Origin of the sequence: Bacillus sp. FSL R5-0593 (assembly GCF_038603755.1) — a bacterium.
GTDB lineage: Bacteria > Bacillota > Bacilli > Bacillales > Bacillaceae > Bacillus > Bacillus velezensis.
This window is the reverse complement of record NZ_CP152011.1, coordinates 4037328-4094998: the sequence shown is the minus strand read 5'-3', so window position 1 is coordinate 4094998 and position 57671 is coordinate 4037328. Positions and strand designations below refer to the sequence as shown.

The 57671-nt window shown below is 44.7% G+C and carries 54 protein-coding genes, 1 pseudogene and 1 riboswitch (2 of these 56 cut by a window edge); of the genes and pseudogenes, 42 read left to right on the top strand and 13 right to left on the bottom strand.

Features of this window, described 5'->3' with window-relative positions:
• The 8 genes from NYE36_RS20380 to NYE36_RS20345 form a co-directional block, all read left to right on the top strand.
• Positions 1-705, top strand: the 3' portion of a protein-coding gene (locus tag NYE36_RS20380; RefSeq protein WP_007614967.1) for a S1C family serine protease. 492 nt of this gene lie to the left of the window's left edge; only the last 705 of its 1197 coding nucleotides appear in the window; the start codon falls outside the window, past its left edge; the stop codon is at positions 703-705.
• A 508-nt stretch (positions 706-1213) separates the two neighbouring features.
• The gene (locus NYE36_RS20375; RefSeq protein ID WP_025285567.1) at positions 1214-1423 is read left to right on the top strand and encodes a winged helix-turn-helix domain-containing protein; all 210 of its coding nucleotides are present in this window, start codon (positions 1214-1216) and stop codon (positions 1421-1423) included.
• Complete coding sequence (locus tag NYE36_RS20370; protein WP_265450996.1) at positions 1420-2838, top strand: HAMP domain-containing sensor histidine kinase; 1419 nt, start codon at positions 1420-1422, stop codon at positions 2836-2838. The genes NYE36_RS20375 and NYE36_RS20370 overlap by 4 nt, the downstream gene beginning before the upstream one ends.
• A gap of 231 nt (positions 2839-3069) precedes the next feature.
• Complete coding sequence (locus NYE36_RS20365) at positions 3070-4077, top strand: ThiF family adenylyltransferase (RefSeq protein WP_032868115.1); 1008 nt, start codon at positions 3070-3072, stop codon at positions 4075-4077.
• A complete protein-coding gene (locus NYE36_RS20360; protein ID WP_265450995.1) occupies positions 4074-5396 on the top strand; it encodes an ABC transporter substrate-binding protein in 1323 nt (440 codons plus the stop codon). Before NYE36_RS20365 ends, NYE36_RS20360 begins: the two co-directional genes overlap by 4 nt.
• An 18-nt stretch (positions 5397-5414) precedes the next feature.
• Positions 5415-6605 (top strand): MFS transporter, encoded by a 1191-nt coding sequence (locus NYE36_RS20355; RefSeq protein ID WP_012118887.1) that lies wholly within the window; start codon positions 5415-5417, stop codon positions 6603-6605.
• Between the two features lie 27 nt (positions 6606-6632).
• Positions 6633-8258, top strand: a complete 1626-nt coding sequence (gene abc-f / locus NYE36_RS20350; RefSeq protein ID WP_265450994.1) for an ABC-F type ribosomal protection protein — start codon at positions 6633-6635, stop codon at positions 8256-8258.
• 13 nt (positions 8259-8271) lie between these two features.
• Positions 8272-8991: a cupin-like domain-containing protein gene (locus tag NYE36_RS20345; protein WP_094032953.1), complete on the top strand. Its 720-nt coding sequence runs from the start codon at positions 8272-8274 to the stop codon at positions 8989-8991.
• A 41-nt stretch (positions 8992-9032) separates the two neighbouring features.
• On the opposite strand, the gene NYE36_RS20340 is transcribed toward NYE36_RS20345, so the two are convergent.
• A complete protein-coding gene (locus tag NYE36_RS20340; protein ID WP_094032970.1) occupies positions 9033-10418 on the bottom strand; it encodes a sigma-54-dependent Fis family transcriptional regulator in 1386 nt (461 codons plus the stop codon).
• A 204-nt stretch (positions 10419-10622) separates the two neighbouring features.
• Between NYE36_RS20340 and NYE36_RS20335 the strand changes: the two genes are divergently transcribed.
• The 8 genes from NYE36_RS20335 to NYE36_RS20300 all read left to right on the top strand — a co-directional run bounded on the left by NYE36_RS20335 (position 10623) and on the right by NYE36_RS20300 (position 17450).
• Complete coding sequence (locus NYE36_RS20335; RefSeq protein ID WP_015240946.1) at positions 10623-10910, top strand: autorepressor SdpR family transcription factor; 288 nt, start codon at positions 10623-10625, stop codon at positions 10908-10910.
• Positions 10907-11542 carry an SdpI family protein gene (locus NYE36_RS20330; protein ID WP_199022270.1) on the top strand — a complete coding sequence of 212 codons (636 nt, stop codon included), beginning with the start codon at positions 10907-10909 and terminating at the stop codon, positions 11540-11542. Before NYE36_RS20335 ends, NYE36_RS20330 begins: the two co-directional genes overlap by 4 nt.
• 229 nt (positions 11543-11771) lie before the next feature.
• The gene (locus NYE36_RS20325; RefSeq protein WP_025650081.1) at positions 11772-12977 is read left to right on the top strand and encodes an ornithine--oxo-acid transaminase; all 1206 of its coding nucleotides are present in this window, start codon (positions 11772-11774) and stop codon (positions 12975-12977) included.
• Between the two features lie 223 nt (positions 12978-13200).
• Positions 13201-14601 carry an amino acid permease gene (locus NYE36_RS20320; protein ID WP_015418603.1) on the top strand — a complete coding sequence of 467 codons (1401 nt, stop codon included), beginning with the start codon at positions 13201-13203 and terminating at the stop codon, positions 14599-14601.
• A 73-nt stretch (positions 14602-14674) separates the two neighbouring features.
• Positions 14675-15565, top strand: coding sequence for an arginase (gene rocF, locus NYE36_RS20315; protein WP_007407883.1), 891 nt, complete (start codon positions 14675-14677; stop codon positions 15563-15565).
• Between the two features lie 130 nt (positions 15566-15695).
• Complete coding sequence (locus tag NYE36_RS20310; protein ID WP_053573862.1) at positions 15696-16811, top strand: aspartate phosphatase; 1116 nt, start codon at positions 15696-15698, stop codon at positions 16809-16811.
• Positions 16798-16932: a hypothetical protein gene (locus tag NYE36_RS20305; protein WP_007407881.1), complete on the top strand. Its 135-nt coding sequence runs from the start codon at positions 16798-16800 to the stop codon at positions 16930-16932. Before NYE36_RS20310 ends, NYE36_RS20305 begins: the two co-directional genes overlap by 14 nt.
• A gap of 47 nt (positions 16933-16979) precedes the next feature.
• Positions 16980-17450: a GNAT family N-acetyltransferase gene (locus tag NYE36_RS20300; protein ID WP_094032951.1), complete on the top strand. Its 471-nt coding sequence runs from the start codon at positions 16980-16982 to the stop codon at positions 17448-17450.
• 32 nt (positions 17451-17482) lie between these two features.
• On the opposite strand, the gene NYE36_RS20295 is transcribed toward NYE36_RS20300, so the two are convergent.
• Complete coding sequence (locus NYE36_RS20295) at positions 17483-18463, bottom strand: aldo/keto reductase (RefSeq protein WP_069007584.1); 981 nt, start codon at positions 18461-18463, stop codon at positions 17483-17485.
• Positions 18464-18645: 182 nt separating this feature from the next.
• On the opposite strand from NYE36_RS20295, the gene NYE36_RS20290 reads away from it, so the two are divergent.
• From NYE36_RS20290 to rlmH, 6 genes are all read left to right on the top strand, one after another.
• Complete coding sequence (locus tag NYE36_RS20290) at positions 18646-19395, top strand: YiiX/YebB-like N1pC/P60 family cysteine hydrolase (protein WP_015418599.1); 750 nt, start codon at positions 18646-18648, stop codon at positions 19393-19395.
• 10 nt (positions 19396-19405) lie between these two features.
• Positions 19406-20569, top strand: a complete 1164-nt coding sequence (locus NYE36_RS20285) for a hypothetical protein (RefSeq protein ID WP_094032950.1) — start codon at positions 19406-19408, stop codon at positions 20567-20569.
• A gap of 127 nt (positions 20570-20696) precedes the next feature.
• Complete coding sequence (locus tag NYE36_RS20280; protein ID WP_039063862.1) at positions 20697-21392, top strand: hypothetical protein; 696 nt, start codon at positions 20697-20699, stop codon at positions 21390-21392.
• Positions 21393-21679: 287 nt separating this feature from the next.
• On the top strand, positions 21680-21850 hold the full coding sequence (locus NYE36_RS20275; protein WP_165458403.1) for a hypothetical protein: 171 nt from the start codon (positions 21680-21682) through the stop codon (positions 21848-21850).
• Positions 21851-22003: 153 nt separating this feature from the next.
• Positions 22004-22174 carry a CxxH/CxxC protein gene (locus NYE36_RS20270; protein WP_004393147.1) on the top strand — a complete coding sequence of 57 codons (171 nt, stop codon included), beginning with the start codon at positions 22004-22006 and terminating at the stop codon, positions 22172-22174.
• A gap of 80 nt (positions 22175-22254) precedes the next feature.
• Positions 22255-22734 (top strand): 23S rRNA (pseudouridine(1915)-N(3))-methyltransferase RlmH, encoded by a 480-nt coding sequence (gene rlmH, locus NYE36_RS20265; protein WP_053573868.1) that lies wholly within the window; start codon positions 22255-22257, stop codon positions 22732-22734.
• Between the two features lie 140 nt (positions 22735-22874).
• Here the strand turns inward: rlmH and NYE36_RS20260 are convergent, their stop codons facing one another.
• Complete coding sequence (locus NYE36_RS20260) at positions 22875-23696, bottom strand: hypothetical protein (protein ID WP_053573869.1); 822 nt, start codon at positions 23694-23696, stop codon at positions 22875-22877.
• 899 nt (positions 23697-24595) lie between these two features.
• Between NYE36_RS20260 and NYE36_RS20255 the strand changes: the two genes are divergently transcribed.
• Positions 24596-25450: a hypothetical protein gene (locus NYE36_RS20255; RefSeq protein WP_207719753.1), complete on the top strand. Its 855-nt coding sequence runs from the start codon at positions 24596-24598 to the stop codon at positions 25448-25450.
• A gap of 770 nt (positions 25451-26220) precedes the next feature.
• Here NYE36_RS20255 and NYE36_RS20250 read toward each other — a convergent pair.
• A pseudogene (locus NYE36_RS20250) lies at positions 26221-26510 on the bottom strand (fructose-bisphosphatase class III); the annotation flags it as partial.
• Between the two features lie 147 nt (positions 26511-26657).
• Between NYE36_RS20250 and NYE36_RS20245 the strand changes: the two are divergent.
• From NYE36_RS20245 to NYE36_RS20220, 6 genes are all read left to right on the top strand, one after another.
• A complete protein-coding gene (locus tag NYE36_RS20245) occupies positions 26658-27674 on the top strand; it encodes an FUSC family protein (RefSeq protein WP_265450993.1) in 1017 nt (338 codons plus the stop codon).
• A 69-nt stretch (positions 27675-27743) separates the two neighbouring features.
• Positions 27744-28760: an XdhC/CoxI family protein gene (locus NYE36_RS20240; protein WP_199022266.1), complete on the top strand. Its 1017-nt coding sequence runs from the start codon at positions 27744-27746 to the stop codon at positions 28758-28760.
• On the top strand, positions 28757-29377 hold the full coding sequence (locus tag NYE36_RS20235; protein WP_265450992.1) for an NTP transferase domain-containing protein: 621 nt from the start codon (positions 28757-28759) through the stop codon (positions 29375-29377). Before NYE36_RS20240 ends, NYE36_RS20235 begins: the two co-directional genes overlap by 4 nt.
• A 5-nt stretch (positions 29378-29382) precedes the next feature.
• Complete coding sequence (locus NYE36_RS20230; RefSeq protein ID WP_265450991.1) at positions 29383-31713, top strand: xanthine dehydrogenase family protein molybdopterin-binding subunit; 2331 nt, start codon at positions 29383-29385, stop codon at positions 31711-31713.
• A complete protein-coding gene (locus NYE36_RS20225; protein WP_039253227.1) occupies positions 31700-32542 on the top strand; it encodes an FAD binding domain-containing protein in 843 nt (280 codons plus the stop codon). Before NYE36_RS20230 ends, NYE36_RS20225 begins: the two co-directional genes overlap by 14 nt.
• The gene (locus tag NYE36_RS20220) at positions 32535-32993 is read left to right on the top strand and encodes a (2Fe-2S)-binding protein (RefSeq protein WP_015418586.1); all 459 of its coding nucleotides are present in this window, start codon (positions 32535-32537) and stop codon (positions 32991-32993) included. Before NYE36_RS20225 ends, NYE36_RS20220 begins: the two co-directional genes overlap by 8 nt.
• Positions 32994-33032: 39 nt before the next feature.
• Here the strand turns inward: NYE36_RS20220 and fbp are convergent, their stop codons facing one another.
• Positions 33033-34958 (bottom strand): fructose-1,6-bisphosphatase, encoded by a 1926-nt coding sequence (gene fbp, locus NYE36_RS20215; RefSeq protein WP_014419314.1) that lies wholly within the window; start codon positions 34956-34958, stop codon positions 33033-33035.
• Between the two features lie 299 nt (positions 34959-35257).
• Positions 35258-35338, top strand: a riboswitch (glycine riboswitch).
• 145 nt (positions 35339-35483) lie between these two features.
• On the opposite strand from fbp, the gene NYE36_RS20210 reads away from it, so the two are divergent.
• Both NYE36_RS20210 and NYE36_RS20205 read left to right on the top strand, forming a co-directional pair.
• Positions 35484-36830, top strand: a complete 1347-nt coding sequence (locus NYE36_RS20210; protein ID WP_007614904.1) for an amino acid permease — start codon at positions 35484-35486, stop codon at positions 36828-36830.
• Between the two features lie 139 nt (positions 36831-36969).
• A complete protein-coding gene (locus tag NYE36_RS20205) occupies positions 36970-38202 on the top strand; it encodes a Fic family protein (RefSeq protein ID WP_327997420.1) in 1233 nt (410 codons plus the stop codon).
• A 44-nt stretch (positions 38203-38246) separates the two neighbouring features.
• On the opposite strand, the gene ahpF is transcribed toward NYE36_RS20205, so the two are convergent.
• The gene (ahpF, locus tag NYE36_RS20200) at positions 38247-39776 is read right to left on the bottom strand and encodes an alkyl hydroperoxide reductase subunit F (RefSeq protein ID WP_007614902.1); all 1530 of its coding nucleotides are present in this window, start codon (positions 39774-39776) and stop codon (positions 38247-38249) included.
• A 13-nt stretch (positions 39777-39789) separates the two neighbouring features.
• Complete coding sequence (gene ahpC, locus NYE36_RS20195; RefSeq protein WP_004393188.1) at positions 39790-40353, bottom strand: alkyl hydroperoxide reductase subunit C; 564 nt, start codon at positions 40351-40353, stop codon at positions 39790-39792.
• 574 nt (positions 40354-40927) lie between these two features.
• On the opposite strand from ahpC, the gene NYE36_RS20190 reads away from it, so the two are divergent.
• The 3 genes from NYE36_RS20190 (at position 40928) to NYE36_RS20180 (ending at position 43600) form a co-directional block, all read left to right on the top strand.
• The gene (locus NYE36_RS20190; RefSeq protein WP_265450988.1) at positions 40928-41839 is read left to right on the top strand and encodes a restriction endonuclease; all 912 of its coding nucleotides are present in this window, start codon (positions 40928-40930) and stop codon (positions 41837-41839) included.
• 148 nt (positions 41840-41987) lie between these two features.
• Positions 41988-42878, top strand: a complete 891-nt coding sequence (locus NYE36_RS20185; RefSeq protein ID WP_265450987.1) for a M48 family metalloprotease — start codon at positions 41988-41990, stop codon at positions 42876-42878.
• 35 nt (positions 42879-42913) lie between these two features.
• Positions 42914-43600, top strand: a complete 687-nt coding sequence (locus NYE36_RS20180; RefSeq protein WP_265450986.1) for a VOC family protein — start codon at positions 42914-42916, stop codon at positions 43598-43600.
• Between the two features lie 36 nt (positions 43601-43636).
• Here the strand turns inward: NYE36_RS20180 and NYE36_RS20175 are convergent, their stop codons facing one another.
• From NYE36_RS20175 to NYE36_RS20165, 3 genes are all read right to left on the bottom strand, one after another.
• Complete coding sequence (locus NYE36_RS20175; RefSeq protein WP_014419310.1) at positions 43637-44092, bottom strand: RDD family protein; 456 nt, start codon at positions 44090-44092, stop codon at positions 43637-43639.
• A gap of 69 nt (positions 44093-44161) precedes the next feature.
• Positions 44162-45328, bottom strand: coding sequence for an MFS transporter (locus tag NYE36_RS20170; protein ID WP_094032937.1), 1167 nt, complete (start codon positions 45326-45328; stop codon positions 44162-44164).
• 77 nt (positions 45329-45405) lie between these two features.
• Positions 45406-45717: a helix-turn-helix transcriptional regulator gene (locus NYE36_RS20165; protein WP_015240918.1), complete on the bottom strand. Its 312-nt coding sequence runs from the start codon at positions 45715-45717 to the stop codon at positions 45406-45408.
• Between the two features lie 142 nt (positions 45718-45859).
• Here NYE36_RS20165 and NYE36_RS20160 point away from each other — a divergent pair, with 142 nt between their 5' ends.
• Positions 45860-46279: a DUF5391 family protein gene (locus NYE36_RS20160; protein ID WP_015240917.1), complete on the top strand. Its 420-nt coding sequence runs from the start codon at positions 45860-45862 to the stop codon at positions 46277-46279.
• Between the two features lie 130 nt (positions 46280-46409).
• A complete protein-coding gene (locus NYE36_RS20155; protein ID WP_094032969.1) occupies positions 46410-47630 on the top strand; it encodes a PQQ-binding-like beta-propeller repeat protein in 1221 nt (406 codons plus the stop codon).
• A 37-nt stretch (positions 47631-47667) separates the two neighbouring features.
• Here NYE36_RS20155 and NYE36_RS20150 read toward each other — a convergent pair whose 3' ends face one another.
• Complete coding sequence (locus NYE36_RS20150; RefSeq protein ID WP_007407852.1) at positions 47668-49005, bottom strand: aldehyde dehydrogenase family protein; 1338 nt, start codon at positions 49003-49005, stop codon at positions 47668-47670.
• Positions 49006-49146: 141 nt separating this feature from the next.
• Between NYE36_RS20150 and NYE36_RS20145 the strand changes: the two genes are divergently transcribed.
• The 4 genes from NYE36_RS20145 (at position 49147) to NYE36_RS20130 (ending at position 53449) form a co-directional block, all read left to right on the top strand.
• Positions 49147-50304 carry a TetR/AcrR family transcriptional regulator gene (locus NYE36_RS20145; RefSeq protein WP_038460482.1) on the top strand — a complete coding sequence of 386 codons (1158 nt, stop codon included), beginning with the start codon at positions 49147-49149 and terminating at the stop codon, positions 50302-50304.
• A gap of 244 nt (positions 50305-50548) precedes the next feature.
• A complete protein-coding gene (locus tag NYE36_RS20140) occupies positions 50549-51598 on the top strand; it encodes a fatty acid desaturase (protein ID WP_012118854.1) in 1050 nt (349 codons plus the stop codon).
• Between the two features lie 118 nt (positions 51599-51716).
• Positions 51717-52853 (top strand): sensor histidine kinase, encoded by a 1137-nt coding sequence (locus NYE36_RS20135; RefSeq protein ID WP_158185969.1) that lies wholly within the window; start codon positions 51717-51719, stop codon positions 52851-52853.
• Positions 52850-53449, top strand: a complete 600-nt coding sequence (locus NYE36_RS20130; protein WP_007407848.1) for a response regulator transcription factor — start codon at positions 52850-52852, stop codon at positions 53447-53449. Before NYE36_RS20135 ends, NYE36_RS20130 begins: the two co-directional genes overlap by 4 nt.
• 57 nt (positions 53450-53506) lie before the next feature.
• On the opposite strand, the gene NYE36_RS20125 is transcribed toward NYE36_RS20130, so the two are convergent.
• The gene (locus NYE36_RS20125; protein ID WP_007407847.1) at positions 53507-54328 is read right to left on the bottom strand and encodes an SDR family oxidoreductase; all 822 of its coding nucleotides are present in this window, start codon (positions 54326-54328) and stop codon (positions 53507-53509) included.
• Positions 54329-54455: 127 nt separating this feature from the next.
• Between NYE36_RS20125 and NYE36_RS20120 the strand changes: the two genes are divergently transcribed.
• Together NYE36_RS20120 and htpG are read left to right on the top strand one after the other, a co-directional pair.
• Positions 54456-54704, top strand: coding sequence for a hypothetical protein (locus tag NYE36_RS20120; RefSeq protein WP_007614882.1), 249 nt, complete (start codon positions 54456-54458; stop codon positions 54702-54704).
• A 171-nt stretch (positions 54705-54875) separates the two neighbouring features.
• Positions 54876-56756 carry a molecular chaperone HtpG gene (htpG, locus tag NYE36_RS20115; protein WP_007407845.1) on the top strand — a complete coding sequence of 627 codons (1881 nt, stop codon included), beginning with the start codon at positions 54876-54878 and terminating at the stop codon, positions 56754-56756.
• Positions 56757-56798: 42 nt separating this feature from the next.
• Here the strand turns inward: htpG and NYE36_RS20110 are convergent, their stop codons facing one another.
• On the bottom strand, positions 56799-57671 hold the 3' portion of the coding sequence (locus tag NYE36_RS20110) for a sugar porter family MFS transporter (RefSeq protein WP_265450985.1). Its footprint extends 516 nt past the window's final position; only the last 873 of its 1389 coding nucleotides appear in the window; the start codon falls outside the window, past its right edge; its stop codon occupies positions 56799-56801.

Sequence of the window (57671 nt, the reverse complement as noted above, 5' to 3'; positions counted from 1 at the left end):
TCTGATAAAATCAAATCGGCCGCCCAGTTTGGCAATTCTGATCAGGTCAAAGTCGGAGAACCGGTCATTGCGATCGGAAATCCGCTCGGGCTTGAATTTGCGGGATCAGTGACACAGGGGATCATTTCAGGCACGGAAAGGGCGGTGCCCGTTGACTCAAACGGCGACGGACAGCCGGATTGGAATGCGGAAGTGCTGCAGACCGATGCCGCGATTAACCCCGGCAACAGCGGCGGCGCTTTGATGGATATATCGGGCAAGGTGGTCGGCATCAACTCAATGAAGATCGCTGAATCCGCCGTTGAAGGCATCGGCCTGTCCATCCCGTCAAAGCTTGTCATTCCCGTTATTCAGGATTTAGAAAAATACGGAGAAGTCAGACGGCCTTTCCTCGGTATTGAGATGAAATCCTTAACGGATATTGCGAGCTACCATTGGAGCCAGACGCTGAAACTTCCGAAAGGCGTTAAAACCGGGGCGGTCATTATGGGTGTCGACGCGTTTTCACCGGCCGGAAAAGCGGGTTTGAAAAAGCTCGACGTGATTACCGGGTTCGACGGACATAAGGTCAATGACGTTGTTGATCTCCGTGAGCGCCTGTATCGCAAAAAGATCGGCGACCGTGTGAACATCACGTTCTACCGTTCGGGAAAGAAAAAAACAGCGGAAGTCAAACTGACAGAAGCGGATCGATTACAGAAATAAAAAACAGCCCGGACATCCGGGCTGTTTTTTATTGATTTATTTGTTAATATTATACTATTATGAAAACGGGAGGTGAAACACATGAAAACGGCTGATATGATCATCGTATTGAATGAAATTGAAGGTGAATGTGAAGGAAGAATTATTTTAGAATGCAGAATTTAAGAACATGAAACATGTCATATTAAACGTCCTTTTTCAGGGCGCTTTTTTTATGCCTTTTTTCAGAAGCCATAAAAAAGAACTGAACGCGGGTCACAACACGTTCAGTTAAAAATGGGTATATGTAGAAAAAGACAGACCTGAACTTAGAACTTTGTGATTGAAACAGGCTGCTGCTGCTGAATTGAAGCGTAGATAATGATTTTTATTTGCAGATGGCTCCGTTTTCACCGTTTCCTTTCACCAATTCAGCTTAGATTCCGTTTTGTTTCAGATAAAAGCGAATAATAGAAGGGGAAGCGAAAAAAATAAACACAGGCTGATACATCTAAGGAGAGACTGCATCATGGAAAAGTTGAAAGGCATCAAGCTGAGTGCAGACGGCGAGTCTGCACTCATTGATTCTTTAACGATGGGGCTTCATTACGGAACGGTCCTCGGGGAAGACAATATCGTCGAGGTGTACATCCGTTCTTTGCGCGAAAAGCTGAAGGATAAAGAACACAAGGTGATTCGCACGGTTCGGGGCGCCGGGTACAGGGTGGATCTGGCATGAAACGGCTGTACAGAACCCTGCGGTTCCAGCTCCTGTTCAGGTCACTGGCGATTTTGGCCTTGCTGTTATGTTTCATCGGCGGCACTCAGTACATGTTTATGACACGGACGATGTATGAGAATCAGGCGATCAGCATTCAGAGTGATATCAATTCAATGGATCAAAGCGTATGGAGGTCCATCAAAACCCTTGCCCGTTCCGAAACACCGGCTCATCCGAATTTGATTTACCCCGGGGTGACGGTTGCTTTTATCAATCAATCATACAAGATGTCTGTTTTATCAGAAGACCCGCACGCGGGGGCCGCTCCTTCTTTCCCGAAAAAAGTGTACCGGGATGCGCTGACAGATACCATGGCGCTTCACTATCAGGTGGCTCACAATAAGTCAGGTCAGGAAATCATCGTCGTGTTTCAGGCGATTTCCGTTGACGGAAGGCAGGCGGGAGTTGTGCAGATGAGCACGCTGACCCAGCCTCTGAATGATTCGCTTTTCTGCCAGATCAGCATTTTCGCGGTGCTTTCCTTTGCGGCTTTGGTCATCGGCCTGTTTGTTTTCTTGCCAGTGATCCGGCTCACACTCAAGCCGTTATCACGCATTGTGCGTATGATGGATGACATTCATGCCGGCAGTCTCGATAAACGGCTGCCGATTGATAAAAGGCAGGCAGAAATTGAGTCGCTGGGCATCTCCATCAATCAGATGCTGGAACGGATTGAAACCTCTTTTCAGGCGGAAAAAGAAGAGAAGGAGCGAATCCGGCAGTTTGTATCAGACGCATCACATGAGCTGAGAACGCCGCTTACCTCCATTCACGGCTTTATCGAAATTTTAATGCGCGGAGCGGCGGAGAAGCCGGAGCAGAAAGAAAAAGCGCTTCAAAGCATGTACGCGGAATCCGCCAGGGCGAATAAGCTGATAGAGGATCTTCTGTTTCTCGCGAAGATTGACCGGGTGCCGAGCTTTGAAATGAAAAAAGGCGCATTGGGAGACGTCATTTTGGAAATGGAGGCTCAGCTGAAGCTGCTCGCGAGAAACCGGAAGCTCGAGTTCTTTGTCGATCAAAAGATAGAAGCCGTTTTTGACAAAGACAAAATGAAGCAGGTCATTCTCAATCTCTTTTACAATGCGGTGCAGCATACGGATGAAGATACGGGTGTCATCACCGTCTCCCTGCAGAAAGACGGAGGAATCATGCTTATGATTGCAGATAACGGAACGGGAATCGCTCCGGAGCATGTGCCTCATTTGTTTGACGGGTTTTACAGGGCGGAAACCTCCCGATCCCGTCAATCCGGCGGCGCGGGGCTGGGTCTTGCCATTACAAAAACCATTATCGACAGCCATAACGGAACAATTGAAGTGAAAAGTGAGCAGGGAAAAGGCTCCGTGTTCATCATTCGGCTGCCGGGATAAACCGGGCAGAAGGAAGAAAAATCACAATTTATATATAAATTCTAAATTTTAAAAAAATAACTTGTCCTTTTCCAATATTGGTAATAATATCTAGTTATTGGTAAAGGGGGTGTGTACTGATGAAGATTGAAGAACTTGATCTTGATACAGAAACAGCAAGCTTGGTGCATCGTTGCTAGTAAAGCCGTGACTCCCCTCATTGGGGAGTTATTATCTTTCAGGGGGTATGTCATGATGTCAACGTACTGTAAGCGCTGGAAGTTTAAAGACAGCGTGCAGGTGCTGACCTACACGGCGCATATTATCATTCAATATCGAAAGGCGATTAAGCTTGCGCATACGAGTGAGATCAAAGAGGCGGTTGAACGGCTGATCATCGGCTGTGAAAAACAAGAGCTTTCTGATCTTCTGGGAGAGGAAGCGGGAAACCAGTTTTTCGATGCGTTAATGAAATTGGATGCTTTAATAGAGCCATGGCAAAACGGCCGTGAAGGCCGCATCACTGAAAAGCAGCTGTACCATTTTGAGAAATACAACCAAAACCCCAATCTGATCCAAAACAGATTAGACGGCAGCAGGGCAGCGATCGTGGGTCTGGGGGGCGTCGGAACGATCATTCTTCAAAATCTTTTGGCGGCGGGCATGCAGCATTTTATTCTCATTGATTTCGATGCCGTATCAGTACATAACCTGAACAGACAATTCGTCTATAATAAATCTTCTGTAGGCAAATTAAAGATCTCAGAATGCAGAGATTATATTGCGGGTATCAATCCCCATGCGGACGCAGCACTTTACCATCAGGAAATTACACAGCCGCAGGACCTGCGTGTGTTAGATCCGTACGAAATTGATATCGTCATAAATGCCGCTGACAAACCCCATAACATTTCTGAATGGGTTTACCGGTATTGTAAGGAGCGGAATATCGCGTTTATGACCGGGGGTGTCGGCAGCTTCAGCGGCCAATGGGGGCCTCTGCTCACGCCTGAATCCTATCAATCCGGCGTCACCTATGAAAAAAACATGCCGGCCGGACTTCTGAACTGTTACCCCGATGAACCGATCAAAGGTTCCTTAGGAGCGACAAACGGTATTATATCCTCGTTTATGTCTCATGACATTATCACATACCTTGCAGGCGGAAGCCCGAAATCCCTGAATACCCGCATCGGCCTGGACTTTGACGGCCTTCATATTACAGAAACGAAGCTTTCTCAAAAGGAAAGCGCTTTATGAAGACGATGCATCGTACGGCGAGAAAACCGGGCGACCCTCTGAAAATAGAAATCGACACAAGCCCGATACGCTTGAACCCATTAGATACGCAGGATTACACAAGCAAGATGATGTGCAGCATTATGTATGAAAGCCTGCAGGACGGCTATAACTGCCGAATCATCCGCAAAGATCCCCGCACCTGTCAGGTGGACATTCACCCGGACTATTTAGGCGACGCCGAGGGTGTGGTTCAAACGATCATCGATCATCTGACGAAAGAAAATCAAAGCCCCCATCTCGGCAGTTTCCTGAACATAAAACAGGCCGTTCCGTATGTAAAAGGCCTCGTCTCTTCCGATCAGCTCGGGGTGAACGTAACGGGCGAAAAACGCTTTGAAGTCACCTTGGACGAGCCGTCTGATGAAATAGAAGCCGTTTTGCAGAGCGGCTTTCTGATTCCGGGGACCGCCGGGGGCGATGTGCCGGAAAACGGCCCGTACCGATTCAAGCGCACGTTTGAGAAGGGGCTGGAATTTGAGCGGAATCCGCAATATAAAATGACGCCCGCGGATCACCGCACGGTTCAGACCATCCAATTTATTTTGAATGTTGATCTGGAAAAAAGCATCGGGCTGTACGAAGCGAATCAAACGGACGTGACCTGCCACACCCAGTTTCATCATTCAAACATGAGGTATCGGCAGTATGCTGATTTTAAAGAAAATCATTTGCCGATGTTATTTACCTTCAAGGTAAAGGACGACATGCTGAGAACTTTCATTCAGCATTATTTTGATAAACAAAAGCTGGCCGGGGATTTGGGGCATATCATCACACCGACTGATTCACTGATCGGTATATGGGAAAGCGGGAGGACACCGCAGAAAGATCCGCCCCTTTTGACAAGAGAAGAACCGATCCGAATCGTTTATGCCGATTATTATCCCAACGGAGAGATCATTGAAAGGCTGGCTGATTTGTTTCGGCGGGCCGGAGCGGACGTGTCCGTCTCCCGCGTCAGTCATTTCAATGATTATTACCATATGGATAAAAGCGGGTTTGATATTGAGCTCCATTTGTTCCTGCCGGCTTACATGCATGAGCTGAGCTATATCAAATATTTCATCCGCGACATCAGCGATCCAGAGAAGAAAAAAACGATCATTGATGCCATAGGATCTGAAAAAAAGAAGGAACTTTTTGGGTTATTCGAGAATACAACTCATTATTGCCCAATTTGTTTTGGGAAAAGTCTGTATCTGCAAGATCCATGTATAGAGGGTTTTAGTGTAAAGACTGACGGGCTCCTTTCTGTTCATGATGTTAAATGCAGATAGCTGGAAAGGGGTATTCATTTGCGGAATCGAAATTTGCTTTACTTCTCCGGTTTTTTCGGAAACTTCTTTTTCGAACGGGGAATTTGGATTTTATATTTAACAAGCATGAATTATTCATTGTTTCTAGTGGGCATCCTGCAATCGGTCCTGAATTTGGCGATGTTTCTGGCGGAAGTGCCGAGCGGCGTCATCTCGGACAGAATCGGGAGAAAAAAATCGCTCTTGCTCGGCCATTTTATGGTCATTATCTATTTGGTGATGTTCCTGAGCTTCCATAACTTCATCGCCCTCTTCATCGCCCATATTATATACGGTATCGGGCTGACGTTTATATCAGGAACGGATCATGCCTTTTTGTTTGATTCACTGAAAGAACAAGGGAAAGAAAAGTGGTACGGCAAATCCATCGGAAATTATAACGGACTTGTCATACTCGGTCTTGCGATCGCCATGGGCATCGGCGGCTACTTGCAGGAAATATCATGGTCGTATGTGTTTATCGCCGGGATTGTCACTCAGCTGATTGCAATGGCGGTCATTACACAGCTGACGGAAATTAAATTTGAAAACAGTGAACACGAAACGCAGACGGTCGGTGACATCTTAAAAGAAGTCAAAGATTTCTTCAGGCTGAACAAAGCCTTTAAATATCTGGTGCTGTCACTCTCCGTTTTCTTTGCGATTACATCGGTTTTTTATATGTACGGACAAGATTTGTTAAGTCAGGAAGGGCTGTCCGTGCGCAATATATCCATTATTTTTGCGGGACTGTCCATCTTGCAGGCACTGTGCTCCATCTTTTCTTCCAAGCCGGCGGAAAAATTCACGCCGAGGCGCGTGCTTCTGCTGACATTCTGCATCATCGGGGCGGCCTATCTGTTTATACCATCGGGCAGTCTGTACGTGACGATTGCAGCTTTTGTCGTCATTAACGCGCTCTATGATGTGATAGAACCCGTATCCAGTCAGGTGGTGAATAATGAGATTCCGTCCAGAACGAGAGCCACGCTGCTGTCCATTATCAGTTTGATGACCTCGCTCTTCATGTTCATTGCCTTTCCGTTTATCGGATTCTTAACGGACTATTTTGATTCAGCTTTGCTGCTGACCGCAATCGGGGTATTATCCATCTTATTGTCGCTGTTTATGATGCTCAGCTTTTACAAACTGAAAGCGAGCGTCGCCATCCAGAATAAAGTCGAGCTTTGAACCAGAATGACAAAGGGATGATGTGAGTTGCTGAATATTCATAATGTTACGGTAAATTTAGCGGGAGATACCATTTTCAAACAAGTTTCTTTTTTCATCAATGAAGGCGAAAAAGTGCTTGTGGCCGGGCCGAACGGTTCCGGCAAAAGCACGCTGTTCAGGGTGCTTTCCGGAGAGCTTGAGGCAGATGAAGGAACGATTGCGATCAACAAAGGGGCGAAGGTCGGTTTGCTGAAGCAGATCGCTGATCCCAATGAGGATCTGACGTTGTATCAATATCTGGAAAAATCATTTGAAGCTCTAGCGGCGATCCAGAAGGAAATGAAGGCCATTGAGCTGAAGCTTTCGGAACCGATGAGCGATGACGAGCTGACTGCTTTATTGGAAAAGTACAGTCAATACACGGAAACATTTGAGCGGAACAACGGCTACCAGATGCACGTGATGATTGACGAGGTATGCAACGGGCTCAGCCTCAGCGAATTAAAGGATCAGCCGTTTTCAAAGCTGAGCGGCGGCGAAAAAACAAAAGCCGGCCTTGCCGAAATTTTAATCCGCAACGACGACGTTATACTGCTGGACGAGCCGACCAACCATTTGGATGTCCATGCGATTGAGTGGCTTGAAGGGTTTATTAAAAAATCGAACAAAACCATTCTGTTTACGACCCACGATAAAACGTTTGCCGACCAAACGGCGATGAAGGTGCTCGAGATTGACGATACCGAGGTGAAGATTTGGCCTTACGGATTCAGCGAATACTTGAAAAAGCGGGAAGAATTCATCATCGCCCAGTTTGAGAAATATGAAGAACAGCAGAGAAAAATACAGAAGATGAAGGAATCCATCGCCCAGCTGAGAGATTGGGCCAACCGCTCAAATCCGCCGTCTGTCGGCCTGCACAGACGCGCGAATAATATGGAAAAGGCGCTGAAAAGGATCGAGCTGATCAATAAGCCGGTCCGGACGGAGCAAAAATTAAAAAACGCATTTCAGGAAGCGGGCGCCGGTTCAAAAGATATTGTGTTCATTGAAAACGGAAAGGTGACCAACGGATCTTCCCTTTTATATCAAAATGTGAATCTGCGCATAAAGCATAAAGACAGAATCGGCATCGTCGGCAGAAACGGCGTCGGCAAAACAACGCTGATCCGCTGTATCATCGGGGAAAGAGAACTGTCGGACGGCACCATTAAAGTGGGAGAAAATCTTAAAATAGGCTACATTGATCAAAAGAGCCATGTAGGAGATTCGAGTCAGACGATTCTGCAATTTTTTAAAGAAAATCTGCTGACTGAAGAGGGCATGGCCCGGAATATGCTGGCCAAGTACGGATTTTACGGGTCGTCGGTCTTTAAAAAACTTTCCGTCCTGTCGGGCGGTGAGAGAATCAGGCTGAAGCTGTCCATCTTAATGGAAAAAAAGCTGAATGTCCTGATCCTGGATGAGCCGACCAACCACTTGGATATTGAATCTCAGGAAATTCTCGAAAACAGCCTGATGCAGTTTCAAGGCACCATCATCTGCGTTTCTCACGACAGAAACCTGCTGGAGAAGTTCAACAAGATTTTCTGGCTTGAGAATCAAAACGTCACCATCTTTTCAGGTCCATACAGTTACGCCAAACAAAAAAAACGGCAGATTGCCGAATAAAAGGGGAATGGATATGACCATTGACAGACTGACAATCAATGAGTTATCGTACGATCTTTTTGTAAGCGAGTATGCTGATAAGAAACCTTTTATTTTGACGGGGGCAATGGATCAATGGGAATGCAGGCCGTGGACGCTTGAATACATTGACGAACACTATGGGGACAGAATGGTCACCATCCGGAAATCAGATATCGAAGGGGTCAAAACCTTTAAACAAGTAAAGCTTTCCAACTATATCGAGTACATTGATCAGAATGATGACAAATGGTACTGTGACTGGAATTTTACGCAGCTGAACCAAAATGACTTAGACCTTGTCTATTCCGCACCCGAGTATTTTACAAAAGACACATTGAGAGCGGATGAAGAAACGGGACGGGACTGGAAATGGTTCTTTCTCGGTTCTAAGCAGACAGGCACACCGCTGCATCAGGATTTTAACAACACGCACGCGTGGAACGGCGTCATTTTCGGGGAGAAGGAATGGATCTTCTATCATCCGGACGACTCTCCGTATTTGTACGAAGGAAATATCAATGTCTTTGATGAAAAAGACATTGAGCAAAAACCGCTGGTGCAAAAGGCGTCTCCGATCCGCTTCAGACAAAAGGCGGGAGAAATCATTTACGCGCCGCGCCATTGGTGGCATCAAGTCGAGAATACGGAACATACATTGGCAGTGAGTGAGAACTTTTGGTTTACCGGAGAGCGGCTTGCCAATCAGATATAAACGAAAGGCTGAGGAGCAACTCAGCCTTTTTTTGTATGGATTCATTTCATCCGGTCCAGACCGAATTTTTTCAGGCGGTATTGCAGGCTCTGTCTGCTGATTCCGAGCTCGTTTGCCGTTTTGGATATGTTATTGCCGTGTTTTCTCAGGATCTTTTCGATCATGTATTTTTCGAAGTTTTCCATTTTGTCTTTTAAATCGGTGCCGGGCTGGGTGCTTGCGGCGGCTTTGCTTTCCGTGTCAGCCGGTTTGATTTTCATGCGGTATTGATAAGGCAGGTGGGCCGCCGTAATCGTCGTTTCATCCGTCATAAAGTTCATGGCGCCTTCAATCATATGTTCAAGCTCGCGAATGTTGCCCGGCCAGTCATATTCCAGGAAGAATCGCTGCACATCGTCACTGATCGAATCGACATGCATTTGGAACAGGTGATTGTTTTTCTGGATAAAGACTTCGGCCAGTGGCAGAATGTCCTCCTTGCGCTCCCGGAGCGGGGGAATGATCAGTGTGACAACGCTTAAGCGGTAGTATAAATCTTTGCGCAGCCGCTCTTCCGAAATGGCGGTGATCGGGTCTTCATTCATCGTGGCGATGATGCGGACGTCAATCGGTTTGTCCTGCGCTGATCCGATGCGCCTGATTTTCTTTTCCTGAAGGGCGCGGAGCAGTTTTGCCTGCAGGCTGAGATTGAGCGAGTTGATCTCATCAAGGAGCAGGGTGCCTCCCTGCGCCTGCTCAAATAAGCCGGGCTGGTCGATGGCTCCGGTAAAGGCGCCTTTTTTCGTGCCGAATAAAATACTTTCGACCAGGCTATCCGGCAGGGCGGCGCAGTTTTGCGAGATGAACGGGGCGCCTGAGCGCTGGCTGCCGTTGTGAATGCTTTGGGCGAACAGTTCCTTGCCCGTTCCCGTCTCGCCGGCCAAAAGCACCGATGATGATGTGCGGGTTGCCCGTTTCGCGTTTTCGATGACTTCCCGAATGACCGGGCTGTTGCCGAGAATACTGTCAAACGTGTAGCTGTTCTGTTCTTTCCTGTGCATGTTCTCCCTGATCAGCCGTTCGAGCTTGGTGACGTCCTTGGCGATTTCCACGGCTCCCTTGATCTCGCCGTTTTGCACAATCGGGAAAGTGTGGTTGATCGTCGTGATTTCCTGGCCTTTGTTATTGAAATAGCTTTGCTTTACGTTTTTAATCGTTTTGCCTTCTTGAAGGGCCTGAACGAGCGTGCTGTCCTGCTGATTGGAAAACATAAATACATCAGTCAGGTTTTTATGCAGGACGTCCCGTTCATCCATATCTTCAATCTGCATCATTTTCTTATTGTAAATGACGGTGCTGCCCTTTTCGTCCACCACATGCAGCCCGACATCAATCTCTTCCAGAATGCTTTGTAACACGAGTGTGTAAAATTCGCTGGTTGTGTGCAGGTCAATTCCCCCTCCCAATCGTCTTAACATTCATTATTTTAAAATAAATCGAACGGGAAACGCAAAAAAATTTTGCGCTTGGACGATGTTTAAAAATAAATGGAAATTAAGGTAATAAAACCATTGACTTTTTTAAGGAAATGGTTGATATTTAGATATATACTTAAATATCTAAATTATGTATGTATGAGAGGGGGAAAGTTTTTGAATAAAGCTTTTAAAGCACTGGCCGATCCTACAAGGAGAAGAATTTTGGATTTATTAAAGAAACAAGACATGACGGCTGGTGAAATTGCGGAACACTTCGACATGTCAAAACCCAGTATTTCTCATCACCTTACCATATTGAAAAATACTGATTTGGTTCACGATGAGAGGAAAGGCCAATTTATTATGTATTCATTAAATACCACTGTATTACAGGATCTTATAGGCTGGTTCTTTTCTCTGACTGATTCAGAACATGATAATAAGAAAGGCGGGGAATCATGAAAAAATATCTCTTTTCGGCAGGAATCATAGTTTTAACTGTTTTCACATGGGTTTGCACATATTCATCTTTACCGGACAATTTGGCGACACACTGGGGATTAAACGGAAGTGCAAATGATTACCAAACGAAAGCTAATGCGATGATGATGCTTATTGGCATCATGATTATTCTATATATTTTAATGGTTATCATCCCTAAGATTGATCCTAAAAATAACTACAAAACATTTATCCGGCCATATATGGCTATATTTAATACAATGTTTGCGGTTCTGTTTGTCATTAATCTGATTACCATCTTTACCGGTCTGGGATATGATCTCCCTATATCTTATTTAGGAAACTTTATAGTGGGAGTCATTTTCATGGTGTTTGGAAACTTCATTCAGATCGTTAAGCCTAATTTCTTTTTAGGGATAAGAACACCTTGGACGCTGAGCAGTGAAAGCGTTTGGAAGGATACACACAGGGTTAGTTCGAAACTTTTTGTCTTAGCGGGCATGCTCATGATGCTTGCAGCTTTTTTGCCGCCGGTGTATAGAGTGTCAGTCATTTTCATGGCTGCAATCGGCTGTATCATATTATCTTTACTATATTCTTACATTGTATATCAGAGACAATTGAATAAATAATTGTTGAGTAGGAGCAATCTAATTGGATTGCTCCTATTTTGTCAGCGGGAAACGCAAAAAAATTTTGCGCTTGGCTGAAGTTTGCACGCAAACTGCCGGAAAATTTTGCGGGAAAAGAAAGAATGCTGGCGAAACATCCCGTTTTTTCGGATTGGCACGGAACTTGCTTTATAAAAAGGGAAAGCAAGATCTAATGTTGAATGATTACAAAACAAGGGGGAATCAGATTATGTCAGCTTTCACAAAATCTCAAGAAATTATCAGCCAAACTTCACATTACGGCGCGAACAACTATCATCCTCTGCCGATTGTTATTTCCGAAGCGCAGGGTGTTTGGGTAAAAGACCCTGAAGGTAATCAATATATGGATATGCTGAGTGCTTATTCTGCGGTGAACCAGGGGCACAGACATCCGAAGATCATTCAGGCGCTGAAGGATCAGGCGGATAAAATCACTCTGACGTCACGCGCGTTCCATAATGATCAGCTCGGTCCGTTTTATGAGAAAACAGCCAAGCTGACCGGAAAAGATATGATTCTGCCGATGAATACGGGGGCGGAAGCCGTTGAATCCGCTGTCAAAGCGGCGAGACGCTGGGCATATGAGGTCAAAGGAGTAGCGGATAATCAGGCGGAAATCATTGCGTGTATCGGCAACTTCCACGGCAGAACGATGCTTGCGGTATCCCTTTCTTCAGAAGATGAGTATAAACGCGGTTTCGGACCTATGCTTCCGGGTATAAAATTAATTCCATACGGAGACGCAGAAGCGCTGCGCAGGGCGATCACGCCGAACACAGCCGCTTTCTTATTCGAACCGATTCAGGGAGAAGCGGGCATCGTCATTCCGCCGGAAGGATTTTTACAAGAAGCGGCCGCCATTTGTAAGGAAGAAAATGTGCTTCTGATCGCTGATGAAATTCAGACGGGACTCGGCCGCACAGGGAAAACATTCGCGGTTGACTGGGAAAATATCGTACCGGATATGTTCATCTTAGGCAAAGCGCTCGGCGGGGGCGTCTTCCCGATTTCGTGCATCGCGGCGAACCGTGACATTCTCGGCGTGTTTAACCCGGGTTCCCACGGCTCGACATTCGGCGGAAACCCGCTCGCTTGCGCGGTATCGCTCGCATCTCTTGAAGTCCTTGAGGAAGAAGGGCTGGCAGAGCGTTCCCTTCAGCTTGGCCGTTATTTTAAAGAAGAGCTTGAGAAAATTGATAACCCGATCATAAAAGACGTGCGCGGACGCGGCCTGTTTATCGGCGTTGAACTGACAGAAGCGGCCCGCCCGTACTGTGAAAAGCTGAAAGGCGAAGGGCTTTTATGCAAAGAAACACATGATACCGTGATCCGTTTTGCACCGCCGTTAATGATTTCCAAGGAAGACTTGGACTGGGCGGTCCAAAAGATCACAAACGTGCTTCAAAACGCGTAAAACCTTGATGCGGCAATGCTTTCCCTCGGCTTGTATGGAATTTACAAATAAAAAATTCAGCACACTCTATTTGCGCGGCGACAGTATTTTAGTATAATGTATCTTTATGTACGAAAATGAATTTCATATAACATTCATATACAAATAGAGGCTCTTTGGACAGCAAATCGGTTTCAAAGCACCGGCTTGGTTCCAATACAAGTTGCTGAAGGGGTGCAGAATAGTGAATACAAATCAAAAAGAGAATCAGCTTCAGCGCACAATGAAATCACGCCATTTGTTTATGATTTCTTTGGGCGGAGTGATCGGCACCGGGTTTTTCCTGAGTACCGGATTTACAATTAACCAGGCGGGACCGCTGGGCGCGGTTCTGTCTTATCTGGTCGGCGGTTTTATAATGTTTTTGACAATGCTCTGCTTAGGCGAGCTTGCGGTTGCCCTTCCCGTATCAGGGTCGTTTCAGACGTACGCAACCAAATTCATCAGCCCCGCTTTCGGTTTCGCATTCGGCTGGCTGTACTGGCTCGGCTGGGCGGTGACATGCGCCATTGAGTTTTTATCTGCGGGACAATTGATGCTCCGCTGGTTTCCGCATGTTCCCGTATGGGTGTGGTGCCTCGTGTTTGTCGGCCTGATGTTTCTTTTGAACGCCATTACCACAAAAGCGTTCGCTGAGTCGGAATTTTGGTTTTCCGGTATTAAAATTTTAGTCATTCTGCTGTTTATTATTTTGGGCGGCGCCGCCATGTTCGGCCTGATTGACATGAAACACGGCGAGCAGGCTCCTTTCTTCTCTCATTTTTATGAGGATGGATTGTTTCCGAACGGCATTAAGGCTATGCTTATTACGATGATTACCGTAAACTTCGCGTTCCAGGGAACGGAGCTGATCGGGGTTGCCGCGGGAGAAAGTGAAAATCCCGAGAAAACGATTCCGCGCTCTATCCGGCAGACGGTGTGGAGAACGCTGGTCTTTTTCGTTCTCTCCATCATCGTCATTGCCGGGATGATTCCGTGGAAGCAGGCGGGAGTGGTCGAAAGCCCGTTTGTCGTGGTGTTTGAACAAATCGGTATTCCATATGCCGCCGATATTATGAACTTTGTTATCTTAATTGCGCTGCTCTCAGTGGCCAACTCAGGCCTGTTTGCATCGACGCGTATCTTATATGCCATGGCGAACGAAGGACAAGCCTTTAAATCACTCGGCAAAACAAATAAACGCGGCGTGCCGATGAACGCTCTGATCGTGACGCTGGCCGTCGCCTGCCTGTCACTGCTGTCTAAAGTGGCAGCGCCGGAAACCGTTTATATGTTTCTCTTATCATTAGCCGGACTAAGCGCGCAGGTCGGCTGGATTACGATTTCCCTGTCACAGCTGATGTTCAGACGGAAATACATCCGTGAAGGCGGCAAAGTGGAAGACCTGAAGTTTAAAACACCGCTGTACCCGGTGCTGCCTATTATCGGGCTGACGTTAAACACGGTTGTTCTGATCAGCCTCGCATTTGATTCAGAACAGCGGCTCGCCCTTTATTGCGGCATCCCGTTCATGGCGGTGTGCGTTATCGTCTATCATCTGTATGTAAAAAAGCATAAGCAGTCAGAAAAACAGATAGAGCTTTAAATCTTTTCGTGTCCAAGTCATCTTTGAGAAACCCGCACAGGACAACATACAACATGTTGAGGTGGAAAAACGGATGAACAAGAATATCTCAGTTATTGGAATGCCGATGGATTTAGGACAAGCACGACGCGGAGTGGACATGGGCCCGAGCGCCATCCGCTACGCGCATCTCATTGAACGGTTATCTGACATGGGGTATGCGGTGGAAGACTTAGGCGACATCCCCGTCAATCGTGAAAAACTCAAAAATGATGAAGAGCTGAAAAATCTGAACTCTGTGCTCTCGGGGAACGAGCAGCTCGCCCAAAAGGTGGACAGCGTCATTGAGAATGAGCGGTTCCCTCTCGTCTTGGGCGGCGATCACAGCATCGCGATCGGAACGCTGACAGGAACGGCAAAGCACTATAAACAGCTCGGCGTCATCTGGTACGACGCGCACGGCGACTTAAACACGCTGGAAACATCGCCGTCAGGCAATATTCACGGAATGCCGCTGGCCGTCAGCCTCGGAGTCGGGCACGACACGCTGGTGAATCTGGGCGGGTATGCCCCGAAAATCAAGCCGGAGAACGTCGTCATCATCGGCGCGAGATCGCTTGATGAAGGTGAGCGTGAATACATTAAGGAAACAGGCATGAAGGTCTATACGATGCATGAGATTGACCGCCTCGGCATGACAAAGGTCATTGAAGAAACCATTGACTACTTGTCAGACTGTGACGGCGTTCACCTCAGCCTTGACCTCGACGGCCTTGATCCGAGCGACGCACCCGGCGTAGGCACGCCTGTCGTCGGCGGCATCAGCTACCGTGAAAGCCATTTGGCAATGGAAATGCTGTATGATGCCGACATCATCACTTCAGCTGAATTTGTCGAAGTCAACCCGATCCTCGATCACAAAAACAAAACCGGCAAAACAGCGGTCGAGCTGGTAGAATCTTTGTTAGGAAAAAAACTGTTATAAAATATGCGCCTCCGCACCTGCGGAGGTTTTTTTGTTGCCACGAGGAAACTAGCGGGCTGCCACCCTCTTTTTGAACCTGTAAATATGATATATTTATTACACAAAATGGGAAACGGAGGTGTCCTGACAGATGGCTGAGGTGATGGCCCACGAAACAGTTGCGAAAAAAATCAGTGACTGGTATGAGGAAATCAAAAAGCACAACACTGAATCGGCTGAGGCGTTAAGAGAACAACTGCTTACGGATCTGCAAAATATGACACAAAATCAAACGGTGCTCCTTTATTTTAATTTAATTGATTCCCGCTACAAGCTTTTGATGGAAGAGTATGAGAAAACAGACGGCATTTTAAAAACGATCCAGCTGAACGCCGATAAAGAAAAAACAGACCAGATGATTCAATACTATTATTATTTCTTTTCCGGAATGCACGAGTTTTACCGTAAACGGTTTATGAACGCCATTAATTTTTACCGGATTGCTGAAAGCAGGCTCCGGCACATACCGAATGAGATTGAAAGAGCCGAGTTTAATTATCAAGTGGCGATTGCCTACTATGAAATCCGCCAAAACTACTTTGCGATGAACCACGCGGAAAAAGCGTTGGAGATCTACAAAGCCAATGAAATGTACGCGGTCAGAGAAGCACAGTGTTTAATGGTGATCGGCTGTAACAGAATGGACTTGTTTCACTATCAGAAAGCCGAAGAGCTCCTGCAGACGGCGGTTCATCAAGCCGCCAAAGCGGGTGATCCGCATATTGAGGCGCTCGCCCACTTTAACGCAGGTATTTGCTATGAAAGACAGGAAAAGCTTGAGGAGGCGCGGATCGAGTTTGAAACGGCTCTCGATCAAAAGGAGCATTTGCAATCAGCGTATTCGGTGCGGAGTCTGTACATGCTGGCCAGAGTGTTATTGAAACAGGAACAGGCGGATGAGGGCCGGTTTTGGCTGCATAAAGCGCTGAATGCCGCTGAAGAAAAAAACGAGCCCGTATACACCCAAAAGCTGCGCATCTTACAGCATGTCTTTATTGACCGCAATGAAGAAGCGCTTGAATCAGCTTTCGCCGAGTTAAGAAGGAAAGAGCTGTGGAGTGACGTTTCCGACTTGTCGTATCAGGCCGCTGCGCATTTTAAAAAACAGGAGAATTACAAACTGGCGGCGAAGTATTTTCAAGAATCAATTGATGCCAATGACCAAATTTTGAGATTAACGGAGGGGATTCGTAATGAAAACATGTAAATTCATTGTACTCTCAGCAGCCTTGGCAAGTCTCATTTCGATTGGATTATTTGCGCAAACTGGTTCAACGGCACAAGCCGAACAAATCATAAAACCGGCGGAAAACGGAGCCTTCGGATAATACTTCATGATACCGCTTTCAGTCCGTGTTTTGTAAGGAGTGATTCAATGGCTATCACGCTGCGGCCGATGACAGGACAAGAATTTCAGTCCTATCTCGCTCATTCAACCAAGCATTACGCTGAAGAAAAGGTAAAAGCGGGAACGTGGCTGCCTGACGAAGCGCCGGAATTAGCGGAGCTGGCGTTTAATGACCTGCTTCCTGACGGCTTGGAGACGGCCGATCACTATTTATGGACGCTGACATTGGACGGAAAGGAAAATGCCGGCTGGCTGTGGCTGCACGCCGATCCGGACCACCCGCAGCAGGACGCATTTATTTATGATTTCGGCCTTCATCCGCCTTTCCGCGGCAAAGGCTATGCAAAAGAGGCGCTTGCAAGGCTGGAGGACAAAGCCAAAGACCTGGGTGTCCGCAAGATTTCTCTCCATGTGTTCGCTCATAACGAAACGGCGCGGAAGCTGTATGAGAAGACGGGATTTCTGGAGACGGATGTCATCATGAGCAAAAAGCTGTAATGAAAAGAGGCCCGCACGATGGGCCTCTTTTGTTATTCATCTAACAATGTCATCATGTGTTCCGGATAACGCTCGCCGGCCGCCGTGCCGATCGGAAACATCTCATCCAACCGCGCCTTCACATCCTCGGGAAGCACAATGTCGAGAGCGGCGAGGTTCTCTTCCAAGTAGTGTTTCTTTTTTGTACCCGGAATCGGAATAAGGTCATCGCCGTTTGCAAGAACCCATGCGAGCGCAAGCTGAGGCGCGGTGATATTCATTTCCCGGGCAATGGCGGTAAGTTTTTGGACGAGCCCTATATTCACCGCCAAATTGTCTCCCTGGAATCTCGGCGTTCTTCTTCTGTAATCATCGGCATCCAGCTGCTCGGTCGACGTCATCTTTCCGGAAAGAAAACCTCTGCCGAGCGGACTGTAAGGCACAAATGAAATGCCGAGCTCACGGCAGGCGGGCAGCACATGCTCCTCTGCTTCCCTGCTCCATAAAGAATATTCCGATTGAAGCGCGGCAATCGGGTGAATGCGGACGGCGCGCCTGATCGTTTCTGCGGAAGCCTCTGACAATCCGATATACCTCACCTTTCCTTCGTCTATCAGCTCCTTCATGGCGCCGACGGTTTCTTCAATCGGCACCCGCGGATCAACCCGGTGCAGATAGTAAAGGTCGATATAATCCGTCCCGAGACGTTTCAGACTGGCATCACACGCTTTTTTCACATAATCGGGCCGTCCGTTAATTTCGATAAACTCACCCTTTTCGCTTCGGACATAACCGAATTTCGTCGCGAGGTAAAGCTCCTTTCTGAATGGGGCGAGTGCTCTGCCGACAAGCTCTTCATTTGCACCCAATCCATATTGATCAGCCGTATCAAACAAATTCACGCCGAGATGAACGGCATGATGCAGTGTGGAAATCGACTCTTCCTCACTCTGGCTGCCGTAGTATTCCGACATGCCCATGCACCCTAACCCCATTGCGGAAACCCGCATCGAACCGATCGTTCTGTCCTTCATATGTCCTCCCCCTTTCTTGTATGATAACTGGATTTCCTGATATTTGAAAATGATTTATGCATATGATTTACATATTGTTATAAAATTTTTAAAAATCTGTAAATTATCTATTTTTTTATCGCAATTCCGTCATATAATACAAATGTGGAAAAATTATACTCAAAGAAAAGAGGCGAAGTAATATGTGTAAAAAGCTGTTCAAAGCCATCCTCCCGTTTGCCCTGTCATTCACCATGGTTCTGTCGTTCTCCGGTTTGAATGTAAAAGCGAAAGAAACAGAAGCAGCCCGCTACGCAAAAGAAATCGCAGACCTTCAGCAGGGCACGACTCCTCAAGACGTTCTCCAATCCGCCAAAGAGCTTGCCAAACAGAAGCACGTTTCAACAGAAGCAATTCTCAAGCAGTTTCATCAAGAAATCACGGCAGACAAGGTGCAGGGAAATGTAACCGCTTCCAAAGAAGGGCTCTCTGCGATGGGCGGATCGTCAGGAACCAAGAAACTTCCGAAAAGCACAAAAGGCAATATTTATTACACGAACTCATACACGGCTTATTACAACCACGGGCATGTCGGCATGTATTCATCCGCTGATAAAATTGTTGAATCCGTGCCGGGAGACGGCGTCCGCCAGATTGCTTATAACGGCAGAGAAGTCGAAGACAATTCAATCGTCCAGACCGTGAAAGTCACCGATGCCCAAAAACAAGCCGCCGCTGACTGGGCTGTATCAAGAGTCGGTGATGAGTACTCCTTCAACTTCGTCAATAACAGAAATACGGGCCATGAAGGCGCCAAAAACTGCTCAAAACTGCTGTGGTCGGCATTCCTCTTAAAAGCCGGGATTGATATCGACTCTAATGGCGGCTTAGGCGTATACCCGCGCGACATCACAAGCTCGTCCTACACAACCACGATTCTGACCATTCACTAAGGAGAACAACGTGAAAAAAATCATCTGGATACCCTTAGTGATCATCGCCGCCGCAGCGGTCTTATGCTTCTTCTATTTCCGCACGGAAGACCCTGCGGAGGTTGCGAGAGACACATTAAATGACCCTGATTTTCTGAAAGATAAAGAGGCGCTGCTGTATTTCTCCACGGCGGCTGACCAAGACACGTTCGGCGGCGGAAAAAGCTACGCCCTCTTCGCCGATGACAAAGGACGGCTCTCTTCTTATCACATGAAGGGGCTTGAGCTCGGATCGGCCAAAGTGCATGACGGCAGCGTGCTGCTGGAGGACAAAAAAGGAATCTATACCGTTCAGGACGGCCTTCACACATATAAAAGAGCGTACCAGCATACGGGAGACAGCGCGGGATATATCGAACGGGCGAAAGGCTTTTACACGCTGTATAATTCGGGCTACGACAAGAGCGGCGGCAGCTATCGCTCAGAGCTGTACCGCCAGATTGACGGCAAGTGGAAGCAAGACGTCATCCCGCACTATATCCGCGCTTCAGGCTTTTTTAAAGATCATCTTTTCGCACTCACGCCGACAGATGACGAAAAAGGCTATCACATCCAAGACATTCAGGCTGATAAAGAAAAGCTCCATACAAACTCAATCGCGACGTGGACGTATAAAGAAGGCACGTCTGTCGAATCCCAGCTCGCCGCGGACGACAGCGCCGTCTGCTTTGTCACCAGAGGGGAAAAAGCAGATCACATCTATCAAATGGTGAAAGTCATGAAAAACAGCGGCGCCATCAAAACGTATGACATCGCCGCTTATAATAATGACGAACAGACGATCTATGACTCCATGCCGTTCAGCTTCAAAAAAAGCTTTTTCATGGAGCAGCGCAGCTTCTATTTCGTTGACGGCTTCGGAACCGTCTACCGTATCAACCCTGAGACCGGAAAAAGCAAAAAAGCCTTCAAGCTCCCCGCATCACGAATGAAAGCCGACTTCAAAGAGCTGACGCATCAAAACGGAAAGCTGTATCTGTTTACGTACAGCTACAAAAAGCCCGCCAAAATCGAATCCTTCGACCTGAAAACGGGCAAAAAGCTGAACGGCCTGACCATCCCGAACCTGAAAGATATCGTGACGCCGAAAAGCCATCTCAAGCTGTATGATGTGCAGGTGATGGGCGGGTTTTGAGAAGGAAAAGCAGTCATCATAATGAAAACACAAACTTTGGATTATATAAACAAAAAAACCTTTTATTGGTTTACCTGTACTCGTTTGAGGATATAGAGTAGTAGACTGAATAAAAGGAGGATATATAGTGAAAAAACGTTTCAAATGGTTTGTGGGAGTAGTTATTTTTGTTTTTATGTTCAGTTTTTCAGGTGTGACAGAAGCTATTAGTACAAAGACAATAAAAGATGAAATCACATGCCCTGTCTGTGATAAAACGATTAAGTCTGAAGGAAGTAAAAAAGACAGACAAAAAGCTTTGAATATCGTCAAAGACAGAGATGATTTGGATATGGATAAAACAGAAGTCTTTGTGACTGTTTTAAATAATAAAGATCATAAGATTGCATTGGTTCATTATGAAGATCAGCAAAATCATTCATTTGCGCAGAGGTATATTAATTTAAACACTGAGCAAATCGTTTTATCCGTAGAGGGTATAGGAAAATGGGACAAAGAAAAAAAAGAAGGAAATTTCAAATTAAGAGTTGGCGATAAAGAAATTATTAATGAAGATTTTAATCAAGATGGATTAAAAGGCAAGGGGAATAATGCTTTATTGAACTCTGTCAAAAAAGCATCTCCGACAAAATCAAAATTGGAGTCCTGTAACGATTTAGTCACAAAAATGCTGGGGCTGGGATCCAGTATTGCTTGCGCAGGTGCTTGTATGGCTGTCGGAGGTGCTGTCGGCGCAGTAGTGTGCTCGCCCTTATGTTTAGCAATTGAAAATGGAGTTGGCGAAGCAGGTGCTAAAGAAATTTGTGAACAATTCTTTGGTTGAAATATGCAGATTTGAAAAGAGCTTGCCGCTTTTGGTAAGCTTTTTATAATGAAACGTTACTGCAAGAAAGAAGGTGTTCATTTGAAATCATTCAGTATCTTCTTATTGTTGTCCGTCATTTGTATAACCATTGTTTTTGTCATAATGAATATGTTGATTGGATACCCTGATGTGAGCAACGGGGCATTGATTATGATTGTATATATCGTTGTGACCCTTATGATAAGGCTATATAACAAGAGAAAAGCCGACCGAACATAGAGATAGAGGAATTTAGGAGGGAGCCGATGAAGAAAAAGCTTGCCGCGGTGACCGTAACCATTCTCCTGGTTTCCGTAATAACCAACTCTTTTTTTAACGGCGGAAAGCCGGACTGGATTGATGTTTGCTCTACACTGCTGGCGTGTCTATTAGGAATTCTGTTCGTCCTTCGCTTAGAAAAAAGAGAAAACACGTAAAGAGCCGGATGCTGAAAACACCGGCTCTTTTTGCGCGTGATTTGCCGAATTGTGGATAAAACTCAGCCCGAAGCACTACTAACATGTGTATAAATAGGTTATATTGAAAAGAGAAGAATTGCCGCGTGCAAAAGAAAACCGGAGGACGTAACGATGAAAACCGCTTATTATTCTTGTGAAGAACATATTGAAACCGTGCTGGACATGTACATAGATGATCATGAGCTTCCGCCCGAAATCAGAAAAATCGAACATACTAACAGTTTATCCACAGCCTGTGAATTATGTGGGGACACTGCAACATATCTAGTAGGGAACGAATGATCCTACACAAAATACAGAAAAGATATCCACAATTGTGGACAATATATATGAATAACTTGTTTCTAAAGTGGGGATGACCTGTGAATATCAATATTGTGACAATCGGAAAACTAAAAGAAAAATACCTCAAGCAAGGCATTGAAGAATACAAAAAACGACTCTCAGCCTACGCAAAAATCGACATCATCGAACTCCCGGACGAAAAAGCTCCGGAAAACCTGAGCGACCAAGACATGAAAAACGTCAAAGACAAAGAAGGCGAACGCATCCTGGCCAAAATCAGCCCGGACACCCACGTCATCGCCCTCGCCATCGAAGGAAAAATGAAAACATCCGAAGAACTGGCCGATACAATAGATAAGCTGGCGACTTATGGAAAAAGCAAAATCACCTTCGTCATCGGCGGCTCACTCGGCCTAAGCGACGCCGTCATGAAACGGGCAGATGACAAGCTGTCATTCTCGAAGATGACGTTTCCTCATCAGTTGATGCGGCTGATTTTAGTGGAGCAGATTTATCGGGCTTTTCGGATTAATCGTGGTGAGCCTTATCATAAGTGAGTGGGGTTTTGATTAATTATATAAAGTGATTATGAAAGAAAGAGTCACTCAACTATTGAACGACTCTTTCTAAACGAAATAAAAACTGATTTTTTTACCATTCATTTATTAATCGTACTAACTTGTATAATTCTTTTTTATTAGATGTCCTCTACACCAAAATACTTATACAAGCCTTTTTCAATGCAATCTTCCAATGTTCCACCACAAAGTTCTGCAACTGACATTATATCAATGTCTTTAAAGCGAAATTTATTTGAATAACTATTAATAGATATGCTTATTTTTAATCTATTTGCATCACTTAAAATCTCTTTTTTTACTGCATTATTGCTATGTACAATATTATTTCTGACATTCAACCAAAACCTTATTAATTCATACTTTTTTGTCCCAACAATAAAGTGGTTTTCTTGCTTTTCAATGTATTTTTCGAAATATTTAAGGTATTTAACTATACCATTATCACTTCTATTCATAACATCTTTCATTTCAGGAAGTGATGGTTCAGATTCAATGAGTTTCTTGGTCAGGCTAAATAAAGTCGATTCCAATAAACTTAGAAACATTACAATAGATGCTAAAGAATTCATTTCACCCTCTAATTCTATTTGTTTTAATTTGAACTCCCTTTCGGACACATGACGAGATTGAATAACATCTACCCATTCCAATTCATCCGGGTCTTTCGTCTGTTCTCTTAATCTTTGATACTTTTCCAACATTTCTCGAGATTCTTTTAATTTCGAATCAATTTCCAATTTAAGTCTACTACCATTTTTTTTTGAAGACCTTAATATTGATAAAGATTCTAAGTAGTATGTATCTACAATACTATATAAATCTCTTATCAAAAGGGACGGTAAATTATCTTGTACTTGGCTTATATGAGAAAGATGCGACATTGAAAAATAAAATTTCTGTATTGGAATTTCCTCGATATTTTCTATCTCCATAAGCATTAAGCACCTCCGCAATTCCTTATATATTTTATTATCTAATTTTCCCATTCGAATCTATACTAATGTGCATTACTAATAGAATAATAGGTAAATTCTAGGTATAATATACTCTCATGTAAATACAGTTCTTAAAAGAAATACTCATTTCATCATTAGAGATTCTAAAAAAATCACTAATATTTTCTTATTAACATGCTTTTTTAAAAAAAGAAAATGAAACTGGGCATCACCTAAATGTGTAAAAAGTTATAATATAAATTGATTAAATTTTAAAAGAATTTATATTACTGCTAATCTTTCCTTCAAGATATATTGATACAATACCTGATATATTCGATATTAGTAATGTACACCATCTTTAGCCAATGAGTACTTAGAAGAAGAAAACACTAAAAAACGGAAAATTAGAAGATTGCTTTTTAAAAGAAATCTTTCTTGTTGCACATGGAAGGTATGAAAATAAATGGAGTAATCCCCACTTAGAAACTTTACAAGTAATATTAAAACGAAAATTTATTTATTTGTTAATGGATTTTGTGTTGTAATCTGATGATTGAGAGAATAAAAATGGGAAATGTTTGCTAAACAAATAGACCTATGCTATAATTTAGAAAAGGTCGAAAATTGTAGAAGTATGAGGCTGTGTTATTAATTGAATTTTCTTTTATTTAAAAATGTTGCCGCATTTTTAAATAAAAATATCTTTTAGTCTTACTAATAATTTTTATAACTAATTGACTTTTAAAAGAATAACATAGTGTGGTAAAAAAATCAACACCTATTAAGTTTGTTTAAAATATAGTAAAAAATTACAGGAATGTTAATTTGGAGTAAGACAAACTTAGACCTCTATCTTTTATTTCTTCGGCTTAATAACCAACAAGAAAGCAGGAGATATATTGGCAATATTAACAGCAAGGTTTATTAAAGATGGAATAGAAAAGGAATATGAAAAGAGTGATATCACGCCCGACTTATATAATGAAACCTTAAAAGGTTATCTCTATTGTCCTACTAAGAATTGCGGTGCAAGGGTTATTTATAATTCTGGTGTAAAAAGCTTTTTAAGAACATGGAATATGGATAACCATATTGACGATTGTATTCATGGTTTTACGAGAGCTAAAAAAAGGGTAGGTGTTGATACTACTCAATTTATTAATGTTGAACTCACTGCTGAGAGGAAAAAAAGGGCTTTAAAAGAAGCTTATAAGCTATATACTATGTCTGATGATGAAAAGACAATAGAGAAAACAAAGAAACCAACCAGAAAAAATAATCCGACTACTGTTGGAAAGGAATCTGTTCCCGTGACTCACGCTGTTTTACAAGATGGAGATCAGCCTGAAGAGGTAACTAATCGAAGGATAGGTATTAGAGGACCAAACCTCCCCAAAAGGACAGTGGATATGTTAAAGGATATTGATAATGGAAAACCTCGTTTAGTAATGGGAAAAGTAAAGAGTGTGAAATTAATAGAATCGATAGCTGATATCATTGTGGAAGAGGGTAAAACAAATATCCATGTTAAGTTTGAAGAAGTATTCATAAATAATAGTCCAGCTTATTTAGGGTTATTTCATCACATTTTAAAGTATCAAAAAGAAAACAAAAATCAGGATATTGTATTCACTGGGATTGGAGAAGTGAGGAGATCCAAAGTTAATGGAGATTTAGAACTTTCCGTTTTTTATGGAACTGATTTTTCTATAGACGGAATGGATTTAATAAAGCTATCAATGAGGAAATCTTAAAGTAGAATTTACTAAGAAAGTCGTTCAACTATTCAATGGGCGACTTTTTTAATTATCTTTCCATGATAATGTGAGGAAAACATTTAAACTAAAATTTAATAATATATGGATTAACTGATTTTTATTCATACTCTTCTAAATGTAAATTGCATTTTATCGAGTGATCAATAAATGAGTTACTCCTTCTTTAGACTTAAAATTTGAGGTTGCTCCGGCATCTGAGTTTTTTAATGAAGAGGGAGGACGCATTTGGTGTTTTAAGGAGTTAAAGGTATTATCCCTTGTCGGCTGTAAGTCATCGTACCTGTTTCACGATTAGCCCGTGTAAAAATGAAAAGGGCACGAACATGTTGATTTCTATAAAAATAAAATTGAATTCAATTTTATTAGTCATACCTTAAACGTCTTTTTATTTACTCAATCGACATTTTATGAGCAGATGAAATAAGTATTTCTTGAAGTCTCCCAAGCATGATTTCGTTTAGTTCAATTTGTAGGTAAGCTTCTATTATCAATTCTAAATGCAAAGATGTAAATGTATAACAGACCCATCTCTAGAAAGGCGATTCTACCTAAAAAAACAGCGTTTGTATTGGTTTTCATTCTTCTCTTACATATTAATAACGTCATGGTTATCTTCCACGGAATTTAGTCTGTTTGCTGATCATTCATTTTTCAAAATTTGTTTTCATTTAAAATAATGTTTGCGGTTTGCAGTGCTAAATGAAATAAAAAAAGAGCTCAAGGAATCATCCCTAAACCTCATACCCTCACTTCATATACCGATACTCCCGTAGCCTCTTCAAAATAGCCACTTCCCTCAACAATTCCTCTCCCACATTCGTTTCCTTCACTTTCTACCGCTCAAGCTCTTTGTCCACTAATCGTTTCACCGTTAAGACGTCGGTGCCGGTGATCAGAACTTCTGCCTTTGAGTCAAATTGTTTATCAGCACCTAGCTGCATGCCGTAGGAGTTGTATAAGAGCGTGTAGCCACGATGCCTGTTGTGAATTGACACGCTTTGGAGAAGCCGCCGTCGATGACGATCATTTTTCCGTTTCCCAATGTTCCCAACCCCAAAAAAGAAGCTGTCATTCAAGAATTCCCCCCTTGAATCACAGCTTCTTCCGCTTTTTCCACACGACAGTATAAATCCCTTTGCGTCACGGAAACCTAGTGGAAAAGGTTTCTGAAAGGAGGGGGCGTATGATGAAAAGTGAAAAAATTCAAAACAAAACATCTTTGGTTTGGAAGATGGCGATTGCATCTGCTGTTTCGTGGGAAGCGGCAAAACTGGTTGGCTCTGATCGCCCCTATTTAGCGCCTCTTTCTGTTATCTTATGTTTGCAGCCAACGATAGATCAGTCAATTCGCTTTTCTTTTCATCGTATTGCGGGAACTGCGATTGGGATCATGCTAACGTCCTATCTTGTCAGTCACTTGCCAATGAATGGCTGGATGCTGGGGCTGTTCCTATTAGGCGGTACTTACATTGCGAAGTGGTTACGAATAGATGTAACGGTTCTACATCAGGTAGCGCTCACCATTTTGTTGGTCTTTACGTTTGAACGAAACGCTAAAGATTATGCATTCGACCGAATCATCGATACGGTGATCGGCGTCATCATTGCCATACTGGTTCACATGTTCCTTTTTCCGCCGGACTACACAAAAAAGGCAGCGGACTCTTTTCAAACATTGGCTCGTCAGCTTTCCGGCACACTTTCAGACCTTTCCAAATGGGTGCAATCAGAGTGGGGACAAGGAAAAGGAAACCTCATGGCGTATAGAATGAACCATCTTCTGCAGGAGCTGCATACGGCAAAAGAGATGCTGCAAACAGCCTCTGCCAGCTTAAAATTCAACCCCGTCAGAAAAAAACATAAAATCATCATTTCAAGCTATCAAATAGAGATGCAAAAGTTGAACGCCGGATTTGAGTATCTATCAAATATAGTGAAAACGTTAAAAGAATGGGAAAAAGAAGGAGCTTTATCTTCAAGTGACAAAAGGGAGCTGGGGAATGATTTACAAGTGTTAAGTGAATACTTTGCGGGTTTTAAAGGCATACAGCAGGGTGAAACAGACAATTGGAAACAGAAGGAACAGATCATGTTATTGGAATCTCTCCGTTCCGACATGCTGTCTCACCCGCCGCCCTGTCATAAGGTCTATAAAGACTCTTTTTTTTTAGAAACGAAGAAATTGCTGAAGCGTTTGTAATGTTTTCCGAAAAAAAAGAATACGGATATACAGATGCAGATATGATCAGGTAAAAGCGGGGGACATGAAATGGATGATATACACCGGATTTTGGATGTCATCGCCAATTCTAAGAAAGCTAAGGTACTGGCTACCATCATTAAAACAGAGGGGTCCGCTTATAAGAAGGAAGGGGCCTCCATGCTAATTTTAGGGGACAAAACAAGAGTCGGAATGTTATCCGCCGGTTGTCTGGAAGAAGATCTCGTTGAACGGTCGGAACAGGTCTGGGCTGCAGGAGAGCCGTTGATTGTCCGCTTTGATATGAGCGCGGAGGACGATTTATCCTGGGGGCAGGGCGTTGGCTGTAATGGTGTTTTGACGGTTTTACTTGAGCCTGTAAAAGGAGAATTGGAACGAAATCTGATGACAGTCAAGACATGCTTAGATGAAAAAAAGTCTGTGACCCGAATGAAACGATTCACTAAAACGTTAGAGCTGAAGGAAGATCTGTACATAGTGGAAGACGGCAGAGTGTTTGGAACCGGGGATGTTATGGAACAAGGCCGTATTCAAAAACTGAGACAGACGGAAAAGGGAATCAAGAGGGATGAACATACCTCTGATTTATTTTTTATCCATCAGATGGTGCCAAAACCTTGTTTATATGTCTTCGGAGCAGGGGAAGATGCGAAGCCGTTAGTTTCTTTGGCAGCTGGCACTGGCTTTCATGTGACGGTGATTGACTGGCGCCCCGCTTTATGTCATCACGGCCATTTTCCTGAAGCCGGCCATTTGATAACAGGAGCACCGGAAGAAGTCATGGAAGGTCTGAGCATGACAAAAAGGGATTTTGTTGTCATTATGACGCACAGCTTTCAAAAAGATCAGATCATTTTACATACATTAAAAAACGAGAATGTGTTTTATAAAGGTGTATTAGGCCCCAGAAGGCGCACCGAGCGGCTATTAGGCGGAGCTGAGATTCCGGAGGATATTCATGCCCCTATCGGACTTCCCATCGGGGCACAGGGCCCTGAAGAGATTGCTGTAAGTATTGTCGGCGAGATGATTAAAAAAATGCGAAAACAAAGGTCTCTCTTATGAAAACAGCAGGCATTTACCTGGCAGCCGGTACAAGCAGACGCATGGGGACGGATAAGCGCAGTTTATTTCTCAATGGCGTCTCTCTGGGAAGTATAGCTCTTAAAAATGCCTTGTTATCTGAATTAGATCATATTTTTGTTATTACGAGAAAGGGAGATTCACTGCATTGGCTTTCGGATTTTTTCTTTTTAGACCCCATATCAAGCAAGTGGAGCCAGGCAGAATGTGAGCAAGCGGGTAAAGGCCAAGGCCATTCTATACAATGCGGTGTGAAAAAAGCGGCAGAGTACGAGGCTGACGCCGTTATCATTCTCCTTGCAGATCAGCCGTTTGTCACCGCAGATATCATCAATACGTTAATTGATTCCTATCAAAAGGAGCACCGTTATTTATTTATCTCCGCTGAAAATCAATATCTTCCTATGCCCCCCATTTTATTCTCAAATCAATGTTTTCCGGTATTGCTTCAGTTAAAGGGAGATCAGGGCGCCCGGCATGTCATCCGTGAAAGTATGATCAATATGGGAAAAATGATCAGCTTTCAAGACCCTTTGCTTTTTTATGACGTCGATACAGTTGAAGATTATACGCTGCTGCTGAATAAATTCGGGGAGTGAATGAGTTGGAGTATATCGGGAAGAGTGTCATTCGAAAAGAGGCCCTTGAAAAAGTGACGGGTAAAGCGAAATATACGGATGATTTTCAAGAAACAGGCACATTACACGCAAAAATGCTGATCAGTCCATATGCGCATGCCGATATTGTGTCTATGGACTTTTCAGAAGCTTGGAAGATTCCCGGCGTGAGAGCGATATTGGGTGATGAACCTTTTCCGCTTGCAGGTGAGGAAATTAAAGACAGATCGCCGATTGCTTATAAAAGGGTCAGATACCATGGTGAGCCGGTTGCTGTTGTTGTTGCGGAAAATTCAATTACAGCTAAAAAGGCAGCGGATGCCATCAAAGTATCCTATAAACCTCTTCCCGTCGTCAATTCCCCCCGTGAGGCCTTTCAAAAGGATGCGCCGCTCGTCCATGAAAATGCGGACCGCTATGAGAAGACAAAAGGTGTATTCCCGGTTCCGAAGACCAATATCGCAAACGTGGATAAGGTTAGAAAAGGAAATATTGAAGACGGGTTTAGGGAAAGTGATGTGACAGCAGAATTCCAGATTTCCTTTAACCCTTCTGATCACGCTGCGATGGAAACAAGATGCTCGATTGCTGAAATTCGGGCGGATGAGGAGATTATCATTACCACATCCTCTCAAGCTCCTTTTGCCATTAAAAAATTAATGCAGTGGTATTTTGGAATCGAACCCGGAAAGGTGATCGTCAAAACGCCTTTAGTAGGAGGAGCGTACGGGGGAAAAGCAGCCGTTCAGTTAGAGGTGATTGCCTATTTGGCATCAAAAGCAGTCGGAGGCCGGCCCGTCAAATTGTTTAATACGAGAGAAGAAGATCTGATCACATCTCCCGTTCATATCGGGCTGGATGCCATTGTCAAATTAGGGGCTGCAAAGGATGGAATCTTAAAGGCGGCGGACATTCAGCTTTTATTTGATGGCGGAGCGTATTCTGATAAAGGAGTGGACATCAGCCGGGCTGCGGTGGTTGATTGTACGGGTCCGTACGCGATCAATCATATACGGTGTGATTCATATTGTATGTATACGAATCATCCATATCCAAGTGCATTCAGGGGATACAGCCATGCTGAAGTGTTATTTGCCTTTGAGCGGACGATGGATGTATTGGCGGAAAAGCTGAACATGGACCCATTAGAACTCCGCTATAAAAATGCCATTCGCCCCGGTGACACCACACCGACTCAAGTTCTTCTCAATTCAAGCACGGTCGGAAATGTGCCGAAGTGCATTGAAAGATTGAAGGAATTAATGAATTGGTCCGAGGGACAGCGAATTGAAATCGATGGCCGGAAGATACGGGCAAAGGGAATCAGCTGCATTTGGAAAACCTCAACATTTGATACAAATGCAACGTCCGGGGTGATTTTAACCTTTAATCCCGATGGAAGCATTAATTTGATGTCAGGGGTAGTGGAAATTGGAACAGGGACAAAAACAGTGTTAGCCCAAATCTTAGCGGAACGAATGAAAATGGATATAAGCAAAATTCACGTAAAAATGCTTATAGATACACAAACAACACCCGAGCATTGGAAAACCGTGGGGAGCAGAGGGACGTTAATGGCCGGAAGAGCCGTACTGAATGCAGCGGAGGAAGCCATTCGAAAGCTGAAGGATGTGGCATCATGTGTGTTGCGGGTTCCTGTCGGGGAATTGGAAGTGGCCGACGGAAAGGTTTATTTTATAGATCATCCTTCTGTACATGTTGAAATAAAAGACATTGCTTACGGATATACGTTTCCAAATGGAAATACCATTGGCGGCCAAATCATTGCGAGCGGCAATTACACATTAACCCGAATGACGAATTTAGACCGGGAAACGGGAAGAGGGAAGCCGGGACCCGAGTGGGCTGTCGGTGCTCAGGGAATTGAAGTTGAGTTGGATAAACGGGATTATACGTATCGAATTACAAAAGCCTATTCTGTTGTGGATATAGGAACAGTATTGAATGAAAAAGCTGCAAGGGGTCAAGTGATGGGGGGGATGAGTATGGGAATCGCATTCGGAGGAAGAGAAACCTTTGTATTTGATTCATATGGCAGAGTATTAAATCCTCAGCTTAGAACATACCGCCCCCTTCACTATGGAGAGCAGCCTGAATATATCATTGAATTTGTTGAAACCCCGCATGTGATTGCCCCTTATGGAGCGCGCGGAGGCGGGGAACACGGACTGTTGGGGATGCCGGCAGCATTGGGAAATTGCCTTTCCGCCGCTTTAGGTGTCCAATTGAATCAACTTCCTCTCATTCCCGAACGATTATGGAGGACGCAAGAGGGGTGGAAAGATGATACCGTTTGATTTTGATTATTTTAAACCGAAGACCATTCAAGAAACAATCAATCTATTTCACTCGCTTGCGGCAGAAAAGAAAACACCAATGTATTATTCCGGCGGCACGGAAATTATCACGTTAGGAAGGCTGAATATCATCTATACGGATGCGGTGATAGATATGAACGCGCTTCCGGAATTTCAAACCATCCGCTTTTATGAAAATGATCTGGTGATCGGAGCGGGCGTGTCATTAACGAAACTGGAGGAAGAAAATCCATTTCCGCTATTAAGTAAAACAGTAAGTGAAATAGCCGATCGTACGACTCGAAATAAAATCAGCCTGGGCGGAAACATTTGCGGGGGCATCTATTACCGTGAGGCCGTGCTGCCGTTGCTGATTTCTGATAGTTTGATAGGGATTGCAGGGAGAGCGGGGATTCATTACCGTCCCATAAATAAAGTATTTAACAAGGAAATACAGTTGCAAAAAGGTGATTTTTTATTTCATGTCGTTGTCGATCGAGCGTACGTTGACCTGCCATTTGTCAGTATCAAAAGAAGACAGCAGTGGAATGTCGGGTATCCATTGGTGACGGTCTGTGCGCTGAAAAAAGATGATGAGATCAGAATGGCCTTCAGCGGCGTATGTCCATTTCCGTTTCGTTCTGCTGAAATGGAGGCTGTGCTTAACGATAAAAGCCGATCAGCAGAAGAAAGAGTAAGCAGGTCTTTACAGTATGTACCCAAACCCGTTCTTGATGACGCAGAAGGCTCAAGTGAATACCGAATGTTTGTCTTGCAAAATACAATTTTAGATGCCTTACGGGAATTAGAAGGAGGTCCAAATGTCTGATCCTATTACGTTGAAAGTAAATGGCGAGGAAAGACAGATTACGGTCAGGCCGGCTGATACTTTGTTATTTGCTCTTCGTCTTCGTCTCGGATTAACTGGTGCAAAACCGGGCTGCTTAAATGGGGATTGCGGCGCCTGTACGGTATTAACGGACGGGGTGCCGATGAAATCTTGCTTAATGCTTGCGGCAGAAGGGGAAGGAAAGGACATTACGACAATTGAAGGACTGATCAATACGCCGATTCAAAAGGCTTTTATTGAAAAATTCGCGTTTCAATGCGGTTATTGCACACCGGGTTTTCTCATGAATTGTCATGCTTTGGTGAATACTGAGCCGAATGCAAGTGATGACACGATAAAAAATTGGCTGGAGTCCAATATTTGCAGATGTACGGGTTATAGGGAGATTGAAGAAGCGGTTAAATCCGTTTTACATACAGGGAAACCGTAAAAAAAGAGCCCAGAGAATCATCCCTGAACTCCATATTCTTCACTTCATATACCGATACTCCCGCAGCTTCTCCAAAATCGCCACTTCTTTCATCAGTTCTTCACCGACGTTTGTTTCTTTCACTTTCTTCCGCTCCAGCTCTTTGTCGACTAATCGTTTCACTGTTAAGACGTCGGTTCCGGTGCTCAGCACTTCGGCCTTGGAGTTAAAGTGTTTATGGGCGACGAGCTGCATGCCGTAGGAGTTGTATAAGAGCGTGTAGCCGGCGATGCCTGTTGTGGATTGGTAGGCTTTGGAGAAGCCGCCGTCGATGACGATCATTTTTCCGTTTGCCTTGATCGGATCTTCGCCTTCGATTTCTTTTACCGGTGTATGGCCGTTGATGATATGGCCGTGGTCCGGGTTGAGGCCGAATTCCTTCAGGATGTTTCGGCAGGCTGCTTCGTCTTCACGCAAATAGTAATACGGGTTTTTCTTTTCTTTATGGGTTTCCTTCTCTTTAATGAAATACCGCTCAAAGGTTGTCATGGCGCGTTTTCCGAAGAGGGAAGAGTATTCGCCTGTCCATAAGTACCAAGTCATATCTGTCGCCAGATCATCGGTTTCTTCCGGATGGGCAAACGCTTCCCGTAAGAACCGTTCAAAAACATCTAGCAGCTCACGGCCTGCATAAGCTTTATCCTCTATCATCATCGTTTCCATGCTGCCGTTTTCATCGACGGGAATACAGCCGTGAATCAGCAGGTTGCCGTTATATTTTAAATAAAGGCTGCCTTTTTTCATCATAAAATTCATATGGCGGCCCAGCTTTTCGGAGTTCTGAACAGAGAACAGCAGCTTGTCCATGACTTCTGCTTCTTCTTCTAACAGCTCATCAGGCTGTTTGGGATTCACCGTCGCAAAGCAGGTGTTTTCCAGTTGATATGTTTTTCCGTTCAGCGTGATTTCATTGCGGTCATAATCGATCTTTTCCAGTAACAGCCGTTCCTCCATATTAAAGTTCGGCCGTCTCTTAATAATCGGGCTCTCAAGCTTGAATTGGATCATCGCGATCGCCTGATGAATTTTTGTGATTTGTTTAATCTCATCTTCCGGTCTGTTTTCGTCCGCTTTCGGGCGGAAAGACGGGTTATCATCGTAATATTTTTCGGCAAGGTTCAATAGCGGTCTCAGATTGATGCCGTAAACGTCTTCAATAATATCCAGATTGTCATAGCGGGCACAGATGCGGATAATGTTTGCCAGGCATACTTTTGAGCCGGAATAAGCGCCTATCCAGAGAACATCATGATTCCCCCATTGAATATCCACTGAATGATAGTTGATCAGTTCTTCCATGATCTTATCCGGCTGCGGTCCGCGGTCATAAATATCGCCGACAACATGCAGATGGTCGACCACCAAACGCTGCGTGCTGTAGGCAAGGCCGGTGATCAGCTTATCGGCCTGGCCGAGCGCAATGATCTGTTCTATGATTTCGGAGTAGTATTGTTCTTTGTTGGCGGCTTGTTCTGTTTTGTACAGCAGCTCTTCAGAAATATAAGCAAATTGGGCGGGCAGTGCTTTGCGCAATTTGGAGCGGGTGTACTTGGAAGAACAATAAGAAACGAGCTTAATCATCCGGTGAATCGTTTCTTTATACCACTCGTTTAATGCCTCTTTCGTATCAAAGTCATGTTTGATCAGCTTCAGTTTGTCTTCCGGATAATAGACCAAAGCCGCCAGTTCATCAATTTCTCTATCGTAAATGACGCCGCTGAAAATATCGCGAATCTTCTCTTTAACCCTTCCTGAACCGTTCCGCAGCACGTGCTGGAATGCCTGATACTCCCCGTGCAGATCACTGACGAAATGCTCGGTTCCTTTCGGCAGGTTCAGTATCGCTTTCAGATTAATGATTTCCGTGACCACTTTTTCTTCACAATCGTATTTTTGTGCGAGCAGATCTAAATATTTCGTTTCCAACCTCGTCCATCCCCTTTTTATTTACGAGCAATTGTATGATAAAGTGAATTTAAAGTATGACATAATGTTTAAATGATTAGACCTTATATGATAGTACCGCATAACGCCTTTTTGAGACAATGAAAACGGAAAATACGGCGCTTCAGGCATCAAAAATTGGACCGGGATAACGCCGTGCAGCTCATCCCTCTATTGACAATGCATTCAAGTTCCATTAAAATAAAAAGTTAGCTGATAGGTATTTCTATTAGAAACTCAATACGTAGCAGGCTATGATTGCTGTGGGTCGAACTACAGCAGGAGCGGCTTCTGGAGAGACCGCGGGTTTTCCGCGGCGCCGAAGGGTTCACAATCTCAGGCAAAAGGACAGAAGAGTACCGAATATGTATTTGTCATGCTGTTGATTGTCAGCGGCGCAGATATAATTTGATATTCTTATGACCATGAGATTGGAGGGCATCCAATCTCTTTTTTTATTGGCTTTTTTTGCTCGTCGTTCACTAGAGAGGTAAGGAGGAGTCAGATGTGGAGCAGCGAGAGCTAAAGAGGGACTTATCGAATCGGCACGTGCAGCTGATCGCCATTGGCGGCACGATCGGCACCGGATTGTTTTTAGGGTCCGGTAAGGCAATTCAGCTGGCGGGTCCTTCTATCATCTTTGCGTATTTTATTGTAGGTATTGCGCTTTTTTTCGTCATGCGGGCGCTGGGAGAACTGCTGTTATCTAAAGCGGGCTACCAATCATTAACGGATATTGCCGAGGCGTATTTAGGACCGCGTGCAGCGTTTGTCACCGGCTGGACCTACTGGTTTTGCTGGATTATGACGGCTATGGCGGATGTGATCGCCGTCGGTGTGTATGTGAAATATTGGTTTGATATTCCGCAGTGGATTCCGGCACTTATCTGTTTGCTCATTTTATTAGGGCTTAATCTGTTAACGGTTAAGATTTTTGGAGAATTGGAGTTTTGGTTCGCCTTAATTAAGGTAGTCACGATTCTCGCGTTAATTGTCATCGGTGTGGTTCTGCTGGTGATTGGGTTCAAAACGCATACCGGAACGGTTTCAGCGGCGAATCTGTGGGAGCACGGCGGCTTGTTTCCGAACGGATTTTCAGGCTTTTTGCTTTCGTTCCAGATGGTGATCTTCGCCTATGTCGGTGTGGAATTAGTGGGTGTGTCGGCGGCGGAAACGTCAAATCCGAAAAAAAATATTCCGTCCGCTATCAATAAAATTCCATTGCGGATTTTATTTTTCTACGTCGGGGCATTGCTCATTCTTTTATGTATTAATCCGTGGATGCAGCTGAATGCGGCGGAAAGTCCTTTTGTAAAGACCTTCAGCCTGGTCGGCATCCCGTTAGCCGCGGGAATCATTAATTTTGTCGTATTAACGTCTGCCGCTTCTGCTTGTAACAGCGGGATGTTTTCAACAAGCCGGATTTTGTATAACTTAAGCAAAACGAAACAAGCGCCTGCAAGTTTTGCGAAGCTGAATAAAAATCATGTGCCGAGCCGCGCATTATGGATATCGGTTATTGTGCTGTCAGCTGGCGCTCTTTTAAGCAAATTAATACCGGAAGCGGCCTTTGGCATCGTGACAACCATCAGCGCGATTTGTTTCATTTGGGTGTGGGGCGTGATTCTGGTCTGTCATATCAGATACAGGAAAACCCGTCCGGACTTACATGCAAGCTCGTCTTTCAAGGCGCCGTTTGCGCCGTTTATCAATTACGCCGTGCTGGCGCTGTTTGCCGTCATTCTGGTGATTATGCTGTTTGCGGATGCAACGCGCCCGGCTTTGCTGCTGACGCCGCTGTGGTTTATTGGATTATTTCTTATCTATCGGGCGAGAGGGAGAAAGACAGATTGAATTGCTTCAGACGGTGTACTGCCATGCAGTATGCCGTTTTTTGTTTTGATTGGAAAGCGAGAATATTTGTTAGAAATCAGGCTATAATGATTGTATAATTTAAAAAAGTGTATAATTTTAAATTAAGCGAGGTGATGATATGAAGTATGAGAAGTTATCTAAGCTTTTTTATAAAATGGATGCTGATTCATATGAGAAAGAATTTAAAAAGAGAACAAGCAGCTATGGCAGTTATTCAACATCATTAAACATACGGGGGTTCCGAAAAGGCCGACCCACGGACGATTCATTTGAGCTATTTTATGTGAATACACATAAACTCATGAAGCTGAATAATGAAGTGTTGTTAAACAGTTCCAAAATTTCATCCCTTATCAGTCAGCTCCCCGAATTTGCCGTCAAACCTTATTTTGATAAATTAATTATTAATGAAGCACAGAGTAATAATGAAATTGAAGGAATCCGCAGTACAAAAAAAGAATTGAAAGAGGCTCTTAAAGCGTTAGAACAATCCGAGCCCTCACATAAGCGGTTTGTCGGATTGATGAAAACATATCAATTTATAGACCGAATTCCGTCGTTTACAAGCATTCATGACTTTAGGGAATTATATGACGAGCTGGTCGCAGATGAAATCGGAGCAGAAGATGCGCCGGATGGTGAGCTATTCAGAAAAGGCTATGTTGAAGTGAACGATGGGAACATGACCACCCATATCGGCGTTAATTCTGAACAGAAGATAACAGAAGCGCTTGAGGCTTTAATTGCTTATCTTCATGATGAAACACATCCCCAGCTGTATCGTTACATGACAGCTCATTACTACTATGAATACATTCATCCTTTTTATGACGGCAATGGAAGAACAGGACGCTTTATCGTTGGGAGTTATTTGTCCCGATACTTAGAAAAATATTCAGCCATCACTTTTTCTTACGCAGTTAATAAGAACAAAGATAAGTATTATAAGGCATTAGAGGAAATTCCCGCACCTTTAAACCGGGGAGAGCTGACTTTTTATTTAATGGATATGCTGGAATTGCTTCTGTCAGGACAAAAAGGAATTATTGAGGATCTTGAATTTAATTTAATGAAACTGAAACGAATTAGGAACTATATTGATAGCGATCAATGGGCTGATTATAAAGATGAACGTGATATTTTTAATATCATTATCACGATTAATGTATTTGTAAATGATCAGGTTACGCTGTCGGTGCAAGATTTAATGGAGCTCTCAAATAAATCGAGACATAAAATTAACAGAGTAATGGATTATTTAGAACAGCAAGGATTTGTTGAGCTGGTAAGCAGAAGGCCAAAATCTTATAAAATCAGCGAGGATTGTTTAGAGGAAATACTGCCTTCTTAATTAGTATATTTAAAAAAGCCGCCATTCATATGGCGGCTTTCACATTAATTCCGGATCAAATAATCAAATGCGCCTAAAGCGGCAGTTGCACCTGATCCCATGGAGATAATGATTTGGTTGTACGGGCCGTCTGTGCAGTCCCCTGCGGCAAATAGGCCGGGAACGCTTGTCGCGCCGCTCTTATCGACGATGATTTCGCCGATGCGGTTGCGTTCGACCGTTTCGTCTAACCATTCTGTATTAGGCACGAGGCCGATTTGGACGAATACACCTTGGAGTTCAACGTGTTTTTCTTCGCCTGTTTCACGGTCAACGAACGTAATGCCGTTTACGTTTTGGTCGCCTGTGATTTCTTTCGTTTGTGCATTTTTGTGCACAGTGACGTTTGGCAGGCTGTAAAGACGTTTTTGCAGGACTTCGTCTGCTTTCAGTTCAGGCGCGAATTCCAGCACAGTCACGTGATTGACGATACCTGCAAGGTCAATCGCCGCTTCGATTCCGGAGTTTCCGCCGCCGATAACGGCTACGTCTTTGCCTTCAAACAATGGTCCGTCACAGTGCGGGCAGTATGCAACACCTTTGTTTTTGAACTCTTGCTCACCAGGTACGTTGACATTGCGCCAGCGGGCACCTGTTGAAAGGATCACTGTTTTACTTTTCAGTACAGCGCCGTTTTCGAGTTCAAGTTCGAAGAGGTCTTTTTTCTCAAGGCGTTTCGCGCGCTGAAGGTTCATGACGTCAATATCATAATCTTTCACGTGCTCTTCAAGGCTTGCAGCGAGCTTCGGTCCTTCAGTCGCTTTGACGCTGATGAAGTTTTCGATGCTCATGGTGTCGAGTACCTGGCCGCCGAAGCGTTCAGCGACGACACCGGTGCGGATGCCTTTACGCGCCGTGTAGATGGCCGCGCTTGCGCCGGCAGGTCCGCCGCCGACAACAAGAACGTCAAACGGCTCTTTGTCGGCAAACTCAGACGCATCTGCGCCGCTGCCCATTTTTGCGAGAATCTCTTCGATGGTCATACGGCCGCTTCCGAAAGATTCACCGTTTAAGAATACAGTCGGAACAGCCATAATGTTTTTGCTTTCCACTTCTTCTTTGAATGCCGCGCCGTCAATCATTGTATGAGTGATATTCGGGTTGAGCACGCTCATCATGTTTAATGCTTGGACGACATCAGGGCAGTTGTGGCACGTCAGGCTGATATAAGACTCGAATCGGTATTCTCCGCTGATGTTCTTAATCTGGTCAATGACCTTTTGATCAGCCTTAGGCGCTCTGCCGCTGACTTGAAGCAATGCCAGCACTAATGATGTAAATTCGTGGCCGAGAGGAACACCGGCGAATGTAACGCCTGTGTCTTCTCCGGTACGATTAACGCTGAAGCTCGGTGTTCTGTTTAATTCAGTTTTTTCAACTGAAATTTTAGATGACATGGAAGCCAGCTCGTCAACGAGAGCCAGCATGTCCTTAGAAGTGTCATCGTCACCGGCGCTTACTTTGAGAACAATGTCGTTCTCAATTAGCTGCATGTATTGATTTAATTGTGCTTTGATATTTGCATCAAGTACCAATGGAATGCACTCCTTAGATTTTACCTACCAAATCAAGGCTAGGTGTAAGTGTTTCGCCGCCTTCTTCCCATTTAGCCGGGCAGACTTCACCTGGGTTTTGACGAACGTATTGAGCTGCTTTTACTTTGTTTACAAGGTTGCTTGCGTCACGGCCGATACCGCCTGCATTGATTTCAACTGTTTGGATAACGCCATCAGGATCGATGATGAATGTTCCGCGGTCAGCAAGACCAGTTTCTTCGTCAAGAACGTCGAAGTTGCGGGAGATCGTTTGAGATGGGTCACCGATCATTGCGTAAGTGATTTTGCCGATTTTTTCAGAGCTGTCATGCCAGCCTTTGTGTACGAAGTGAGTATCTGTAGAAACAGAGTATACTTCAACACCTAATTCTTTCAGTGCAGCGTATTGTCCTTGAAGATCTTCAAGTTCAGTCGGGCAAACGAAAGAGAAATCCGCTGGATAGAAGCAGAAAACGCTCCATTGACCTTTCAAATCTTCGTTTGTTACATCGATGAATTCACCGTTTTTGAAAGCTTTTGCTTCGAATGGCAGTACTTCTTTTCCGATTAAAGACATAATATCTTCCTCCTGAAATGTGATTTGAAATATATTAAAAAGACAAAGCATTCACTTTATCTTTCAATAATAATTCTAATTATATATAGATTATTAAATAACATTTATTTTTTGTCAAGCTATATGGGGTATTATTTTCTGCTTTTTTTGCTTTAGATGTTTAAAAACGCCTGGTATAAGCGGTTTGGCGCTGTTTGTCATGTTTAACGCCGGGCGAAAGGGGGATTCTCAATTGGTGCAGAATAATATCAAGAATCCACCCTCTATATGGTAGTATAAACCAAAGAGGGGACGGTCATGCAAATAAAGTAACTTTGTTCAGGAACACTTTTATGAACGGGTGTTAGGTTTTTTAAAAAAATGATCAGTCCGGTGTTCAGAATTTAAAGATATATATTTGTTTTGAACTTATTCAATTATGGATAGCGGATGTTCTTATATTAGCTTTACCTCATATATCATCATGAGATTTAAGTGTGAAATGAAGATGGTTTTACGCAGGGGTGTTAGGAACGCAAAAATAATATAAATATCAAGCCAGTTTTAACAAAGACGTTAAATAGGAGTGTAGAAGTTGACCATACCAGGATATCAAGAATTTATGTACCCTTTTTTAAAAATTCTTTCAGGTAAAAAGGAGCACAGATTACAAGACTTATACGTGAAATTAGCAGAAGAGTTAAACCTGTCAGAGGAAGATGCAGAAAAATTATTACCCAGCGGAAACCAAAAAGTACTTCATAATCGAATCGGTTGGGTAAGAACATATTTAAGTAAAGCCGGTTTAATCGACATTGTTAGACGGGGTGTTTTTCAGATCACCAGCGAAGGCTTAGAAATAATTAATGACCCGAGTGTCGCCAGTATAGATAATAGATTTCTAATGAAGTATAAGAGTTTTCAGAGATTCAAGCAGACGGGTAAAGACAGCAATCAACAGGAAAGTGAGCCGTCGATTACTTCAGAGCCCAGAACTCCCAATGAAATTATTGAACAGAATTATAATGCTGTTAAAAATGAGATTAAAGAAGAGTTACTGAACCAAATATACAAATGTTCTCCTGCCTTTTTTGAAAAACTAGTCGTAGAATTGCTTGTTGCTCTTGGATATGGCGGTTCATTAACAGATGCAGGCACGGCTATAGGGAGATCTGGAGATGGCGGCATAGATGGAGTTATCAAAGAAGACATTTTAGGGCTGGATATGATTTATCTTCAAGCCAAGAGGTGGAAAGATTCTGTTTCAAGGCCGGAAATACAAAAATTTGCGGGCAGCCTGGATGGGAAAAAAGCGAAAAAGGGTGTGTTTATTACTACATCTGTATTTACTGATGGCGCAAAAGAATATGTTAAAGTGATCGATAAAAAAATTATATTAATTGATGGAGAGAGGCTAACGGATTTAATGTTCAACTATAATGTCGGCGTTAGTTTAGAGAATACTTTTGTTATCAAGAGAGTAGACCTGGATTATTTTGAAGAGTGATTAAAAAGAGGTGCTGTTAAAAACAGCACCTCTTTTTCGGAAAAAAATGGATGATCATCTTTACAATGCTATTTTCGAAACCGATAATAAAAAGACAGTTTAAGTAGTGGTAAATCATTCAAACATAATAAAAAAAGGGTGATCAAAAATGGAAGTTAGAAAAACAAAGTTCAATTATTTATACATTGTTTGGTCTGGGCTGACAGTTTTGATTTCTATTATGATCTTCAGAAAATTATTTCCTTTGGCGCTTTTTCCAACGGTTTTTCTTTTTTTATCCGTTTACGGATTGTTGTTCTTTATGAATTATGGACTTTTTGGAGACTGGAGAAATAGAATAAGGGCTGGGTTAAGGCGCCCGGCAACCATTGGAGAAAAGGAGTACCTTGAAAGGTTAAACGATGAAGTTTTTGTAAGCGTACAAAGACATTATCCTCATGTGAAAAAAGCGGATCTTTTTTTAATAGATGATGAGGGTATTAATGCATTTGCACTGGGGTTTAAAACGATAGGATTGACTTCGGCGGCTATGAGAAATTTAAGTGATGGTGAGCTAAAAGCGGTACTGGCCCATGAGTATGCGCATCTTGCTTTTAAAGACACATTACACCTTGTGATGTTTAATTCCAGTTTTACTATTTTGAGTATCGCACTGTTGCCGCTGTATGTGATGGGATTTTTTATATGTTTTATTCTGGGGTGTATTGAAGGGCTTCTGAACGGCGGATCAAATCCTTCTGTGTCTGGGGGGTTATTAAATATATTCTTTAGGCTGGTCGGATGGTGTTACATAACATACTGCCGTTTGGGATTTTATTTTGTGAATATCGGAAGCAGAGATTTTGAATATCGGGCAGATGAAGTAGCTGCGAAAGCGGGTTTCGGAGATGAGCTGTTAGAATTTTTCTATCGGATTGAACGTGAAAATATTGACATTCGAAAAGGTTTTATCGCTTTATTAGCTTCCACTCACTCCTATACAGCTTACCGAATTGAGAATATTGAAACATTTTTGACCGGAGTCAGACAAGAATATTGATATTCATTGTCTTTATAACCAAAGGGGGTATGATCATGCAAATAAATAACATTACTTTGTACAGTTGTGCGTTGGAGGAGACGAAACACTTCTATGAACGGGTGTTAGGTTTTCCTTTAATTGATGAGTCCGGTGATTCGTTTACCATCAAGGCGGGAGAAAGTGAGTTGGAATTCAGGCGCGCCGATTCTCACTCTCATCCTACGTATCATTTCGCGTTTAACATTCCGAATAATCGTTTTGATGAGGCGAAGGCGTGGATAAAGGATAAAGTCGTTTTTCAAACGGAAGATGGGGAGGATGAGGTGTATTTCTCTCATATTCAGGCGCGTTCCTTTTATTTCAAAGATCCGTCCAACAATCTGGCGGAATTCATCGCGAGAGAAACATCGCCGCCAAGCGCGGAACGTTTTTCGATTGAGTCCGTTCTGAATATCGGCGAGGTGAATCTGACGGCTGCCGAAGTCGTATCAACCGGGAGGAAGCTGCAGCGTTTCGGCATTCCGGTGAGAAAGCATGCGCCTCTTAGGGAAAATGGGTTTCATTTTATGGGTGATTACAATGATGGGGCGTTTTTGCTTTTAGGGCCGAGCGGCCGCCGCTGGATTTTTTCTGATCAGCATGCGGAGTTCCATCCGCTGTCTGTCATTGTGAACGGGACGATCCGCATTGAGGCTGACGGAAAGGGCGGCATTGACATCAGGCGGGCACAGCCGTCATAAAAAAGCCCGGGCTCAAAAGGCCCGGACTTGGGGACATTATTTATAGACAACACGGGTGCTGCACATGATGTCGTGCAGCGTTTTTTTCTCTCCGAAGGCGCCCATGATGAAACCGATATAAAGAATGAGCTTAGATATGATATATGCGAAAGCGCGTCCGAAGGCCTGGCCGATGGATATCCGTCCGCCATCCTCATTGACGACCTTAAGGCCGAGCAATGCTTTTCCCAGTGTCCCCTGCATCTTTGAGGCCGTGAGCAGGCTGAAATATAAGATACTGATCACAAAAGAGCTCGCAAGAATCGGGATGACGCCGAACACCAGGAAAGAGATGTTAAACTGATTTTCGGTCATGAAGGGGTCAGCCGCCGCAACGCCTGCCGCAAATAAAAAAGAGACCATAAATTGAATGATAAAAATCGGAATTCCTATGATGATTTGATCAATGACGTAAGCCAGAAACCGAATCCAAAATCCTGCCGGTCTTTCCATGTATCTTTTTCTCTCCCTTGCTCTAATCTGGAATATTATACGTAATCATTCCGGATTTTGCAACGGAGCTTAAGCTTTTGCGAGCAGCCTCTTTCCCCATGCCAAGCGTCCCATGATCAGCCCGAAAGCCAGAAGGGCAAACATGATGCCGCACCACATCAGCTGATGGATTCCCAAATGTGAAATAAACCAGCCGCCCGCCGCCGTTCCGATGGTGATGCCGAGGTTGGAAAAAGAGACAAACAGGCTGTTGCCGAATTCGGGCGCCTCCTTTGCTTCCGCAGTAAGCCATGTCTGGCTGACAATGAGACCGCCGGAATGAACGGCGCCCCATACGAAGACGAGAACGGCCATCGGCGCGAAAGACGTTCCAAATCCGTATATGAGCAAGTAGGCGGCTGTATAAAGAAGCGGAAACAGGATGACGGTCTTTTTCATATTTTTATATAACAAAGCGCCGAAGACGAAATTCCCGGCTATCATAATCACTCCGAAGCTCATCAGCATGAAGCTGACCCATGTGCCGTTCATATGGGACACCCGTCCGAGGTACTCCGAAAAATAGCTGTAGACAGAAAACATGGCCGCAAAGAGAAAGGTGACGGCAGCGATATTGAGCCACAAAACCGGTTTGCGAAGGATGCCGAGCTGGCTTCTGAAAGACATTTTTTCTGTGACCGGCATGGATGGCAAAAAGAGAAGAATGCCCGTGAATGCGATGAGACTGATGATAGCGCCGAATAAGAAGGCGGCTTCAAGGGAGAGACGCTCCGCCAGATAAGACGTGAAAGGCACGCCGAACGCAAAGCCGGCGGTGATGCCTGAAAAGACTTTCGTTACGGCTTTTCCGGATTGGCCGGCGGGGACAAGCCGGGCCGCGGCCGCAAGCGCTACAGAAAAGAACACCGGGTGGCATAAAGCCGGAATGATCCGAAACGCCAGCATGACACTGAAATGCGCCGTATACGCGTAGACCGCATTTGAAACGGCAAACATCAGCACCGCCAAAAGCAGAATGACTTTCCGGTTTATGCCTGAAGCAAGCAAGGTCAAAAACGGTCCCGACACAGCGACGATGAACGCGAAAATACTGACAAGCCACCCCGCTTTTGAAGCAGAAATATGAAATCTGTCCGCCACTTGCGGAAGAACGCCGATAATGCCCATTTCGGTCGTGATAATTCCGAAAACCCCTAATGCCAAAAACAGAATGAAGATGGAACTGCTTTTTTTCATTGTTATGTATGCCTCCTTTTATAACTACATATACAGAAAAATAGATATGTTAGAACAAAAAAGCCCTCCTTTCATGGTTATAGCTGGTGCTGAACATAGTCAGCAAAGGCTTTAATTTGTTTTTCATTCCTTCTGTAATAGGTCCACTTTCCGATTCGTTCGGATTCCAGCAGGCCGGCTTTTTGCATGGTCAGCAGGTAGCTGGAGATGACGGACTGCGCAAGCCCCGACTTTGCCTGAATATCACCGACGCAAATTCCGGTGCGGAAACTGAGTCCCTGCTCAAGATAAGGTCTTTCATCAAAATGGTCTTCCGGGTGTTTAAGCCACGTCATAATATCACTTCGTGTTTTGTTAGATAACGCTTTATGAATCAATATCGGTTCCATAATGTTTATTATATCTATTTTTCTGGATTTGTAAATTCGTTTTTGACAAAACATTCTCAAATTAAGTAAAAATCGTGCTAAAATATAACATATTATCAGATTACCGGTAAAAAAGCCGGGTTATTGTCAGGAGGATATTCACATGAATCAAAAGAAAAAAGGTGCGGTTGCGGTGACCTTGCTTTCCGCTCTGCTGTTTTGTTTATTGCCGGTCCTCGTCTCGCTTTCTCCGCTTGCGGAAACGGGGCCGAACGCGAATCGTTTTAATTCCGCGGGCATGTGGGCCGCCGTCGGCCAGATCTTTGTTATATATGCGGTCCCGCTCATTTTGTATATTCTCGGTATTCGTGTCATGAAAATCATCATGGCCGTTTTTTGCGGAATCGGGCTTATCATTTGCGCGGCTGTCTTGTTGGTGACGTTATTGACCGCAATTTCCTTAGGGCAGGAGCTGTCTCTTTATTACGGCCTTTTCGTTTGGTCAGGCGCGGCTTTCATCGTCAATGTGGTGTGGTATATTGCCGCGTTTCGATCATCCCCGAAGCATCAGCAGGCTATGTGACATTTGTTCTATAAATCTACCGAAAATACAAATATTTCATAGGTTAATTATGGTATGATCGAAGTGATATAGCAGCTTTTAATAGAAACGGGAGGAACTGACATTGAAAAAAAAGACAGCTTCATTGCGAATGAAAACATTGGCGGCCGGCGCTGCGGTTGCTGCGGCTTTATCTGTAGGAGCGGTTACTGATCTGCCGGGGGCAAAATGGCTGCATCCGGCGGCTGCTCAAGCCGCGGAAACGGTATTTAAACAAAATCATGCGGCATCCGGTTTCTTGGCGGGACGGTATGACGCGCAGGCGATGTCTCCGACGATGTTCAACTGGTCGAGAGAAAGCCGGTTTACAAGCACTGCCGATGGCGCGTTAAAATGGGAAAAGAATGTTCCGGCCAATCCTCAAAACGGTGCGGGAGCCGCGGTTGACGGGGACGGCACCGTATTTATTCAATCAAAAGACGGGAAGCTGACGGCGTATCATCCGGACGGTACTGTGAAATGGGTGACGGAAAACCTCGGGACGACCTATACGCTGACTCCGGTGCTCGGAACAAACGGTGTCATTTATCTTCCTTCTCACGATAAAAAACTGTATTTCATCGACAAAGAAACCGGAACCATTTTAACATCGGTTCCGCTGAGCGGAGCGCCTAGTTCCGATGCGGCTATCGGATCTGACGGCACGCTGTATGTGTCGACGCTGGATAACTATATCTATGCGATTAAACCGACGTCGCCTTCGACATGGACGCAAAAGTGGAAGTTTAAAACAAACGGCGTGGTCGGCTCCGCTCCCGTGTTAGCATCAAACGGCACTCTGTATACGGCAACGTACAATAATATCTTTTACGCGATCAATTCCGGAACGGGCCAAGTGAAATGGTCAAAAACGACGTCCAACGGGTTTAAAGGCTATCCGGTTATTGATAGAGACGGCACCGTTTACGCCGGAAACCAGGACGGCAGCTTTTACGCCTATACATCAACGGGTGCTGTAAAGTGGACGTTCCCGTTAAACGGTTTCTCCAGCTCTTCATTAGCGATCGACCATAACGGCAATGTGTATATCGGTTCCGGAAGCGGCGAGCTGTTTTCCATCAGCAAAACCGGTAATATGAACTGGTCTTTCTATACGGACGGGCCTGTGAGAACGGCGCCGCTGATTGATGCGGACGGCAATGTGTACTTCGGTTCTGACGATAAAAATGTCTATGCGGTTGACGCTGACGGTAATGAAAAATGGCGCTATCAAACAGACAGCAATGTCATTTCCTCCCCGGTTCTGGCTGAAGACGGCACGCTTTACGTCGGCACTTATACGAAACTGCTCGCATTCGGGGCAAAAAAATAATTAAAAAGAATCCGCGTCATCTGCGCGGATTCTTTTTTTATTTAGAGGCTTGAATAAATACGCCTTTTTCATGAGAAAATTCTTTAAAGCCGTACACACCGTGATATGAACCGATCCCGCTCGTATTGACACCGCCGAACGGAAGGTTGACGTCAGTGAAATGAACGACGACATCATTGACAGAAGCATTGCCGGATGTCGTATGCTGCAGCACATAATCGATCAGCTCCTGATTATGGCTGAATACATACAAGGCAAGCGGCTTGTCCCGTTCAGTGATGTAATCAACGGCTTCACTGATATCTTCGTAATTCATAATCGGCAGAATCGGTGCGAAGATTTCTTCCTGCATGATCTTCATATCAGGCGTGACGTTTGTCAGCACGGTCGGAGAAATCGTGCGGTCATGCGCATCGAATACGCCGCCGAACGCCGTTTTCGCCCCTTTTTCAATGGCGTCATCATACAGGGCTTTGACACGGTTAAAGTTGCGGTCGTTGACAATCTGCGTGAATTTGTTGCGGTCAACCGTATGATCATCCTCCATAAAACCTGCATTGACAATGGTTTGCAGGAGATCTGTAAAGGTGCTCTGCACTTCTTTCTTCATAAGGAGATAGTCAGGTGCGATACATGTTTGCCCCGCATTGACAAATTTGCCGACGGCGATTTTTTTCGCCGCGTCCATCAAATCATAGTCGCTGTCGATGATCGTCGGGCTTTTTCCGCCAAGCTCAAGCGTGACGGACGACAAGTGCTTCGCTGCTGCCGTCATGACGATTTTACCGACATTCGTGCTTCCGGTGAAGAAAATGTGGTCAAACGGCTGGTCGAGCAGTTCTGTGGCGACATCGACCTCACCTTCAAAAATGGCGACTTCTTCTTCGTGAAATGCCTCGCGAATAACTGTCGCGGCGATATGGCTCGTCTCCATTGTAAAATCGGACAGCTTCACAATCGCGCTGTTGCCGGCCGCAATGGCAGCTGCAAGCGGAGCCATCGTCAGCATAAACGGATAATTCCACGGGCCGAGAATTAAGGTAAGGCCTTTTGGCTCGTACATTAATACGCCGTCAGCGTCGGGACTGACGGATGAGCCGACGCGTTTCGGCGCCATCCAGGTGTCGAGGTTGTTCATATTATCTTTAATCGCCTTAATCGTTCCCTGCGTTTCCGCTCTTTTCACCTCATGATAAGGCTTGCGGACGTCCCGTCTGATCGCCTCGATGATTTCTTCTTCATGTGCGGTGACGGCATCCAAGAAGCGCTGAAGCTTTTCTCTGCGCTGCCCGGCTGTTGAAGCACGCAGCGTTTTTTGATTTTTTTTCTGAAGCTCAAAGACGCGTTTGATGTCTGCTTTTATATGCTGATCCATCGGTCTTCCTCCTCTGGTTGCTTTTTTGTTTCTTCAGGGCCTATTATAATGTGATGTGTTTTTGCGGAAAAGACAGCGTAAACTCATCTATACGTTACCGTACAAATTGCGGTGATCTGTCTAATGAAAGGAGTGTCTCTTATGCCGGATTCTGTGACAACTGACATCAAACAAGCGCTTTTGGCCATGCTTGGAGAGCGGGATATCCGCCGTGTGACCATGAAGGACATCGCCGAACGGGCGCGTGTGAGCCGGGGGACACTGTACCTTTATTACGAAGATAAATATGCGATTTTAGAGGATATAGAGGAAGAAATGAAAGACGGGCTGAGCGAAGCGCTGTATGATTCGCTGAAGAATAAAGATGTGCTTCATTTACATGGCGGATGGCAAAAAGTGCATCCGACCCTGTCTTTTGTTGACCGGCATCGGGTGTTTTTCCAAACGATGATGGATCGCAATAAAATGCCCTATTTTCACTTTCATGCTTTTTTAAAAGATGTGTTCCGGCATGATGTGCTGCTGTCACCGGTCAATGCGGATTTCTCACCGACTGAACAGGATATGTACATTCATTACCGCGCTTTATACACGTATGCCATTGTGTTGTACTGGCTGAATGAGGAGCCCGGGGCATCCCCGGAAGCGATCAGCGGACAGGTGTGGGATTTGATTTCTCAAAAACGGTTTTACTGGCTGTTTGGCCGCCGGGTGCCGGAACAAGAAGAAAAAAAGCCCGCCGACCGCCGGGTGACAAGGACGAGGCAGGCCTTGCAAGAAGCCATGATCGGCTTAATGGCAGAAAAAAAAGAGTACGCGGCGATTACGATTTCCGATATTGCCCGTCAAAGCAACCTCCGCCGTGCCACTTTTTATGACCATTACGCCAACAAAGAAGCATTGCTGAAAACGATCATCCATCAATCATGTCGGGATCTGATCGGATTATTGACGGTAAAAGGAGAGCCTGCCGATTGCTCCATGGAAGAAGCGGAAGCCGCGCTCGTCCGTCTCTTTTCGGCACTGTCGGAAGGCCTGCCGCTCGTCCATTTTCTGAGAGAGGGCTCCGGAGTGCCTGACGTCATTCCGGAAATGTTCAGAGCGCTGCAATCGTTTTATCTTCATCAGCCCCTGCACATTCAGGCGGGCAAAAAACTCTATGCATATTATGTCGCGTCCATGCTCGCCGGTTTGATTCAATATCGTCTTCATGAAGGAAAAGACCACGCGCCGGACATGCTGGCCCGGGAGTTTCTGCAGTTTTTGGATGTAAAGAAGTATCGGGTGATTTTGCTGTGAGGATGATGAAAAAGAACTCAGCCGAAAACAGGCCGGGTTCTTTTTTGCTGTTTTTTTTGAGAAGTGCCGATATGAAGTGTCCGGCTTTATCCCTTATAAAAAAACCTTCTATATGCCGCCTGATCAGCATTCTGCCGCCAAACATGACAAATGTCATATTCGGGGCATGATGGCTGCTACTACAACCGCCGCGAGCGCCTCGGTATACTTGGAATCATAATAAAAAAAAGGGGATATGACATTCATGACCAATCACGCCGCAACTCAAAAACAAGCATCTTTAAAAAAGCAGGTTGCTGCATTTTCCGGTGCCGATACAAAGCATAGTGTCAATCAGCTTTTCAACACGTTTGTGCCGTTTTTTGCCCTTTGGTTTCTTGCTTACTTCAGCCTCAATGTCTCCTATCTTCTGACCCTCGCCTTTACTGTTATAGCAGCGGGATTTTTGACAAGAATCTTTATTATTTTCCACGACTGCTGCCATCAATCCTTTTTCAAACAAAAGAAGCTGAACCGGCTGTTTGGGTTTATTTCAGGTGTGCTGACACTGTTTCCGTTCCTTCAATGGCAGCGCAGCCACTCCATTCATCATGCGACGAGCAGCAACTTAGATAAACGGGGCACCGGCGATATTTGGATGATGACCGTCAAGGAATACAACGAAGCGTCAGCTTGGACAAAAGTACGCTACAGACTTTATCGCAATCCGTTTATTATGTTTATTCTCGGCCCGATTTACGTATTTCTGATTCAAAACCGTTTCAATGTAAAAGGCGCCCGCCGCAAGGAGCGCTGGAACACCTATTTCACGAACGCGGCGATTGTCTTATTGGCTGCTGCGACGTGCCTGCTTGTCGGCTGGGAAAACTTTTTGCTTGTTCAGGGTCCGATTTTCCTTATTTCGGGGTCAATCGGCGTCTGGCTCTTTTATGTTCAGCACACGTTTGAGGATTCTTATTTTGAAGCCGATGAGCATTGGGATTATGTGCAGGCCGCGGTAGAAGGAAGCTCCTTTTACAAGCTTCCGAAGCTTTTGCAATGGCTGACAGGCAATATCGGCTACCATCATGTTCACCACTTAAGCCCGAAAGTGCCGAACTACAAGCTGGAAGCCGCTCATGAGGGGCACGAGCCTTTAAAAAACGTACCGACCATTACGCTTAAAACAAGTCTTGAATCCATGAAATTCCGTCTGTGGGATGAGGACGAAAAGCAATTTGTCACCTTTCGGGAGGCTCGGAAAAAACCGGCGCCCCATCCGGTGCCGAAAGAACCTTTGAAGAAAAATGCCTGATATGGCGCGCGGCTCTTTCTCTTATCAGAAAGGGCCTTCTCTTCATGCGTGAGGATGCAATGAAGGCGGTGTTTTGATAAAGTGATGGTAGACACAAGCAGCAGAAGGTGGAACGAAGATGAAGAAGTATTTTAAATTTCAAAAACTGAATGGGATTTCTCCTTATATATGGATGATTTTTTTCATCTTGCCTTTTTATTTTATTTTTAAAAGCTCTTCTACCTTTGTCATCGTTGCCGGCATCATTTTCACACTTGTTTTCTTTGGCGCATACCGCTTCGCATTTGTTGCAAAAGGCTGGCCGCTTTACTTATGGGCGCTTCTTCTGATCGGCATTTCGACCGGCTCTGTCATGCTGTTCAGCTATATTTATTTCGCCTTTTTTATCGCCTACTTCATCGGCCATATCCGAGACAAAGTTCCTTTTTACATCTTATATTACATTCATATCATCAGTGCGGCGGTTGCCGTCAACTTCAGCCTTGTTCTGAAAAAAGAGTGGTTTTTGACACAAATTCCGTTTATCGTCATTACACTGATCAGTGCCATCCTGCTCCCGCTCAGCATTCGAAGCAGAAAGGCACGGGAGCGCCTTGAGGAGAAATTAGAATATGCAAATGAGCGAATCGCCGATCTTGTGAAGCTGGAAGAAAGGCAGCGCATCGCCCGGGACCTTCACGATACACTTGGACAAAAGCTCTCCTTAATCGGACTGAAAAGCGACCTTGCCCGAAAGCTGATTTACAAGGACCCTGAACAGGCCCGCACTGAGCTGAAAAGCGTGCAGCAGACGGCCCGCACCTCCTTAAATGAGGTCAGACAAATCGTCTCATCGATGAAAGGCATCCGATTGAAGGATGAGCTCGGCAATGTTCGGCAAATTCTTGAAGCGGCAGGAATTGAATTTGTGTATGAAGAAAAAGAAGCGCCAAAACATATCTCTCTGCTGAACGAAAACATCGTCAGCATGTGCATAAAAGAAGCCGTCACCAATGTCGTGAAACACAGCGGCGCCAAAGTATGCCGCATCACCATTCAGCAGCTTTGGAAAGAGGTTGTCATTACGGTGGAAGATGACGGCAGCTTTCAATGCAAAGAAGACCGCTTTTTTTCAAAGGGGCACGGCCTGCTTGGAATGAGGGAACGTCTTGAATTCGCAAACGGCAGTTTAGCCATCGATACAGCCGCCGGAACAAAGCTGACCATGAGAATCCCGAATGATTCAAAATCAAAAGAAAAGGATGGTAGCAGATGATCAACATCTTCATTGCCGAGGATCAGCAAATGCTGCTCGGCGCACTCGGTTCCCTGTTGAATTTAGAAGAGGATATGACGGTTGTCGGCAAAGGCACAAGCGGCCAGGATGCCATCGATTTCGTGGAAAAACATGCGCCCGACATCTGTCTGATGGATATCGAAATGCCCGGGAAATCAGGTCTTGAAGCGGCAGAAGAACTCAAGGACAGCGGTGTGAAGATCATCATTTTGACGACCTTTGCCCGCTCCGGCTATTTTCAGCGGGCGCTAAAAGCAGGCGTCAGCGGGTACATGCTCAAGGACAGCCCGAGCGATGAGCTCGTCAGCGCCATCCGCAGCGTCATGAAAGGAAGACGCGTCTACGCACCTGAATTAATGGAGGACATCTATAGTGAGGAAAACCCGCTGACCGAACGGGAAAAAGAGGTGCTCGAGCTTGTCGCAGACGGAAAAAACACGAAAGAAATCGCAAACGCCCTCAGCATCAAAAGCGGCACAGTCCGCAATTACGTTTCGATGATCCTGGATAAATTAGAAGTGAAAAATCGAATTGAAGCCATTACCCGATCAAAAGAAAAGGGCTGGTTTAAGTAACCCGCCCTCAGCTTGTTCAGCCAGTGTTTTTTACACTGGCTTTTTTTATTACTATCGTCACTCCGTCTCTTCCTTCCACTTCTTATCAATCAGCATTTTTCCCGGCCAAGTGTATGCCATGATGCCGCCGTCTGCGGTGATGTCTTCTCCCGTGACGTAAGAACTGTCGTCTGAAGCGAGGAAGAGCGCGACGGCTGCCATTTCTTCCGGTTTTCCGAGCCGGCCGAGCGGCGTGATCCATTTGTTGGCTTCACGGAACGCTTCGCCCATTTCGTCTTCTGTCGTGCCTGCCAATTTATCAATGAGCGGCGTTTCAATCGTGCCCGGCGATAAGGAATTGACGCGGATTCCGCTTCTGGCGTAATCAATGGCCATCGCTCTCGTCAGGTTCGTGATTCCGCCTTTTGCGGCGTTATAGCCGGAGCGGTCAAGGTCTGCGGCCCGGCCGGACATGGAGGAGGTGTTGATGATGGAGCCTCCTTTTTCGAGCATGAGCGGAATCAGGTATTTGCTGCATAGAAATGTGCCGCGGAGATCGACGGCGATGATCCGGTCAAACAGGTCGACCGGGTATTCATGGACTTTTCCGCCCTCTTGGTCAACACCGGCATTGTTAAACAGAATATCAATTGTTCCGTACTTTTGCTGAATGCCGTCCGCAAAAGACTTTACGTTTTCTTCGTCTGATACATCAAGGTGAAAGGCTTCTGCTTCTCCGCCGTTTTTTCTGATGGCGCTGACGGTTTCATTCAGTTCGCTTTCATTGATGTCACCGCAGATCACGCGGGCGCCTTCATCGGCGAAAACCCGTGCCGTCGCTTGTCCGATGCCTGTCGCGGCCCCTGTGATGATTGCGGTTTTGTCTGTTAATCTTCCCATATTGCGATTCCTCCTTTTTTATATCTGTTCCCGCTGAATAGGGGGATAAACATACGGAGGTCTGTTTCTAAATACCTATTAAATATGTTAATATTATGTATATACATCATTGGGAGGTTTACATATTTTGAAGATACAGCATAAGAAGGAGATAGCGTTTTATTGTTATGCCATTGTTCCTATGGGATTTGTGATTTACACCGTTATCTCTATTCTATTTCAGGACATCATATTTCCTCTCACTGTAAGAAATGTTCTTCATGAGTCTTTGCGAAACTTGGGATCTCTTATCTTATTTAGTTTGTTTTTCTACCCGTCATACATATGGATGAAGAAGGAATTCGGCCGCCGGAAAGAAGCAGAGAGGAGAGGATGATCAACATTCTCTCTTTTTTATTGATAAAATGGGTGAAATGAATCCATTAACATGTTAAATTTACAATATATGCATCTGCTAATCCTAGTTGACAATTGTCACTGTATATGATAAATAGATGCTGAAAAGATTTTACATAACATCAAAGCATAATTAAAGGAGAGATCTGAAGTGCGGAAAAAAAAGTTTAAAGCAGAATCCAAGCGATTGCTGGACATGATGATTAACTCCATTTACACGCAGAAGGAAATTTTTCTCCGCGAGTTAATTTCCAACGCGAGCGATGCGATTGACAAAATCTATTACAAGGCGTTAACCGATGATTCATTAACGTTTGATCAAGACAATTACTACATAAAAGTGACGGCGGACAAAGAAGCGAGAACGCTCACCGTCACAGACACCGGTATCGGGATGACAAAAGACGAGCTTGAACAGCATCTCGGCACAATTGCGAAAAGCGGTTCACTCGCTTTCAAGCAAGAAAATGACTCGAAAGACGGCCATGACATTATCGGCCAGTTCGGCGTCGGGTTTTATGCGGCATTTATGGTGGCTGATAAAGTCACGGTGAAAAGTAAGGCGCTCGGCAGTGACGAGGCGTATGTATGGGAGTCGGAAGGGGCTGCCGGCTACACGATCGCGCCGTGTGACAAGGAAACCGTCGGTACGGAAATCACTTTGCAAATAAAAGAAAACACGGAAGATGAAAGCTATGATGAGTTTTTAGAAAACTACCGCATCAAAGCGATCGTGAAAAAGTACTCTGATTTTATCCGCTACCCGATCAAAATGGAAGAGACGGTCAACAAGCCGAAAGAGGGCAGCGAGAACGAATTTGAAGAAGTTCAGGAAGAACAGACGGTCAACAGCATGGTGCCGATCTGGAGAAAAAACAAAAGCGAGCTGACGGATGAGGATTACGAGGCTTTTTACGCCGAGAAGCATTACGGTTTTGATAAACCGCTGACCCATGTGCATATCAGCGTCGATGGAGCGGTGCGCTACAATTCGATTTTGTTTATTCCGGAAAACATGCCGTTTGACTATTATACGAAGGAATTCGAAAAAGGATTGGAGCTGTATTCCAACGGCGTGCTGATCATGAACAAATGCGCCGACCTGCTTCCGGACCATTTCAGCTTTGTAAAAGGCATGGTGGATTCTGAGGATCTGTCGCTGAACATTTCCAGAGAGATGCTGCAGCACGACCGCCAGCTGAAGCTGATTGCGAAAAACATCAATAAAAAAATCAAAGCCGAACTGAAGAGCCTGCTGAAGAACAAAAGGGAAAAATACGAATCTTTCTATGAATCTTTCGGCAGACAGCTGAAATTCGGCGTCTATAATGATTTCGGCGCGAATAAAGACGTATTAAAAGATCTGCTTCTCTTCTATTCATCTAAGGAGAAAAAGCTCGTCACTCTGGACGAATATGTGTCCAGAATGCCTGAGGATCAAAAATATATCTATTACGCGTCCGGCGATTCATATGAGCGGATTGAAAAGCTGCCGCAAACTGAAATGGTGGCGGACAAAGGCTACGAAATTTTATATTTCACGGAAGATATTGATGAATTCGCGATCAAAATGCTGACAAGCTATGAGGAAAAAGAGTTCAAATCCGTATCCAGCGCTGACTTAGGCATCGACAGTGATGAGGATGAAAAGCAGACTGAAGCCGAAGAAAACGAATATAAAGACCTGTTCGAGAGCATGAAAGAGATTCTTGCGGATAAAGTAAAGAACGTCAGAGCGTCGAAACGTTTAAAATCTCATCCGGTCTGTTTTGCGACAGACGGCGAAGTGACGATCGAAATGGAAAAAGTGTTGAATGCTATGCCTGACAGCCAGCAGGTCAAAGCGGAAAAAGTGCTGGAAATCAACCCGAATCACGAAGTGTTTGAGACGCTAAAAAACGCGCACGGACAAGATCGGGAAAAGCTTGCATTATACACAAATCTTCTCTACAATCAGGCGCTTCTGATTGAAGGGCTGCCGATCCATGATCCGGTCGAGTTTACGAATGACATCTGCAAAGTTATGGTATGACGCCAAAAAGGAATCGCCCAGCGGGGGCGATTCCTTTTTTTATTACAGTGTGCGCTGTTTAAGAATTTGATTTTGTTTGCTGCGCTTCTTTAAGGAGAACCGTTTTTTCAAGTGCGTTTCGATTTCTTCTAAACTTCTGCCCTTCGTTTCAGGAACGATGTAAGCGGCGAAGAAGAAGGATGAGAGGCAAATGACTGAGAATATTCCGAATACCCAGCCGATGCCCATGGCACTCAGCATAAGCGGGAATACCAGTGAAACGATCAGGTTGGTTGCCGACAGAATCAATGTCGTAAATCCGGTTGCGGCACCGCGTGCGTTTGACGGGAACAGCTCCGGCATCAGAACCCATACGACGGGACCCCATGTCGCCTGGTAGAAAACGATATAGATGCCGAGAAACAGCACGGTCAGCCATGCCGTTGAAGCTGACAGGCCGGCCAGAAGGAGAATGGCTGATAGTGACGCCAGGCTCAAGGTAATGCCGACGCTTCCCCATATCAGCAGTTTTTTCCGGCCGATCCGGTCAATTAAGATCATGGCGGTGATACACATGATGACGTTTAAGACACCGATGCCCATCGTGCCGAGAACGGACGCCGAAGTGCCGAGTCCGGCCTTTGTAAAGATGGTCGGCGCATAGTAAATCACCGTGTTGATACCGACCGCCTGCTGGAAGATGGCGAGGCCGATCCCGATCAGCAGCATAGGACGGATCCATTTGGCTTTCAGCAAGCCGAGCGTAGATTCTTTTTTCTCGGCTTCACCTTGTTTCATTTCCGCCAATTCAACGGCGATATCCTCTTTGTCGTGGGTCATTTCCATGACTTGTCTGGCTTCCTTCTCACGGCCGCGTTTGACGAGCCATCTCGGAGATTCCGGCATAAACGCGATTCCGATTAATAAAAGCGCCGC

What these genes read in the sequence shown, in the direction of transcription:
- NYE36_RS20370 (WP_265450996.1), top strand. Translation starts at nt 1,420, where the DNA reads ATGAAACGGCTGTACAGAACCCTGCGGTTCCAGCTCCTGTTCAGGTCA.
- NYE36_RS20375 (WP_025285567.1), top strand. Translation starts at nt 1,214, where the DNA reads ATGGAAAAGTTGAAAGGCATCAAGCTGAGTGCAGACGGCGAGTCTGCA.
- NYE36_RS20275 (WP_165458403.1), top strand. Translation starts at nt 21,680, where the DNA reads ATGAAGAAAAAGCTTGCCGCGGTGACCGTAACCATTCTCCTGGTTTCC.
- NYE36_RS20155 (WP_094032969.1), top strand. Translation starts at nt 46,410, where the DNA reads ATGAAAACATTGGCGGCCGGCGCTGCGGTTGCTGCGGCTTTATCTGTA.
- NYE36_RS20300 (WP_094032951.1), top strand. Translation starts at nt 16,980, where the DNA reads ATGGCTATCACGCTGCGGCCGATGACAGGACAAGAATTTCAGTCCTAT.
- NYE36_RS20150 (WP_007407852.1), bottom strand. Translation starts at nt 49,005, where the DNA reads ATGGATCAGCATATAAAAGCAGACATCAAACGCGTCTTTGAGCTTCAG.
- NYE36_RS20345 (WP_094032953.1), top strand. Translation starts at nt 8,272, where the DNA reads ATGACCATTGACAGACTGACAATCAATGAGTTATCGTACGATCTTTTT.
- NYE36_RS20290 (WP_015418599.1), top strand. Translation starts at nt 18,646, where the DNA reads ATGTGTAAAAAGCTGTTCAAAGCCATCCTCCCGTTTGCCCTGTCATTC.
- NYE36_RS20205 (WP_327997420.1), top strand. Translation starts at nt 36,970, where the DNA reads ATGAAGTATGAGAAGTTATCTAAGCTTTTTTATAAAATGGATGCTGAT.
- NYE36_RS20185 (WP_265450987.1), top strand. Translation starts at nt 41,988, where the DNA reads ATGGAAGTTAGAAAAACAAAGTTCAATTATTTATACATTGTTTGGTCT.
- NYE36_RS20165 (WP_015240918.1), bottom strand. Translation starts at nt 45,717, where the DNA reads ATGGAACCGATATTGATTCATAAAGCGTTATCTAACAAAACACGAAGT.
- NYE36_RS20125 (WP_007407847.1), bottom strand. Translation starts at nt 54,328, where the DNA reads ATGGGAAGATTAACAGACAAAACCGCAATCATCACAGGGGCCGCGACA.
- ahpC (WP_004393188.1), bottom strand. Translation starts at nt 40,353, where the DNA reads ATGTCTTTAATCGGAAAAGAAGTACTGCCATTCGAAGCAAAAGCTTTC.
- NYE36_RS20330 (WP_199022270.1), top strand. Translation starts at nt 10,907, where the DNA reads ATGAAAAAATATCTCTTTTCGGCAGGAATCATAGTTTTAACTGTTTTC.
- NYE36_RS20225 (WP_039253227.1), top strand. Translation starts at nt 31,700, where the DNA reads ATGATACCGTTTGATTTTGATTATTTTAAACCGAAGACCATTCAAGAA.
- NYE36_RS20325 (WP_025650081.1), top strand. Translation starts at nt 11,772, where the DNA reads ATGTCAGCTTTCACAAAATCTCAAGAAATTATCAGCCAAACTTCACAT.
- NYE36_RS20235 (WP_265450992.1), top strand. Translation starts at nt 28,757, where the DNA reads ATGAAAACAGCAGGCATTTACCTGGCAGCCGGTACAAGCAGACGCATG.
- NYE36_RS20295 (WP_069007584.1), bottom strand. Translation starts at nt 18,463, where the DNA reads ATGAAGGACAGAACGATCGGTTCGATGCGGGTTTCCGCAATGGGGTTA.
- NYE36_RS20240 (WP_199022266.1), top strand. Translation starts at nt 27,744, where the DNA reads ATGGATGATATACACCGGATTTTGGATGTCATCGCCAATTCTAAGAAA.
- rocF (WP_007407883.1), top strand. Translation starts at nt 14,675, where the DNA reads ATGAACAAGAATATCTCAGTTATTGGAATGCCGATGGATTTAGGACAA.
- NYE36_RS20170 (WP_094032937.1), bottom strand. Translation starts at nt 45,328, where the DNA reads ATGAAAAAAAGCAGTTCCATCTTCATTCTGTTTTTGGCATTAGGGGTT.
- NYE36_RS20365 (WP_032868115.1), top strand. Translation starts at nt 3,070, where the DNA reads ATGATGTCAACGTACTGTAAGCGCTGGAAGTTTAAAGACAGCGTGCAG.
- NYE36_RS20160 (WP_015240917.1), top strand. Translation starts at nt 45,860, where the DNA reads ATGAATCAAAAGAAAAAAGGTGCGGTTGCGGTGACCTTGCTTTCCGCT.
- NYE36_RS20305 (WP_007407881.1), top strand. Translation starts at nt 16,798, where the DNA reads ATGAAAACATGTAAATTCATTGTACTCTCAGCAGCCTTGGCAAGTCTC.
- NYE36_RS20145 (WP_038460482.1), top strand. Translation starts at nt 49,147, where the DNA reads ATGCCGGATTCTGTGACAACTGACATCAAACAAGCGCTTTTGGCCATG.
- NYE36_RS20360 (WP_265450995.1), top strand. Translation starts at nt 4,074, where the DNA reads ATGAAGACGATGCATCGTACGGCGAGAAAACCGGGCGACCCTCTGAAA.
- NYE36_RS20270 (WP_004393147.1), top strand. Translation starts at nt 22,004, where the DNA reads ATGAAAACCGCTTATTATTCTTGTGAAGAACATATTGAAACCGTGCTG.
- NYE36_RS20245 (WP_265450993.1), top strand. Translation starts at nt 26,658, where the DNA reads ATGATGAAAAGTGAAAAAATTCAAAACAAAACATCTTTGGTTTGGAAG.
- NYE36_RS20180 (WP_265450986.1), top strand. Translation starts at nt 42,914, where the DNA reads ATGCAAATAAATAACATTACTTTGTACAGTTGTGCGTTGGAGGAGACG.
- NYE36_RS20220 (WP_015418586.1), top strand. Translation starts at nt 32,535, where the DNA reads ATGTCTGATCCTATTACGTTGAAAGTAAATGGCGAGGAAAGACAGATT.
- NYE36_RS20310 (WP_053573862.1), top strand. Translation starts at nt 15,696, where the DNA reads ATGGCTGAGGTGATGGCCCACGAAACAGTTGCGAAAAAAATCAGTGAC.
- NYE36_RS20140 (WP_012118854.1), top strand. Translation starts at nt 50,549, where the DNA reads ATGACCAATCACGCCGCAACTCAAAAACAAGCATCTTTAAAAAAGCAG.
- NYE36_RS20135 (WP_158185969.1), top strand. Translation starts at nt 51,717, where the DNA reads ATGAAGAAGTATTTTAAATTTCAAAAACTGAATGGGATTTCTCCTTAT.
- NYE36_RS20130 (WP_007407848.1), top strand. Translation starts at nt 52,850, where the DNA reads ATGATCAACATCTTCATTGCCGAGGATCAGCAAATGCTGCTCGGCGCA.
- NYE36_RS20260 (WP_053573869.1), bottom strand. Translation starts at nt 23,696, where the DNA reads ATGCTTATGGAGATAGAAAATATCGAGGAAATTCCAATACAGAAATTT.
- NYE36_RS20175 (WP_014419310.1), bottom strand. Translation starts at nt 44,092, where the DNA reads ATGGAAAGACCGGCAGGATTTTGGATTCGGTTTCTGGCTTACGTCATT.